This window comes from Micromonospora sp. DT178 (genome assembly GCF_049841695.1).
Taxonomy (GTDB): Bacteria; Actinomycetota; Actinomycetes; order Mycobacteriales; family Micromonosporaceae; genus Micromonospora.
In genome coordinates, this window is the sequence record NZ_JBNCKV010000002.1 from 298,046 (window position 1) to 355,716 (window position 57,671).

The window sequence follows — 57,671 nt, forward strand, 5'->3', positions numbered from 1 at the left end:
TTTTTCGTTTGTTTTTTTTTTTTTTTTGTCTGGTTGGTTTTTTTTCACTCTTCTTTGTTGGTGGGGGGGGCGCCCCCGCGGGGGGGGGCCCCCCGCCGCCGGATCACCTGTCCACGCGGACGTCGACCTGGTTGTCCCCCGGGGTCAGGTCCGGCCAGTAGCGGTGGTCGGTGCCGTAGTGGACCAGCCAGACCGACGGATCCGCGTCGAGGCCCTCCGGCCCGAGGCGGAAGCGGAAGGTCCAGCTCCGGCGCTCCCCGGCCGGCACCCCCTCGGTGAGGCACGACGGCCACTCCGGCTGTTCGCGGGCCGGCTCGCACCGGTCCCAGTCGCCGCCGTCGGGCGTGCCGAAGGCCTCCATGTGTCGGAAGGCGACGCGGTCCGCGTCCAGGGGTCCCCGGTTGGTCACGGTCAACGTCACCGTGCCCTGCCGCCGGCCGCGCTCGTCCGCCGGTCCGAGGACGAACGGCCCGGCGGAGATCGCGAGGTCCGTGAGGCGGGAGTCCCGGCCCCAGGTGGTCGGACCGCCGGTCTGGGCGAACCGCTCGCCGTCCCAGCCGTACGTCCGCCACTGCTGTCGCGCCCAGTACGCCGGGATGCTGCAACAGGGCTGTATGTCGGCGACCTGGACGCGGACCTTCCCGTCGGCCACGGCGACGGCGCGGACGTCCTCGAAGCCGCCGTCACCCTTCTCGTGCGTCCGGGCCACCCGCCCCAGCGTGACGATCCGCCCGGCGGCGTCCCGGTCGAAGGTGACCACCTGCTTCGCCGACGCCTCGCCGATGCGGCAGCCGAGCAGGGCCAGCGTCTCGGTGGCACCGTCGGCGTCGACGTCGCCGTGCGTGACGCTGATCAGGTACGGCCGGTCCACCTCCGTCGTGGTGGCCGGCAGCAGGGTGATCCGCGTCGTGTCGGCGCAGTTGCGGCCGGCCCAGGCCGGCAGATCGAGCGCGGCGGCGCGCAGCTGCCGCTCGGTGATCCGGCCGTCCGGCGCGGTCGGTGCCGACGGTGACCGCGACGCGTCGGGCGAGGGCTCGGGCGACGGGGACCAGGTCGGGCCGGCCGTCGGCGTGGCCGCCGGCGGTCCCGGCGGCGGCGGGGTCTCCCGCAGCGCCGCGACGGCGGCGATCGGGGTCACCACCAGCGCGACGGCGAGCGCCCCGGTCGCGACGGTGGCGCGGCGGCGACGCCGCAGCGTACGCCGGGCCGCGTCCGGGCCCGGACCGTCGATCCGGTCCGTCACGTCTCCGCGGTACGCGGCGAAGCGCGCCCGCAGCGGGTCCTGCTCAGGCATGACCGACTCCCTCCGGGTTCTCGTCGAGCAGGGTGGCCAGGACGGCACGGCCCCGGTGCAGCCACGACTTGACCGTTCCCTCGGCCACCCCCTCCTGGACGGCGATCTGGGCGACGGACATGTCGGCGAGATAGTGCAGGACGACGGCCCGGCGGTGTTTCTCGGGCAGCGCCGCGAGCGCCCTGTCGATGGCCACCCGGTCCGGCGTCGGGCCCGGCACCTGCGTCTCCACCCGCCGCTGCCGCAGCAGGTGGCTGCGGGCGGTACGTAGCCGACGCCACCGGCTGCGGGCGAGGTTCCAGGCCACCCGCCGGATCCAGGCCACCGGGTCGTCGTAGCGGACCAGCCGGTCCCACCGGGCGAGCGCCCGGCAGAACGCCTCCTGGGCCAGGTCCTGGGCCTGGCCCAGGTCTCCGGTGTACGCGCAGAGCTGCGCGGTCACGCTACGGAAGTGCGCGTGGTAGAAGTCGTCGAAGGTGATCGCCGCCCCGCTCCCGCCGGCCGGCGCGTCGACCGTCGGAGGTGGTTCGTTGGCGCGGGCCCCCATCGTCACTGTCACTGTCCCTCCCCGTTCGAGCCACCGTGGGTGTCTGGCGGCGGTAACACTCCACCGGGCCGTGGCCGGTTGCGGCCCGCGCGGTCGTGGATCCGACGGCGGGCGGCCACCGACGGGTCGAGCGGGAAACGGCTCGCGGCCGTGGGGTTCACCCACGGCCGCGCGTCCGCCTGATTCGTGGTTCGTCAGCCGGCGGCGCTGACGGTGAACGCGGCGGTGTTGTCGGCCGGGTCGACGTCGACCAGTTCGTTGTTCCAGCCGAACATCGCGTACAGCCGCACCGAGCCCGTGCCCAGGTCGCCCGGGGTGACCTCGGCGGGCGCGCGGAGCAGCAGCGAGACCGAGCGCTCCTCACCCGGCATGAACCGCCCGCCCGGCACCGAGCAGGTGCCGGTGCAGACGTCCACCGGCTCGATGCCGGCGACGTGCACCCCGGCCGGCAGCGTCGGGTCCAGCGAGTACCCGTCGTGCGCGGCGTCGCCCGCGACCCGCACGGTCACCGGCAGCCGGCCCAGCCAGCTGCCGTCCCCCTGCCGGGCGAGGACGGCCGCCGGCCCGACCGTCAGCGACGCGTCGGTCCGCGTGTCCCAGACGTACGGCCGTGGGTGGCGCAGCGAACCGGAGGTGGAACGGAACAGGGTGTCGAACGCCCGGCTGTCGTTGGCCGGGTTCGCGTCCCCGGTCTCCACCGTCACCCGGCCGCCGGGGGTGGACATGGCGTGGGCCTGCGGGGTGGTCAGCACCTGGAATTCGATCGTGAACCGACGCTGCTCACCGGGTTGCAGGGCGTCACCCGGGACCGTGCAGTGGACGTTCCGCAGCGGCTGCTCGCGACCGTACGCGCAGGGTGCCGACGGGGTCATGCCCGTGTTGGAACCCGGCACCGGCTCGGTCACGGTCAGGTTGAGGTACGCCGGCTGCTCCCCTCGGTAGTCGACGGTCACCGGCAGGCTGCCGACGTACCCCCGGTCGGTCGGGTTGAGCACCAGCCGGCCGACCGACACCGACGTGTCGGCCGGCGCGGCGGCCTGCGCGGCGGGCGCCGCCATGCCGAGCAGGGCGAGCCCCGCGCCCAGGACGCCGGCAGCGAGCCGGCGGGCGATGGTACGTGCCATGTGCGTGTCCTCCAGATCCCCGTGGTTCCGCCCGCGGCCTTCGCGCCGGCGGGCGGTGTCACGGGTAGGACACCCCTCACCGCCGGGAGCGGTTGCGACCGATGAACATGAACCGGTGTCGCTCACCCGACAGCGCTGCGCCCGGGGCGGCGCGGACCGAGCGACCGGCCGGCGTCGACGGCGGCTGTGGTTGACTGGTGGCGGTGCTCGGGAAGGGGGCGGTCGTGCAGGTGCCGGGAGTGCTCGGTGAGCCGATCCGGTTCGTGCTGAACTGGGGCCGCCGCTACTCGCTCTGGGTCTTCAACTTCGGCCTGGCCTGCTGCGCGATCGAGTTCATCGCCACCAGCATGGGCCGGCACGACTTCATGCGCCTCGGCGTGATCCCGTTCGCGCACGGGCCCCGGCAGGCCGACCTCATGGTCGTCTCCGGGACGGTCACCGACAAGATGGCCCCCGCGATCAAGCGGCTCTACGACCAGATGCCCGAGCCGAAGTACGTCATCTCGTTCGGCGCGTGCTCCAACTGCGGCGGCCCCTACTGGGATTCGTACTCGGTGACCAAGGGCGTCGACCAGCTCATCCCGGTCGACGTCTACGTGCCCGGCTGCCCGCCCCGGCCCGAGGCGCTGCTGCACGGCATCCTGCGCCTCCAGGAGAAGATCGCCGCCGAGCAGTCCGGGATCGGCGGCGTGCCCCGGCCGGACGCGCTCGCCCCGCCGGTCGACGCCCCGCCGGCCGACGCCGGCTCCACCGGCGTGCTCCCGCGCTCGGCGGAGTCGCTGACCGCCCCGCCGGTCCGCCCGCCCACCCCCTGAGCCGTACCGTCCGGTCGGACGAGGGCACCGGTTGGCCGGCGGGGGCTAGCCTGCGCACCATGAACCACTCCGCCGACCAGCGTTCCGCCCACATCGTCGACGTGCTCACCGAGGAGTTCGGCGCGTCGATGGCTCTCGACCCGGCCGCCTTCCGGCGCAAGTTCCGCAAGATGGCCGCGTCGCCGTTCGCCTTCTACCGGGGCAGCGCCTCGCTCTTCTACGCCGACCAGGTCGGCGACTTCGCCGACGACCGGTTCCTCGACGACCGGACCAGCCGGGTGTGGATCCACGGCGACCTGCACGCGGAGAACTTCGGCACGTACATGAACGCGTCCGGGCAGCTCGTGTTCAACGTCAACGACTTCGACGAGGCGTACGTGGGGCCGTTCAGCTGGGACCTGAAGCGGCTGGCCGCCAGCGTGGCGCTGCTCGGCTACGCCAAGGCGCTCTCGGACCGGGCGATCAGCGACCTGGTCGCCGGCTTCGCGGGGTCGTACCTGACCGAGCTGCGCGCCATCGCCGCCGGTGGCGACGACGCGATCGGCTCGATCACCCTGGACAACGCCGACGGCGTGCTCCGCCGGGTGCTCCAGCAGGCGCGGCTCAACACCCGGGTCGACCTGCTCGCCACGCAGACCACCATCGACAACTACGAGCGCCGGTTCTCGCTGGGCGACGGCGTCTACGAGATCGACGCCGAGACCCGGGAGCGGGTCTGCGCCGCGTTCGAGAACTACCTCGGCACGCTGCCCGCCTCCTCCGCCCAGTTCCGTCCCGTCGCCACGCACATCAAGGACGTGGTGCTGCGCAAGGGGGTGGGCATCGGCTCGGCCGGGCTGCCGTCGTACAACCTGCTGCTGGAGGGGCACACCCAGGCGCTGGAGAACGACGTCGTCATCTACATGAAGCAGGCCCAGGTGCCGGCGGTGGCCCGGCACATCGCCGACGAGACGGTCGCGGGCTACTTCCAGCACCAGGGGCACCGCACCGCCGAGTCGCAGCGCGCACTCCAGGCGCACGCCGACCCGTGGCTGGGCTTCACCGAGCTGGACGGTGCCGGCCAGCTCGTCGCCGAGGTCTCCCCGTACGCGGCCGACCTCGACTGGGCCGACGTGAACGAGCCGGAGGAGCTGGCCGGCGTGCTGGCCGACCTGGGCCGGGCGGTCGCCCGGATGCACTCGGTGGCCGACGACGAGTCCAGCCACGACCTGGTCGACTACTCCACCGAGGAGGCGATCGTCGCGGCGGTGGACGCCGACGAGGCGGGCTTCGTGGCGCACCTGGTCGGCTTCGCCCACGCGTACGGCGTCCGCGCCCGGCAGGACCACCAGCTCTTCGTCGACCTGTTCCGCAACGGCCGGCTGCCCGGCCTCTGAGCGAGAGTCAGGAGCCGAACTCCAGCACCACCTTGATGTCGTCCGGCTCGGAGGTGTACGCCTCGGCGTACGCCTCCACCGGCACCCGGCGGGTGATCAGCGAGTCGAGCCACGACCGGTCGGCGCGGGCCAGCGCCGCGGCGGCGAGGTCCCAGTGCCGGCGGTTGGCGTTCACCGAGCCGAACACCACGTTGTTCTCCAGCACGAGCGCGCGGTTGAGCGCCCCGGCGTCGAGGTCGATGGTCCGCCCGCCGCTGGAGACGCCGGTCAGGCAGACGATGCCGGTCGGCGCGGCCCTGTACATCACGTCGAGGACGACGACCGGCGCCCCGGTGCACTCCAGCACCACGTCGGGCTCGAAGTCCAGCTCGCCGACGGGCACGGTGTGGTAGGTCGCCCCGAGCGCCCGGACCAGGTCCGGCTTCGGCCCGGTGGTGTTGCGGTCCAGGACGTGCACGGCGAGCCCGCGCTGCGTGGCCAGCAGCGCGGCCAGCAGGCCGATCGGCCCGGCCCCGGTGACCAGTACGGTCTGCGGCTGCCACTCGGCGCGGGCACCGATGCGCTCGATGTGCTCCCACGCCTTTGCCACCACGCTGGTCGGCTCCAGCAGCATGCCGACCGGGGCGAGGGCCCGGTCCAGCCCCACGGCGAACCGGGGCTGCAGCCGCCAGCGGTCCCGGGCGAAGCCGGGCAGGGCCTTGATGCCGTGCTCGGTGAACCGACCGTTGCGGCACATGTCCCACTCGCCGACCGCGCAGTTCGGGCAGGGCACCGGGTCGGGGTGCCGGACGACGCCCGCCACCAGGTCGCCGGGTTGCAGCGTGCCCGACGGGTCCTCCAGCACCCGGCCCAGCGACTCGTGCCCCAGCACCAGCCGGTCCGCGCCGGGCGGCGGCTCGCCGTACTCGCCGGCGATGATCTCGTGGTCGGTGCCGCAGATCCCCACCGCCAGTGCCTCGACCAGGATCGCGCCCTCCTCGGGCGGCGGCTCCGGATGATCGTCGACCAGCCGCAGGGAGTCGGCGACACCCGGTTTGACAGTCACAGCGCGCACGACCTCATCCTTCCCCGCCGCCCGTCCCCCCGCCGCCAAAGCCCCAGATCCGCCCGACCTCCCCGCCCCGGCGATCATGCAGTTGTGGTGGGGGACGGAGGTCGCGTACCGGGCTGAACCGGGCACCACGACTGCATGATCGAACGGGTGGCGAGGGTGGGTGGCGGAAGCCGGCGGGGCGTTCGGTTGGGTGGGGGGCGCGGGGCAGCACCTAGGATCAGCGGCATGACTCCGGAAGAGGTCGGGCAGCGGATGGTGGCGCTGCTCGCGCCCGCCGAGGTGACCGCGTCGGTCTCCGGCGGCCAGGCGCACGCCCGCGCCACCGTCGACGTACCGCCGGCGAACTGGCCGGACGCGCTCCGCGCGGCCCGCGACGACGCCGAGCTGGCCTGCGACTACTTCGACTGGCTCTCCGCCGTCGACGAGCTCGCCGGCGGCTTCGACGTGGTGGCGCACCTCTGGTCCACCACCCGCCGGCACGGGCTGCTGCTGCGCACCCGGGTGCCCCGGGAGGCCCCGGCGGTCGCCTCGGTGGTCGACGTCTACCCAGGTGCCGCATGGCACGAGCGGGAGACGCACGAGATGTTCGGCATCGACTTTCCCGGCCACGCCGGGCTGGCGCCGCTGCTGCTGCCGCCCGAGTTCGAGGGGCACCCGCTGCGCAAGGAGTTCGTGCTCGCCTCCCGGGTGGCGAAGCCCTGGCCGGGCGCGAAGGAACCGGGCGAGTCCGAGGCCGGCGGCGGGCGTCGGCCGATCCGCCCGCCGGGCGTACCCGCGCCGGGGGAGTGGGGGACGACGCCGACACCTGCCGGCGCGGGCGGGGTCGGGGAGGGGCCGCGCGGCGGCACTCCGGCCCGCCCGGCCCGGGAGCGGCCCGCCCGGCCGGCCCCGGGGGCCCGCCCACCCCGTACCGCCCGGCCCGCCGCCACCGCCGACGGCCCGGCACCGGCCGATCCGGCGGCCACCGGGCCCGCCGATCCGGCGGCCACCGGGCCCGCCGACCCGGCGGCCGGCCGGCCCGCCGACGCCGCTCCGCCGCCCGCCGCGCCCGGCGGCCGGCCGGCCCGCTCCGACCCGGCGGACCGGCCCGCGCCGGAGGGGCCGGCCGCGTCGGAGGGTTCCGGCGACGACGGAGGTACGCCCTGATGCCACTGTGGTTGGAGCTGGTCATCCGGGTGGGGGGCGTGCTCGTCGCCTTCCTCACCCTGCCGCTGCTGGTCGGGCAGGCCGAGCACAAGGTGATGGCGCACATGCAGGGTCGGCTCGGCCCGATGTACGCGGGCGGCTTCCACGGCTGGGCCCAGCTCGTCGCCGACGGCGTGAAGTTCGTGCAGAAGGAGGACGTCACGCCCCGGGAGGCGGACCGGGCGGTCTTCCGGCTCGCCCCGGCGGTCGCCCTCGTGCCCTACCTGCTGGTCCTGCTGGTGATCCCGCTCGGCCCGGACGACCTGGTCGGGCAGCCGCTGGACATCGGCCTGTTCTTCGTGCTGGCCGTCGTGGGCGTGGGCGTCGTGGCGGTGCTGATGTCGGCGTGGGCGTCGGCCAACAAGTACAGCCTCCTCGGCGGCCTGCGCGGGGCGGCCCAGCTGCTCGGCTACGAGCTGCCGCTGGTCCTGGCCGCCGCGTCGGTGGCGATGGCGGCCGGCACGCTCAGCCTCTCCGGCATCGTCGAGGCGTGGCAGCCGTGGTGGCTGCTCTGGCAGGCCCCCGCCATGGTCGTCTTCTTCCTCGCCGGGCTCGCGGAGATCCGCCGCCCGCCGTTCGACATGCCGGTCGCCGACTCGGAGCTGGTCTTCGGCTACATGACGGAGTACACGGGCCTGCGGTTCGCGTTCTTCCTGCTCGCCGAGTACGTCGGCATCGTGGTGATCGCCGCGCTCACCACCGTGCTCTTCCTCGGCGGCTGGCAGGGCCCGTTCGCCGACGCGCAGCTCGGCTGGCTGTGGACCCTGCTGAAGGTCTTCGCCGTCTCGTTCCTGATCATCTGGCTCCGGGTGTCCTACCCCCGCCTGCGCGAGGACCAGCTCCAGCGCCTCTGCTGGCTGGTCCTGGTCCCCGTCTCCCTGGGCCAGCTGGTCCTCACCGCCGCCGTCCGCGTCGCGCTGTAGGGAGCGCGGTCAGCGCAGCGGGGTGTGGGCGGGGTCGACGCGCTCGGCGGGCGGGGGCGGCGGGGGCGGGGTGCCGTCGCCGAAGGGACGGCCGCCGAGGGCCTCCCGGCCGTGCGGGGTCAGCCAGTTCGCCAGGTCGGGGCCGAGCGGCACGATCCCGGTCGGGTTGATGTCGCGGTGCACCTCGTAGTAGTGCCGCTTGATGTGGTCGAAGTCGATTGTGTCGCCGAAGCCCGGCGTCTGGAACAGGTCCCGGGCGTACGCCCACAGCACCGGCATCTCGGTCAGCTTGCTCCGGTTGCACTTGAAGTGCCCGTGGTAGACCGGGTCGAAGCGGACCAGCGTGGTGAAGAGCCGCACGTCCGCCTCGGTGATGGTGTCCCCGACCAGGTAACGCTGCCCCGCCAGCCGCTCGCCCAACCAGTCCAGCCGGTCGAACAGCCGGTGGTACGCCTTCTCGTACGCCGCCTGGTCGCCGGCGAAGCCGCACCGGTAGACGCCGTTGTTGACGTCCCGGAACAGCAGCGCGCTCACCTCGTCGATCTCGTCGCGCAGCCGCTCCGGGTAGAGGTCGGGCGCCCCGTCGCGGTGGTGCGCCGTCCACTCGGTGGAGAGGTCGAGGCTCATCCGCCCGAAGTCGTTGGTGACCACCTGACCGGACGGCACGTCCACGATCGCCGGCACGGTGATGCCCCGCTCGTAGCCGGGGAAGCGGGCGAAGTACGCCTCGGCCAGCCGCTCGATGCCGAGCACCGGGTCGCGCCCGCCCGGGTCGAGGTCGAACGTCCAGCTCCGCTTGTCGTGGGTCGGGCCGGCCACCGCCAGCGAGATCGCGTCCTCCAGCCCGAGCAGCCGCCGGACGATGATCAGCCGGTTCGCCCAGGGGCAGGCGCGGCTGACCGCCAGTCGGTACCGGCCGGGCTCCACCGGCCACCCGTCGCGGGCGTCGGCCGTGATCCGGGTGGCGATGTAGCGCTGGTCCCGGGTGAACTCGCGGCCCGGCTCGACGTACCTGCCGCCCGTCCGCATCAGCACCTCGTCGCCGCCGCTGGCGGTGCCGCCCGCGTGTGCCGCCGCGCCGCCGCCCGCCGCGCCGCCTCCGGTCGTGCCGCCTTCGGTCGTGCCGCCCATGCCCGCCCCTCCGCCGTCGCCCGTCCCTCGTCCCATCATGGCGGCTGCGCCGCCCTCCGGCGCGCCGAGTGCCGACTCCGCCGCCCGAGCTCGGCCCCGGCCGCCGGTTAGGCTGCCGCGATGATCGATGTGGAGGCGGCGGCCCGGCGCTTGATCGCCGACGTGTGGAACGCCCGGCGGGAGGAGTCCGCGTACGAACTGGTCGGGCCGGAGTGCCCGGGGCTCGGCGGGGCCGGCCCGGAGGCGACGCTGGCGTGGCACCGGGAACGCCGCGCGGCCTTCCCCGACCTGCGCTACAAGATCGTGGACGTGGTGGCCGCCGGGGACCGGGTGGCGGTGCACTGGCGGGCGGCCGGCACCCAGGCCGGGCCGTTCGGCCCGGTGCCGCCGACCGGGCAGGTGGTCAGCTACTCGGGGGCGAGCTTCCTGCGCTTCGACGACGCGGGCCGGATCATCGACGTGTGGAGCTGCAACGAGCTGTTCCAGCTCCTCCAGCAGCTCGGCGTCGAGATGCTCCCGCCCGCGGCGGGCGGGATCAGCGCGACCGGGGCGTGATCCTGGCGAGCGGGATGTCGATCTCCCACGGCTCCGGGACGAGGATGCCGTCGGTCATCCGGGCCTGCTCGACGTAGACCCGCTTGGCCGGGTCGAGCTTGTGGGCGTGCACGACGATCCCCGACTCGGTCTCGATCCGCCAGAAGTAGGGGATGTCCGCCTCGGCGTAGAGCGCGGGCTTGAGCACCCGGTCGATGCTCCGCGACCCCTCGGAGACGATCTCGACCACCAGCATCACCTCCTGGGGCCGGTAGTGCGAGGGGTTGCGCGAGGCCGCGTCCAGCTCCGTGACCAGCACGTCGGGGATGAAGGCCCGGGTGCGGGAGAGCCGCACCTCGACGCCCTGCGTGACGTCGAGGTCGGCGGGGCAGCTCTCCTGAAGAGCCGCACCGAGCATCAGTGCGATGGACTGGTGGAGTCGCGTGGGGAAGGGCGACATGATGAGGGTTCCGTCCAGGAGTTCGGGGCGGCGGCCGTCGTCGGGCAGGCGGTCGAGGTCGTCGACCGTCCAGCCGCCCGGCGGCGAATGGTCGCCCCGCAGCACGGCGGTCATGGCGAGCCCTTTCCGGTGCGTCGTTCTTCCCCGCCTCACGGTACCGCCGGCAGACCCCGGGTGGTGGTCGCGCGCGCCGCGGCCACAGGGCAGGATGGTCGGCATGACCGACCGCAGCGAGCGCAGCGAGCCGGGCGGCGCCGGCGGAGACCGTGGCCTGCCGGGCGCGGGCCTGGTGAAGGGGCTCGCGGTCACGTTGAAGACGATGACGCGCCGCTCGACCACCCAGCAGTACCCGGACGTCGCCCCCGAGCTGCCGCCCCGCTCGCGCGGGGTGATCGCGCTGCTGGAGGAGAACTGCACGGTCTGCATGCTCTGCGCCCGGGAGTGTCCGGACTGGTGCATCTACATCGACTCGCACAAGGAGGAGGTGGCGGTGCCCGGCGCCGCCCGTCCCCGCCAGCGCAACGTGCTCGACAAGTTCGACATCGACTTCTCGCTCTGCATGTACTGCGGCATCTGCGTGGAGGTCTGCCCCTTCGACGCCCTCTACTGGTCGCCGGAGTTCGAATACTCCGAGTACGACATCAAGGACCTGCTGCACGACAAGGACCACCTCGGGCAGTGGATGGGCACCGTGCCGCCGCCGCCCGCGCACGACCCGAACGGTGAGCCGGCGAAGGAGGAGACCGCCGCCGCGCGCAAGGCCGCAGTCCCGGCCGCGCCCGCCGCCCGTCCCGCCGCTCCGCCCGTACGCCCCGAGCCCGAGGCCGGCGCATGACCGGTGCGGACGTGCTGCTGCTCGCCCTCGGCGCGCTGGCGGTCGGTTCGGGGGTGCTGGTGGTGGCGACGCGGCACCTGGTCCGGGCCGGCCTCTACCTGGTGCTCTGCCTCGGCGCGCTGGCCGGGATGTACCTGGTGCTCACCGCCGAGCTGGTGGCCTGGGTGCAGGTGCTGATCTACGTCGGCGCGGTGGTGGTGCTGCTGCTCTTCGCGGTGATGCTCACCCGCGCACCGATCGGCGCCTCCGACGACCTGGACCGGCCCGGCTGGGCGGCGGCGCTGGTCGGCGGCGGCACCGGGCTCGGGCTGGCCGCACTGCTGGTCGACGCGTACCGGTGGACGGCCGTGGAACTGCCCGAGGCGGGCACCGCGGAACGCCTGGGCGACCAGATCTTCCGCAGCTGGGTGCTCCCCTTCGAGGTGCTCTCGGTGCTGCTGCTGTCCGCCCTGGTGGGCGCGATTGTGATCTCCCGCCCCGACATCGGCCGGCCGAGGACCAGTGGGCCGGGGACCGACGGGTCCCCCCGCACCGGCGGCCCGGGCGCCGGACGGTCGGGCGCGGCCGTCGCCGACGGAGGCCCGAACGACGACGGCGGGCGGTCGCGGTGAGACCCGTCATCCCGTACGTCACCGCCGCGCTGCTGTTCGGCCTCGGCGTCTACGGCGTGCTGCGCCGGCGCAACGCGGTGCTGGTGCTGATGGCCGTCGAGCTGATGCTCAACGCGGTCAACCTGATCCTGGTCACCGCCGACACCACCGTGCGCGCGCAACTGCCGCACGGCGGGCAGGTCTTCGCGCTCTTCGTGATCGTGCTGGCCGCCGCCGAGATCGGGGTCGGCCTGGCGATCGTGCTCCAGCTCTACCGGCTGCGGACCACCGTCGCCGTCGACGAGGTGCCGCTGACCGAGCGCCCGGAGGTGGAACGGTGAGCACGACCACCCTGCTCGGCGCGCTGCTGCCGGCCGTACCGCTGGTGGCGGGTCTGCTCGGCCTTCTGCTGCCGCCGGCCCCGCGCGACGCCGACGGGTCCCGGACCGGCGGGGACCGGGCCCGGCGGGTGGCGATCGCGCTCGGCGTGGCCGGGGCCGCCGGTGCGCTGGCGCTCGCCGTCGCCCTGCTGGTCACCCTCGACCGGCCCGCCGAGGCGTCCACCACCTGGGTGGACCTGGGCGGGCTGACGGTGAGCCTCGGGGTGCGGCTGGACGGTGCTGCCGCGCTGGTCGCCGTCGCGGTGGCCGCGGTGGCGCTGGCCGTGCAGGTCTACTCGGTCGGCTACCTGCGCCGGGGCCCGCACGACGACGTCGACACCGACCACCGCTACCCGCCGTACGCGGCGCAGATCAGCCTCTTCACCGCCGCCATGCTGCTGGTGGTGGTCGCCGGCGACCTGATCCTGCTGCTGGTCGGCTGGGAGGTGATGGGCATCTGCTCCTACCTGCTCATCGCCCACGACCGCCGGCTGCCCGAGGCGCCGGCCGCCGCGATGAAGGCGTTCCTGGTGACCCGGGTCGGTGACGTCGGCTTCCTGCTCGGCATCGCGCTGCTCGGCGTCTCGGCCGGCAGCTTCCGGGTCGCCGACGTGCTCGCCCACGACCACGCCACCGGGACGCTGACGGCCGCCTGCCTGCTGCTGCTCGCCGGGGTGGCCGGCAAGAGCGCCCAGTTCCCGCTGCACACCTGGCTGCCGGACGCGATGGCCGGCCCGACGCCGATCTCGGCGCTGATCCACGCCGCCACGATGGTCGCCGCCGGCGTGTACGCGGTGACCCGGCTCTACCCGCTGTTCGAGGCGACCCCCGTGGCGCTGGCCGTGCTCGGCGTGATGGCCTCGGTGACCCTGCTGCTCGGCGCGTTCGCCGCCACCGCCCAGGACGACCTCAAGCGGGTGCTGGCCTGGTCGACGGTCTCGCAGATCGGCTACATGACGGGCGCGCTCGCGGTCGGCTCGCCGCCGGCCGCGCTGTTCCACCTGCTCACCCACGCCGCCTTCAAGGCGCTGCTCTTCCTCGCCGCCGGCGCGGTGATCCACGCGGTGGGCACCACGCTGATGTCCCGGATGGGCGGGCTGCGCCGGGGCATGCCGGTCACCTTCTGGTGCACGGTCGTCGGGCTGGGCGCCCTGGCGGGGGTGCCGCCGCTGTCGGGCTTCTGGAGCAAGGACGGCGTGCTGACCGTCGCCCAAGAGGCCGCCCTGCACGGGTCCGGCCCGGCCCCGGCCTGGGTCGGCTGGCTGGTCTGGCTGGCCGGGCTGGTCGGCGTCGCGGTCACCGCCTGGTACGCCACCCGCCTGCTGCTGCGCACCTTCCTCGGCGAGGCGCGGATGCCGCTGGCCCACCCGCACGACCCGCCCGCCGTGATGCGCTGGCCGCTGCTGCTGCTCGCCGTGCCGGCCGCCCTGCTCGGCCTCGCCGGCTTCGACTGGGCCTTCGCCCGCCGGCTGCTGCTCGCGCCAACCGCGGGCGAGCCGGGCGAGCGACTCCTGGTCCACGTCGGCCCGGAACTGCTGCTGCCGCTGGCGCTGCTGGCCGCCGGGGCGGGGCTCGCCTGGCTGCGCTGGCGGCGGGACCCGGCCGCCGATCCGGCGACCGCGCTGGGTCCGCTGCGGCCGGTCTTCGCCGCCGCGTTCCGGCTCGACGACGCCCAGCGTGCCCTGGTCGTACGCCCGACGAAGGCGCTGGCGCGCGCGACGCGTACCGCCGACGAGGTGGTGGTGGACGGCGCGGTCGAGGGCAGCGGCCGGGCCGCGCTCGGCCTCGGCGGCGGTCTGGCGGCGCTGCACCGCGCGGCGCTGCCGCGCGCGGCGGTCGGCGTGCTGGCCGGGGCGCTGCTGATCGGCCTGGCGGCCGTCATGATCGGAGTTGTGCCGTGAGCGCGAGGAGTGAGTCGGGTTTGCGAGCCCCGCAGTCGCGAACCGAGGTGGCGGCATGACGTTCGGGGAGTTTTTGCTGGTGGCGGTGCTGGCGCTGCCGGCGCTCGGCGCGCTGGCGGTGGCGGCGACGCCTCGGGACCGCGCGGCCCGGGCGGTCGGCACGGCCGTCGCCGCGCTGACCCTGGTGGCCGCCGCGCTGCTCTTCCTCGGCGACCGAGGCTGGACCACGTACGCGGCCGACACCCCCGCCGTGCGCCCGTGGCACCGGCTCGACCTGCCCTGGGTGCCCGGCCTCGACCTGCGCTTCCACCTCGGGGTGGACGGCATCTCCTGGCCGCTGGTCGTGCTGACCGCCCTGCTCACCCTGCTCTGCTGCGCCTACACCCTGTGGAAGGTGCCCGACGGCGGCAGCGGGCGGGCGCTGGTGGCCCTGCTGCTGGTCGTCGAGGTCGGCATCCTCGGCACCTTCCTCGCCCTCGACCTCGTGCTCTTCTTCGTCTTCTTCGAGGTCGTCCTGCTCCCCATGTACGCGATCATCGCCGGCTGGGGCGGCGCGGACCGGCGGCGGGCGGCCCGCAAGTTCGCCCTTTACACGCTGCTCGGCTCGGTGCTGCTGCTGGTCGGCGTCTATGTGGTGGTAGCCGCCGCCGGGACGGCCGACGTGGTGGCGCTCACCGGCGGCACGGGGCTGTCGCGGGGCACCCAGCTCGCGGCGTTCACGCTGCTCGCGCTGGCCTTCGCGGTGAAGAGCCCGCTCTGGCCGCTGCACTCCTGGCTGCCCGACGCGCACACGCAGGCGCCCACCGTCGGCAGCGTGGTCCTCGCCGGGGTGCTGCTCAAGATGGGCACGTACGGGCTGGTCCGGATCGCGGTCGGGGTGGCCCCGGAGGGCGCCCGCTGGGCCGCCCCGGTGCTCGGCGTGCTGGCGGTGGCGGCCATTTTGGTCGGGTCGCTGGTCTGCCTCGCGCAGCGCGAGCTGAAGCGGCTGATCGCGTACTCCAGCGTCGGGCACATGGGCTTCGTGCTGCTCGGGGTCGCCACGCTCACCACCACCGGCATCCAGGCGGCCCTGATCGGCAACGTCGCGCACGGGGTGATCACCGGCCTGCTCTTCTTCCTCGCCGGCGCGATCAAGGACCGTACGCACACCGGGTCGCTGGACGAGCTGTCCGGGCTGCGGGAGACCGCCCCCCGGCTCGCCGGGCTGCTCGGCTTCGCCGCCGTCGCCTCGCTCGGCCTGCCCGGGCTGGCCGGCTTCTGGGGCGAGGCGTTCGCCGTGGTCGCCGCCGTGGAGGTGGGCGGGGCGCTCTGGACCACCCTGGGCGTGCTGGCGGCGATCGGCGGGGCGCTCACCGCCGCGTACCTGCTGCGGCTGCTGCGCCGGGTGACGCACGGGCGGCCCAGTCCGGCGGTCGGGCGGCTCACCCCCGGCCTGGCCGGCGCGGAACTGGTCGCGTGGGCGCCGTTGGTGCTGCTCGCCCTCGCGGTCGGCCTGGCCCCGACCCTGGTGCTCGGCGTCGCCGAGGCCCCCGTCGACGCCCTCGTGGAGGTGCTGCGGTGAGCGAACCGGGCCGGCGGTACGGACGTGAGGGGGTGCCAGCATGAGCATGAGCGTGGTGCAGAGCGTCGACAACGTGGCGCTGCTCCCGGCGTACCTGGCCGCCGGCACGGCCGTGCTGGTGCTGCTCGCCGACCTGCTGGTGGCCCGTGCCCGGGTCACGCTGGCGACGGCCGCGGTCGGCGCGACGGCCACGGCGCTCGGCGCGGCCCTGGTCGGTGCCGGGGACGAGCGGCGGACGTTCTGCGTCGGCCCCGACTGCTCGTACGTCTTCGGCGGCCGGGCCGCCCTGGTCGCCGTCGTCGTCGCGCTGCTGACCCTCGGCGTGCTCGCGTTGTCCGGCCCGCTGCTGCGGGCGGGGCAGTCGCCGGCGGGGGAGTACTGCTTCCTGCTCGCCTGCTCGATGACGGGCGGCGTGGTGCTCGGCGCGGCCGGCGACCTGATCACCCTGATCGTGGCGCTGGAGACGCTCACCCTCCCGCTGTACGTGCTCGTCGGGCTGCGCCGGGACAGCCTGGCCAGCGCCGAGGCGGCCGTCACCTTCTTCGTGGTCAGCGTGGTCGCCACCACGCTGACGCTGCTCGGGGCGGCGCTGCTCTACGCGGCCACCGGCGGGCTGCACCTTGGCCGGATCGGCGCGATCCTCGCCGACCGCACGGACCTGCTGGACCTGCCGCTCACCACCGCCGCCGTGGCGCTGGTGGTGCTGGGGCTGGCGTTCAAGGTGGCGGCGGTGCCGTTCCACGCCTGGGCGCCGGCCGCCTACGACGGCGCGCCGCTGCCGGTGGCCGCGTACCTGTCCACCGCCTCGAAGCTGGGCGGCGTGGTGGCCCTGCTCGCCGTGGTGCAGCACGCGCTGCCGGCCGACGTGACCGGCCCGGTGCTCGCCCTGCTCGCGGTGCTGACGATGACCGTCGGCAACCTGGTGGCGCTGCGCCAGCGGCGTACGGTCCGGCTGCTCGCCTGGTCCTCGGTCGCCCAGGCCGGCTACATCCTCGCCCCGCTCGGCGCGCTGGCGCTGGCCTCGGGTCGCACCGCCGACGCCCGCACCGCCGCGTACGCGGCCGCCGTGGCGTACGCCGTCTTCTTCGTGGTGCTGGAGCTGGCGGCCTTCGCGGCCGTGGTGGCGCTGCGCCCGGCGGGCGCGGACGGCGGCACGGTCGACGACCTGCGCGGGGCGGCCCGGCGACACCCGTGGCGGGCGGCGGCGCTCGGGCTGGCGCTGATCGGGCTCGCCGGCCTGCCGCCGGGCCTGGCCGGCCTCTTCGCGAAGGTCACAGTGGTCCGTTCGCTGCTGGACGGCGGCGCGGGCTGGCTCGCCGTGGTGGTGGCCGTGAACGCGGTGATCGGCCTCGCCTACTACCTGCGCCTCACCGCCACCCTGTGGGCCGCGCCGGCGGCACCGGTGGGCGGTGCCGCCGCGCCGGGCGTCGGGCCCGGCGGCACCCCGGCCGTGGTCCCCGTGCGGGCCCGGACGGTCGGCGTGGTGCTGGCCGTGGCGACGGCGGCGGCGCTGGTGCTCGGCTTCGCCCCGCAGCTCGTGCTCGACGTCGCCGCCCGCTGACGCGGCGGTTCCGTCGGGCGGTCTTCCCGTCTTCCGGGGCGGTAGTCCCGACGGGCACTTCGGACATCCCAGGCAACTCACAGCCATGAGACGGATGGTTGACGGGTACCGGGTTGTTGAACCGGTCAGCGGATCCCGCGCGATCCGTGCTGCACCGAAGGAGTGATCGTGCACCACAACCGTCTGAAGACCGCCGCGCTGCTCGGCCTGCTCACGTCGCTGATCCTGGCGGTGGGCTACTGGTTCGGCGGCAGTGGCGGCCTGGTCATCGCCGTCGTCGTCTCACTGGTCATGAACGGCGTCACCTACTTCTACTCCGACAAGCTCGCGCTGCGCTCGATGCGGGCGCAACCGGTCAGCGAGGCACAGTTCCCCGAGCTGTACCGGATGGTCCGCGAGCTGGCCACCGAGGCCGGGCAGCCGATGCCGCGCCTCTACGTGAGCCCGACGTCGCAGCCCAACGCGTTCGCCACCGGGCGGAACCCGCAGCACGCGGCCGTCTGCGTCACCCAGGGGATCACCGAGGTCCTCGACTACCGCGAGCTGCGGGGCGTGATCGGGCACGAGCTGTCGCACGTCTACAACCGGGACATCCTCATCTCCAGCGTGGCGGCCGGTCTGGCCGGCATCATCACCATGCTGGCGAACATCGCCTGGTTCATCCCGCTGGGCGGGGGCGACGACGAGGACTCCCCGAACCCGGCCGTGCTGCTGCTCACCATCATCCTGGGGCCGATCGCGGCCACCGTCATCCAGCTGGCGATCAGCCGCAGCCGGGAGTTCCAGGCGGACGCCTCCGGCGCCCGGCTCACGAAGGACCCGCTGGCCCTGGCCAGCGCCCTGAAGAAGATCCACATGGGTGCCCAGCGCCGGCCGCTGCCGGCCCAGGGGCAGCTCACCAGCACCGCCCACCTGATGATCGCCAACCCGTTCCGGGGCGGCGGCGTGGCGGCGCTCTTCTCCACCCACCCCAAGATGGAGGAGCGGGTCGCCCGGCTGGAGCGGATGGCCGCGAACAGCGGCCCCGTGCAGTTCCAGCGCTGAGGCGCTGATCACCTTTCCGCCCGTGTCCGGTCCGCCGGACACGGGCGGAACGCCGTGTGAGCGCGTTAACCGTTCCTTCCACGCCTCCGGCGGCGTTAGGGTCGAAAGGTTCCCCGCTCGTTACATCCCCTGGAGGTCGATCGTGGCCGCACTGCGCCAGTACCTGGGCGTCTGGCGGATCCCCGGAGCGCCGATGCTGCTGCTCACCGGCATCATCGGCAGGCTCGGGATCGGCATGACGCCGCTGGCGCTGCTGCTGGTCGTCGAACAGGTCACCGGCCGCTACTCGCTGGCGGCCGTCGCCGGGGGCATCTACGCCCTCGCCGGTGCCGCGCTCAGCCCCGTGGCCGGCCGGATCGCCGACCGGATCGGCCCCACCCCGGTGCTCGTCGGCACCGCCGTCGCCCACCCGTTCGCCCTGCTCGGCCTGCTCTGGTCCGCCCGCTCCGACGCCGGCAGCCTGACGCTGGTCTTCGTGGCCTCCGGGGTCGCCGGCGCCACCTACCCGCCACTGACCGCCGCGATCCGGGGCGCCTGGAACGAGCTGACCTCGCCGTCGTCCGGCCGGTGGCACCTGCGCAACACCGCCCTCGCCGCCGAGACCACGCTCTTCGAGATCGTCTTCGTGCTCGGTCCGTTGCTGGTCGCCGGCTTCATCCTGTTCGCCGACGCCGGGGCCGCCCTGGTCGGTTCGGCCGTCGTGACCCTGGTCGGCACCATGGCGGTGGCCCTCGGCCGGGTCATGCGCGGCTGGCGGCCGCATTCGCGCGAGCACCAGACCAGAGGGCTCGGCCCGCTGCGCGTGCCCGGCTTCCCGGCATTGCTGCTCTGCGTCGCCAGCCTGGGCATCGCCTTCGGCGCGGCCGGCGTGACCGTGCCGGCGTTCGCCACCGCCTACACCGCCGACGACCCCGACAGCCTCGCCGGGGTGCTGCTGGCCGTCTGGGGCGTCGGCAGCGCCGTGGGCGGTTTCTGGTTCGGCGTCCGCAAGCCGGCCCGGAACATGACCCGGCAGTTCTCGCTGCTGCTCGGCGCGGTGGCCGCCAGCTTCGCCGTCTTCGCGGTGATGCCGACGCCCGTGGCGCTGGGCACCGCCCTGGTGATCGGGGGCGCCACGATCGCGCCCGCGCTCACCCTGGAGAACACCCTGGTCGGCCGGATCTCCCCGACCAGCATGCTGAACGAGGCGTACACCTGGGTGGTGACCATGTCGGTGGGGGCCAGCGCCGCCGGCGGCGCGGTGGCCGGCCTGATCGTCGACCACGCCGGCGGGGTGCCCTGGGCGTTCGTCTTCGCCGGGGCCGCGGTCGCCGTCGGGGCCGGGGTCGCGGCCCTGCCCGCCGGGCCCATCGCCCGCGCGGAGGCCACGGCGGTACGCACCGAAGAGCTGCTGCCCGCCTGACGCCTACGGGGTTCCCGTCGCGTCGGAGGGGTACCACCCGGTAATGTTCGTCTTCTTCTCGAACCGGGTGGGCTGCCTCGGCTCGCTGCTCATCAGCGCGATCCTGACGGTGGTGCTGCTGCTCGTCTTCTCCCGCTGATCCGGCGTGGCCCTCTCGCCCCGGATTGCCAGGGTCGGCCGTCCGCTGCCCGGTCGGCCCTGTCGTGGTAGGGCCGACCGGGCGCCCGTCAGCGGTAGTTGGTGAACTGGAGGGCGACGCCGAAGTCCTCGCCCTTGAGCAGCGCGATGACGGCCTGGAGGTCGTCCCTCTTCTTGCCGGTGACCCGAAGCTGGTCGCCCTGGATCTGGGCCTGGACGCCCTTCGGGCCCTCGTCTCGGATCTTCTTGCTGATGGCCTTGGCCTTGTCCGAGTCGATGCCCTGGATCACCTTGCAGTCGATCTTGAAGATCTTGCCTGACGCGCGCGGGTCACCGGCGTCCAGCGACTTCAGCGAGATGTTCCGCTTGATGACCTTCTCCTTGAAGACCTCCAGCGCCGCCCGCACCCGCTCCTCGGTCTCCGCCTGGAGGCTGATCGCCTCCTCGCCCGACCAGGAGATCTCGGCGCCGGTGCCCCGGAAGTCGAACCGCGTCGCGAGCTCCTTCTCCGCCTGGCGGAGAGCGTTGTCGACCTCCTGGCGGTCGACCTTGCTCACGATGTCGAACGACGGGTTCGCTGCCATGCTCATGCTCCTGCTGTCCGGCGGTCTGTGGTCCTTCGTCCCCCGCTGACCAGCGGTACGACCCCCTGACGGTACCCGGTTGCGCCGATGCCGGGGGGAGCCGCTATCCTTGCTTCCGCTGCCGCGTTACGACGCGGTGGGGTGCCCTGGCGGGTTGCCCGAGCGGCCAATGGGAGCGGACTGTAAATCCGTCGCGAAAGCTACAGAGGTTCGAATCCTCTACCCGCCACCAGGAGCACCAACGGCCCCTGACCAGCAGGAATGCTGATCGGGGGCCGTTGTCGTTTGTCTGGCGGAGTCCGGCTGCGTCCAGCCGTTGACGACTGGTTGTGGGCAGATGGTGGGCGGGTCGATCTTGTCCGCTGAGGGCTCTTCTGAGCCTGACACCCTGGGGGTGGTAGCTGGGGCCTGGCCTGGCGGAGTCCCTGCGTGTGGCGGTCGGCTGAGGGGTCCGCGGTGAGGTGCCGCCGGCTGTGGGAGAGGGACCAGGGGCAAGCCAGTCCCGGGTTGGACTGGCGCGGCAGTCGGAAGCCCTGACCGTCGACGAGGCCGACTGGCTCGGCTTCCTGTACCGCCTGGCCGTGATCGTGCCGCTGGCCTGATCGGCAGACTCGGGGCGGCGGTCCGGCGGCAGTCGGTGGCTCTCCGCCCCGGCGCCGGAGGCGGCCGGGGCGGCTTGCCGCCGGCCGGGTTACAGCCCCGCGACGCGCGGAGCGCGGCGCCTTGATCTAGAACAGAGCAAATCGGCAGCAATGTGAGCTCTTCTGCCCGCAGCAGGGTGGCCCGCAGCAATCAAGCCACCCAGGGACGCCACCGGCAAACCGCCACCGCAAGTCAAAACCTATCGGAACAAGCGAAAGTCCCTAATTCGGGCTTACTGTCGTCTGGGATGCCCGATGGGCGTGGGTGCACGTAGGTTGTCGGAGCCTTGCCGTAGGCTCCCATCCCATGGCGTTGAGCACTGAGGAGCGGGACGGGCTGTATCGAGAGATCTTGCTCGTGCCACTCCGCACTTCGGCGGATTACCTCCCCAAGATGGGAGGTGGCGACGAAGTCGATCTTGCTAGCTTCACCACATTGTACGGCGCTGACCCGCTGTATCACTGGATGGGCTTTGACTCGCCCCTGATGTTCGCTGCGCATAAAGCCGCGGGCGGCATGACGTCGGTCTATCGGCAGCTCGGCATCGGCTGCGAGCGCATGTTCCGACAAGTACTCAAGGACGAGCTCGCACTGTCTGAGGACCAGGTCAAGTGGTCGTACGAGATCCTTCCAGAGACGGAGGACGAGACTAAGAAGGCGCGGGTCCTGTCGCTCGATGGACGGGTCGAAGTCGGAGACATTCCCGACTCGGAGGCAAGAGATCGCGTTGACGATTGGATCGAGCAGCAGCGTGCCGCGCTTGGTATTTCCGTCCCATTGAAGGGTGCGGTCTTCGAGGTCCGACAGGGCTACAAGAGTGCCGACTCCAAGCGGCAGAACGCTGACCTCGCCAACGCCGCGCAGGCACTGGGCCACGGCTATCTGCCCGTCCTTGCAATCATGAGTACCCAGATCAACATGGTCGTCCGCGCACGGTACCTGACGGGCAACTGGAGTGTCCTCATGGGGTCCGTGGGCACGAATGACTCCCTACACAGCACCTTCGACTTCCTGCGGGACGTTGTTGGCTACGACCTCGCTGGCTTCTTCCAGCGGAACACCACTGAACTGCGCGCGGGCGTAGAGAGCATTCTCCGCCAACTGTTGGAGGCGAAATGACGGCGATCATCAAGCGGGCGGCGCACAGCCGCAACGAGCATATGACGTTCCGCGCCAACATGGGTGTAGGGCGGCACGGCTGGTTGCGCCTTACGCCTGCCTACGGCGTGCGTCTCGTCCGTGATCGCATCTCGCACATGCCGAGCGGCAGCATCATTACAGACCCCTTCTCGGGCACAGGCACGACGCCTCTCGCGGCTGCCGAGCTCGGCCACCGTGGGCAGTCGGTAGATATTAACCCGTTCCTAGTCTGGCTCGGCACGGTCAAGACGACGAACTACACGGAGGACACACTCCTCGCAGTCGCTGACGCTGCGAAGAGCGTGCTCGATGCGGCACGGGCCCACGAGGAGGACAGCGACCTTTGGCAGCCGAGCCTGTTCAAGATTGAGAAGTGGTGGTCGCCAGGTGCCCTCCACGCACTCAAGGCACTCCGGAACGAGATCGACCGTTTCGATGGGCAAGTCCGCGACCTGCTCGAGATTGGTCTCTGCCGGTCGCTGATCTCCTGCTCCAACGCGGCCTTCAATCATCAGTCGATGTCCTTCAAGGAAGCTCCGACCGAGCAGGTGCTGTTCGTAATGGATGACATCGAGCAGGCGCTCGACACTTATGCCACGGAGATGGCGACAATCATCGAATCCGCGCGGTTTGATCTCGCCGGCACGGCGGTCGTTCGGCATGGCGATTCTCGGACGGGTCTAAGCGACCTGGAGCCAGCGGACTTCGTATTGACCTCACCGCCATATGTAAATCGGATGAGCTACATTCGCGAGCTTCGGCCGTACATGTATTGGCTTCGCTACCTCGACGTAGCCAGCGATGCCGGCGAGCTTGATTGGCGTGCCATCGGCGGCACGTGGGGCACCGCCACGAGCAAGCTCAACACATGGAAGCCAGAGGTTGAGACGCCGGTCGACGAGGCGATGAAAGTGGTTCGCGAGCATATTGCGGCAGACGGCGGCAAGAACGGTCCGCTGCTTGCCAACTATGTCCACAAGTACCACCACGACATGTGGCTCCACTTCCAGAGCATCACAAAGCACCTGAAGCCGGGCGGCAGCGTTTCCTACATCGTCGGAAACTCCACCTTCTATAAGCACGAGGTGCCTGCGCACACTTGGTATGCCGCGATGTTACGCGAACTCGGCTACTCGGATGTCAAGGTGGAGACCATCCGCAAGCGGAACTCCAACAAGGCGCTGTTCGAGTACGACGTGACTGGTATCAAGACTGCGTGAACGTTTTGCGTGAGAACCTCAAGTCCGGTGTCCGCCTCGTGCGCCTGGACACCGGCAAGTTCGCGGTGCTCGCGGGCGATGAGGTACTGGTCGAGACAGGCGTTGAGACTTTGGCGACTCTCACCTATGACGAAGCAGTAGCCGACCGCAGTCCGGCCAAGGAGATGCGCGCACGCGAGCGCGCACATTACGAGATGCAGGCGGTGCGTTCAGAGTCGTTCGCTCGCCGCACCGAAAAATCTCGAAAGAAGGGCGGCAAGGGTGGTCGCGGGGGCGTCTAGGGTGCCGCCACCGGCTCGCGCTCGGCGAGAGCTGCACTGAGGGCGTCTCCTGCTTCGTCGGAGATGTGTACTAGACCGAACCGCAGCGAGTTCGATGAGATGCCAGTAATCTCCTGGCGATCTCTGACGAACGGCAGTTTGTAGCTCTCGGAAACTTCGCGTACGACGCGAATCGGAAAAATGGAACGCCAGCGCCCGAGCCCGCCCGGCCAAGGCACTTCGTTCCGGTCCTGGGGAACTCTGGCGGGACCGGTTACGACGACCTCGGCGACGAAGCCAGCACGCCCTCTCCAAATGAACAAGCGGTCGCCAGGCGCCACCCTCGGTGCCGGGCGACTCAGGCCGGGTACGCCCCAGAGCCCAGCCTCCTTGCACCGCTGCCAGTTCCGGGGCTCGCGCGCAGACACGGCGCCCACGAAGGCGCTCACTTCCACTCCAATGCCACAGGTCGACCCTAGTACTCCAACGTCACATGGCTTCGAGGTGGGGGCGAAGGACGGACTCTACGGCGCCGACGACGACCTCGCCGAGCGGATCCCCACCCGCGAGTGGCAGGAGCACAGTTGCGGCCGGGAGCGAAGGGTGCCGCCACTACCTGTGGGCCTGGATCGCATCGCCACCCGGCCAGGTGAGCAATCGGTGGCTGCTCATCCGCCGCAATCGCACCGCCAGCGAGCTGGCCTTCTACCTGTGCTGGCATCCCGCCAGTCGCTCTGCACACTCTCGCCACCGTCGTCGGCTCCCGCCGGAGCATCGAAGAGCTAGGCCAAACCGGCAAAGGCCAGGTAGGCCTCGACCATTACGAGGTCCGCGGCTGGTCCGGCTGGCAACGATTTATCACCCTGGCCTATGTTCGCCTGGCCGTCCTCGCCACCCAGCAGGGCCAATCTGGCGAGTAACACCCCAAGCCTGATCCTGTTGATCCAGCTGCCAGCGCAGACAGGCGAAGTGACGTTGGAGTGTTAGTAGTGCTTTGTTAAGTCGTTGTGGCGTGTCGCTTGTATGAGCGTCGTGGCGGTGTTTGGCTGCCGCGGTGGATGAGCGGGATCTCGTTCGGGTGCGGGCGCGGTTGGAGGACTTCGCGGCAGGGATCTTCGCGGGGTTGCGGCGGTCGGATCAGCGGGTGACCGGTCTGCGGTATCTGCGTGGGCTGATGCTGGACGGCCGGCGTAAGTCGATGCAGCCGATGGCCGAACGGCTCGGGGTCGATCACCAGCAGTTGCAGCAGTTCCTGACCTCCTCCACCTGGGATGTCGCCGGTGTGCGGCGACGGCTGGCCACGGCCGCGATCGACCTGGTGACACCTCAGGTGTGGGTGGTGGACGACACCGGATTTCCCAAGGACGGCAAGGCGTCGGCGTGTGTGGCCCGGCAGTACTCCGGCACCCTCGGGAAGGTCGCCAACTGCCAGATCGCCGTCAGCGTCCACGCCGCGACGGACGCCGCTTCGGCGGTGTTGAACTGGCGGCTGTTCGTGCCGGAGTCCTGGGACGACACCTGCGTCCCCGGCCCGGACGGCAAACCGGCCAATGTCCATGCCCGCAGGCTGCGTCAGCAGCCGGTCACCCGTGACCAGGCCGGAGCGAAGAAACCACATGTGCGCCAGCAGTTGCCGCCCGCTGAGCAGATCGAGCAGATCCGCCGCCGGCGGGCGGCGTCGAAGGTCCCCGACACCGAGCGGTACCGGCCGAAGTGGCTGATGGCCCTGGAAATGCTCGACGAACTGGCTGGATGGGGGCTGCGTCCGCCGCTGTTGACCGCCGACGCCGGCTACGGCCAGGTCGCCGAGTTCCGTCAAGGCCTGACCGAACGCGGCATTGCCTACGTCGTGGCGACCACGTCGTCCACCACCGCGCAACCCGGCGACGCCCAACCCGTCGAGGTCCCCTACGCCGGCGTCGGTAAGTACCCCACACCGAAGTACCCGCAGCCGGCCCGCAGCCTAAAGGACCTCGCCCTCGCCCACGGCGCCGACGCGACAAGTCTGGTGCGCTGGCGTGCCCGGCTATCCACACCCGACCGCGGCCCGGACCGGCCCGTCGGTGAGCTGTCCGGGCACTTCTTCGCCCTGCGGGTGCGTCCCGCCGGCCGGGTGGTCCGCCGCGGACCCCACCGCGGCGACGACGGTGTCCTGCCCGAATGCTGGCTGCTCGTGCAGTGGCCTCCCGGCCAGGACGAACCCAGCGACTACTGGCTGTCCGACCTGCCCGCCGACACATCCTTGGCCGAGCTGGTCCGCCTGGCCAAGAGCCGCTGGCGCGTCGAGCACGACTACCGCGAACTCAAGACCGCCCTCGGGCTTGACCACTTCGAAGGACGATCCTGGATCGGCTGGCACCGCCACGTCACCCTCGCCGCAGCCGCCCAACTGTTCCTCACCCAACTACGGACAGCATCCCCAAAAGCAACGGGGCAGACCTGAGCCTCTACGCGATCCTGCGGCAACTGCAGTACCTACTCGCGACCTGGCTCGGGTTCTGCCCCCTCTGCCACCAACTCGTCCCAACCTAACAAAGCACTATTAGTACTCCAGCCGCACTTGCCTGATCTGAAGTTTAAGCAGCTCATGGGCATGATCGGCGTCTGAGTCATGCCGGCCGTGCAGCTGCGGATGTCGATCCTATTCGGCGTATGGGTGGCGTGGTCGCACCGTCTGTCTGTTGTGGTCTGCCGGAGGGCGGGCAGGCTCCCGTGCTTATGTTGATCGATGAGATCGTGGGCTGGCGGGCAGGGTTGGACGATCTGCTGGCGCGGTTCGCGCACCGGTTCGGGCGGGCGGAGCCGCGCCGGCAGGCGCTGACCTATCTGGTCGGGTTGCTGACGCCGCTGGCCAGCAAGAACGGCTGGACCTTGGCCGAGGCCGCCGGCGACACCACGCCGGACCGGATGCAACGGCTGCTCAACAGGTCCGCGTGGGACCCGGACGCTGTTCGTGACGACCTGTTCGTCTACGTGACCGAGCACCTCGGTCACGACGACGGGGTGCTGATCGTCGACGAGACCGGGTTCCTGAAGAAGGGGATCAAGTCGGCCGGGGTGCAGCGTCAGTACTCGGGCACGGCCGGACGGACGGAGAATTGCCAACTCGGGGTGTTCCTCGCCTACGCCAGCCCGGCCGGGCGCACGCTGATCGACCGTGAGTTGTATTTGCCCCGCAGCTGGTGCGACGCCCCCGCCCGCCGCGAGGAAGCCGGCATCGCCGCGAACGTCGAGTTCGCCACAAAGCCTGCGCTGGGGCTGCGGATGGTCGAACGCGCCATCACCGCCGGCCTGCCGGCGAGATGGGTAACCGCGGACGAGGCCTACGGGCAGGACTCGAAGTTCCGGACGTGGTTGCAGCAGCAGCGCATAGGCTACGTCCTGGCCGTGCCCCGCAACCAGCGGGTCCCGACCACGGTGGGCAACTCCCGCCCGGACGTTCTCGCCGCCGCCGCGCCAAGGCTGGCGTGGAAGCGCCGCAGCTGCGGCGACGGCGCCAAAGGCCACGGCTCTACGACTGGGCCGTGGCCTCCCTGCCCGGCGTTGGCGACGGCTACGGCCACTGGCTGTTGATCCGCCGCAGCATTACCGACCCCACGGACCTGGCCTACTACCTGTGCTTCGGCCCAGCCGGGACGCTCGACGAGGATCTGATCCGCATCGCCGGGACCCGGTGGGCGGTCGAGGAGTGCTTCCAGACCGCCAAAACCGAAGTCGGCCTGGACCACTATCAGGTGCGCCGGTACGACGCCTGGTACCGGCACATAACTCTCGTTCTGTGCGCCACGCCTACCTCGCCGTCACCGCCGCCCACGCCAAAAAGGGGGCGCCGAATCCGATGACAGCCTCATTCCCCTCAGCCTCGGCGAGGTCCGCCGTCTCCTGGCACACCTGATCACCACCAACCGACCCTTCGACCACATCCATCGATGGTCACGATGGCGACGCCGACACCAGTATCGCGCCAGAACAGCCCACTACCAGCGAAGACACCGACTCCACCAGGTGCGGCTGGAGTATTAGGGCCCTGCCGGTAGTCGAGCTGGACTCGCCCGTGATGGTCCGCCGGGTCCTCGACAGCCTCTGCGTACGCCTCGACGGCAAGCCCGCGGCTGCCTCCACCGTCCAGCGGAAGCGGGCCACCTTCTACAACGTGCTCGGCTATGCCGTCGAGCTGGAGCTGATCGACTCCAACCCGGTCGACCGGGTGCAGTGGACCGCTCCCGAGGTCGCCCAGTCCATCGACCGGCGGGTGGTGGCGAACCCGGCCCAGGTCGCCACGCTGCTGGAGGCGGTGAAATCTCTCGGCAAACGCGCCGACAAGGTCACGGCCTTCTTCGGCTGCCTCTACTACGCCGGCATGCGTCCGTCGGAAGCGGCCGACCTACGGCGGGAAGACTGCGACCTGTCGGGCCGGTGCGCCGGCTGCGGCGCGGACTTCGACGACCTGGCGGCGGTCAAGCCTTCCCGGTCCTGTGACCACGAGAAGATCGAATATCGCTGGGGCCGCCTAGTGCTCGCCGGCACCTCGCCGCGCGCCGGCTCGCACTGGACTGATGACGGCGGCTCCCACGAGCGGCGCGGACTCAAACACCGGGGGAGGGCCGAGACCCGTACGGTCCCGATTCCGCCCCGGCTTGTCGAGCTGCTGTGCGCGCACGTCGAGAATCACGGGGTAGGTCCGGATGGTCGGTTCTTCCGGGGTCTGCACGGCGGGCCACTCTCCGAGTCGGTCTACGACCGGTGGTGGAAGCTCGCCCGCGAGAAGGCGCTGACTGAATCGCAGGTCGCCTCGCCCCTCGTCCGCCGGCCCTACGACCTGCGGCACGCGGCGGCCTCGCTCTGGCTGAATGCCGGCGTCCCGCCGACCGAGGTCGCCCGCCGCCTGGGCCACGGCGTCGCCGTCCTGCTCCGCGTCTACGCCAACTGCATTGACGGGGGAGATGACATGATCAACGACAAGATCGGCGAAGCGCTCGGATGAGATCAGCTCTGCGTGACCGCGCGGCTATGCAGCTGAAGATCAAGACTCGAGTGTCGCCGTAGTGGGCACGCTGGACATCTGGGGTCTTTACCCGCAGCGATAGCTATCAGGTTGTGGGTGACCCGAGAGTTCATTCCAGTCGACCATGACACTTTGGACAGCGGAATTCTATTGCGGTCAGGAAGGCTTCGAGGGAGACTCGCGGTCGGACTAGGTAGAGGGGAGGTCTGTGGGTGGAAAGGATTGCGCTCCTGGTGGTCCAGCTTGAGGAAGCAAAGCGGATGATCGAGTTGGACTCGCAACCGCATCGGCGTCTCGCGCTTCTTCTTCTTGACAACGCAGCCGAAGTCATCATGAGTCGGATGATTGACCGACTAACGATGCTCAATGATATGCACAAGAACACAATAGATCTTTGCCAAAGCAGGCCGAGGCCGTTAGTTCTGGAAACTGCGGAGTTGCTGGCAGAGTCTGAAGCTATGTGGGTGTCGCCACGCCAGTTTGATAAGCTGAATAGATTCTTCGAAGAAAAGGCGAAGTTTCTGGTTAAGAGGGGGAAGGTTGAGGAGCCGGTAGCCCTCGCGTTACGTAAGCTCCATGTATATCGGAACGAGGCATATCACAGGGACAAGCTGCGGCCGGGCTCTCTTGTGCCGTCTGTGCTGATCTACTTCGACCTTGCGTGCGAATTGTTCGGACGCTGGCAGCCATCGGGCGTGACCATTTCGCCCCCTATTCCCGCAGTGTTGAAGAAGTATCTCAAGCCCGGCGAGCTGTATGCAGGCTACGATGTGATGCCAAGGATTGCCGACGCGCTGCGGAGTGAATTGAAGCTGGACCTTCCCGCAGTTCGCGAGGCGCTCATTCAGCACCTGAGCGACCGCCTCGATCAAATCGATGATCTGCTCAAGTTCATCGCGGAGGAGAGTGCCCGTCCTCGTAGTGTGGCGGATACCCTTCATGTGGTCCAGGCCGTGACGGACGAAAACGCGCTTGCTTCCGATGAGGAGTTGCTGGCGACCAAGGTGAAATTCTCCATGCGAGACCTTGAGAATTGGCGTGCGCGTGTGGCGCGTATTGAGCGCCTGGATGACCGACTGAAGATGTTCACCGCCTTTGCTCGAATCGAAGATGAATTCGAGAGCCTCGAAGCGCAGGTTTTAGGAGTTGCGGCTATCGTTGACCAGTACGTCGAGGACCAGATTGACTTCATGCGCGGAATGTAAGGGGCGGACGATCGTGGCAGATGCCTGCGCCGGAACCTAGGCGATTACGCCATGGCGGTAGCTGCCGAGGGGCATGGGCAGATGGTGGGCGGGTCGGTGAGTAGGTCGGCGCCAGCGGGGAAGAAATCCCAGCTAGGGCCTGCTTCCCCGGCCAAGATCGTTGGCGCCCTGTAAATCCGTCGCGAAAACTGCAGAGGTTCGAATCCTCTACTCGCCCCCAGGTGCACGAACGGCCCCGTGAGCTGCGGAAAAGCATTCCGAGCCCGTTCTCGTTCAGTCCAGCGGAGTCCAGCCCGATCCGGCGCTCGGTGGCTGGTTACGGGAACAAGCGCGGGGAACAGTTGATTCTGCATTCCGGCGGCTCGCCGGCACCGCCGCAGCTCCCCACCCACCGCAACCGTTCGACGGGGGAGCGGACGGGGTGTGAATGACCGCATCGGTGACGCGCTGGGTGACCGGTGGCGGTGAGGCGTGCCTCCCGGAGTGTGAAGTATCCCTGTCGTGCTGTTGCGGCGCGCCTGGCAGCGAGGCGCCGTCGAGGCCGGGCGGGGTCAGTGCGCGGACGAGCTCAGCGCCGGTAGACACCGTCGCTGCGGTGCGCTGCCGTCGCGAACTCGGAAAAGTCCACGTTGGAGAGCGAGAGGTTGATCTCGATCGAGTGCAACTCTTCGGGCACGACCCGGAACGGCTCTGCCGGGTCTCGCTCGTTGAGGCCAATGGCGAGGATTGGGATGTTCCGGCGATGAGACGGTCACCGCGTCGACGACGAACACCACCGGATGGTTGTACTCGTGGGGGTAGGCGCGGGGGAAGGAGCGGACCAGCGCCGACACATCGAAGGCGGCCAGCCTCGGATCCTCGACAAACTCGACGTTTGCTCCGAAGCCCTCTTCCGTCTCCTTGGAGATCTCCTGCTGAAGCTGGGCCCAGAGCGCATCGTCGCTGAAATCCGCGCGGATCACTGGAACGCGGTTTGTGTCGGGCAGGTAGGCCATGGCCGCAGTCTAAGCTGGACCGGCTTCCCGGCTGCGGGAACATTGCGGGAGCATGAGCATTAGGCCCGGCTCCTACGCCAAGAAGCGCCTGGTCACCGGCGATGCGGCGCCTAAGATCCCGCGCTCTCTGTGATCCGTCGCGAAAGCTACAGAGGTTCGAATCCCCTACCCGCCACGAGGGAACGGCAGAGCCTTTGCGTATCAGCTGGGACGTTTCCGTGGACTCGACCGGCGCCCGCGCTCACCTTCATGCGGCCGGGGCGCGGAAAAAGGGGATCTGCGGCTGAGAGCGGCATTCCTGCCGGACGTCGCCGGTGCCGCACCTCCTGCGCTGCTGGCCGGGCAACGGCTCCGGGGCGCCCTCCGTCGCGGCGCCATGCGATCCTCTTCGCGGCTGATAATCGCCACCCGTCAATCATGGGGAGACCACGTGCGTAACGCTCCGCGCGCTCGTCGGCGTGCCTTGGCGCTGATCATGGCCTCGACACTTGGCTGCGGAACGATCGTGGGGCTCACCGCGGCCCCGGCCACCGCGGCTGCGGGCGCACCCACAGACCTGAAGACCGCCAACCAGTCGTGCGCCACTGCCGCACCGGGGCCGTACCTGAGCCCGGTCAGGCTCAACGCCGCTCAGGCTGTCGTGCTGCGGGGCACCTTCGACCGTACGGGTGCGGGCCCCCATCTCGAGGCCGACTTCCAGGTGTGGGACGTGGCCGACCCGGAGCACCCGCAGCAGTGGCTCCGCACCGTCGGCGAGCAGAGCAACGAGGTCTACGTCCAGCTCGAGGACAATGCGAAGCAGCTCGACGGCGTCACGTACGCCTGGCGGGTGCGGGTCCTCGACGGCGCGGCAGCGTCGGCGTGGAGCGACACGTGCCATTTCACCGTCGACCGCAGCGGTGGCCCGGCACCGACCGTCACCTCTGCCGAATATCCCGCGGGCAGCTGGGACAACGCCAGCGGCGCGATCGGCGTCCCCGGCGTGTTCGCGCTGGCCCCGGTCTCCGCCGACACCGTCAGCTACCTTTACCAGTTCGGCTCGGCCGAGCTCTCGGAAGACCCCGTGGAGAGCACGGTGAACGCCGAAGGGCTCGGCGGTCCGGCGGCCGTCCGCTGGAGCCCGCGAGCTGCCGGCCACCACTCGCTCATCGTCTACGCCATCGACCGGGCTGGCAACCGGTCAGAGCCGGCCCACTACGAGTTCTACGTCAAGGAGACCCGACCGTCGGTCTTCTCTGCCGCGTACCAGGACTTGGCTCCGGACCTCGACTACAACGTCGGCGTGCCCGGCGCGTTCGAGTTCACCGCGACGGTCGCCGGCACAGCGTCGTTCGCATGGCGGATCGACGAGGGCGGACCATCGGGAACCGTGCCCGCGGACGCCGCGGGAAAGGCGACGGTCATGATCGCTCCGACGCGCGGCGGCTGGCAGACCCTCTACGTGCACAGCGTCACGCGCGACGGCACGGCGCACGCAGACCGCGCCTACCGGTTCATCGTCGACAACGGCCCGACGATCACCGGGGACACGCGCGGCAGCGTGGTCATCGGGTCGTCGCTCGCCCTCCGCCTCGCGCCCCGGATGCCGAACGTCGAGGCGTACGTCTACTGGGCGGAATACTCGAGCCTGGAGCAGCGGCCGATCGAGAAGATCACCGTTCCGGCCCGGCCGGACGGCACCGCCGACCTGACCTGGACGGCCACCGAGACCGGCGTCGCCGGCCTGCGGATCCAGAGCCGGAGCGCCGACGGCACCCTCTCCCATCCGCGCTGGCAACCGATCTCCGTCGACGGAGCGGCACCGACGGTGACCCGCACCGGCGGCACCGACCTGGGCACGCCGGCGACCTTCACGGCCCGCAGCCGGATGGCCAACGTGGTCGACTACGTGGCGACGCTCCACTACGACGAGGCCAGCAGCCAGGTCGTCAAGCCGGCCGCCGACGGCACCGCCACCTTCAGTTTCACCCCGACCAGAAGCGGCTACAAGGCCGTCACCGTCATCGCCCGCAACGCCGCCGGCGTGCAGACGGAGTCGGACGGCGTGACCTGGACCGTGACGGACGGGCCCCGGGTCGCCTCGACCGACTTCCCAGCGACCGGCAGCGGTCACCTCGCCCCGGGCACCTTCAGCTTCACGCCGCGCATGCCCGGCTCGACCTCGTACCAATGGTGGGTCAGCAACGGGTCTGCCGCGGGCAGCGGCACCGTTGCCGCCGAGGCCGATGGCAGCGCGGCGGTGACCTGGACGCCGCCGGCCGCCGACAGGTATGTCCTGAGCGTCCGCAGCTTCACGGCCGACCGCACCGCCTCCATGGTCACCACGTACAGCTTCATCGTCGAGGGCCCGCCGATGGTGTCGAATCTCAAGGCGACCGGTGGTGTCGGCTCGGCCACGCTGTCCTGGACGCTGCCGTCGACCACAGATCTGGACCAGGTGATCGTGCGAGGTGCCACGGGCCCGACGGCGCCGTCGTCACCAACCGCCGGCACGGCGGTGTACGGGGGCACGGGCACCAGTGCCACGGCGACGGGGTTGGCGCCGGGTACGACGTACACGTTCGCGGTGTGGGTCAAGGACAGCAACGGCAAGCTGTCGGCCGCACCGAGTGTGACCCTGCTCGGCAGCACGACCACGATCGCGGCCAGCGTCACGTCGCTCGCGCACGGGTCGGCGGTGACGGTGTCGGGCGCGGCGGTCCGCGCGGACACCGGTGCGGGTGTCGCGGACGCTCCGATGCGGCTCTACGGCAGGCGTAGGGGCACCAGCCAGTGGACGTTGATCACCACGGTTACCACTGACAGCTCAGGCAAGGCGAGCTACAGCCACATGCCCTCATGGGGTCTGGACTACAAGTGGCAGTACCGCGGCTCGACGGCCGACCTGGGTTCGGAGAGCAGCCTCACGACGGTCTGGGTGAAGACCACCGTCACCGCCACGCTGTCGAAGACGTCCGTGCCCCTCGGCGGCTCGGTCACCCTGTCGGGCAGCGTGTCCCCGGCCCACCCGGGCAAGACGGTGCGCCTGGAGCGTTACGTGGACGGAAGCTGGTCCATGGTGAGCAGCACGGCGTTGTCGTGGACCGGCGCCTACTCGTTCGCCATCCAGCCCTCCGCGAAGGGCACCCACGAATACCGGGTTCACATGCCGCCCGACATCGACCACCTGGCCAGCTACAGCGACACCCGCAGCTTCGAGGTCCACTGAATCCTCTACCCGACGAAAGCACCAGCGGCCCCCTGACCAGCAGGAATGCTGATCGAGGGGCCGTTGGCGTTCGTCTGACCGAGTCCGGGCTGCGCCCAGCCGTTGAGAAGTGCGTTCGGTCTGGCGGGAGTGCCGGCCAACTGCGCCAACCCGTCTCGCGAACGAGGTCGAGTTCCCGCTGTCCCGTGGGGCGCCACAGCACCGTCGTTCCGCCGCCGCTGCCCATCTCGACCTCACCGCTCGGTTCCATGGCGGCCCCGGACAGTACCGGCGGGCCACCGAGCAGCACCACCGCATTCGGCTCCCGGGGGGATGGGCTCACGACGGCGCCACCGGGGCGGTCTGCGACGACGCCCGCGACGCGGTCGCCAGCACGTGCCCGCCGGTTCCCCTGGCTCCCCTCGGCCGGGCGGGGTGGCCGGTGCCTGTCCCGTCCGCGCACGAGGTTTGTCGGGCCGCCGGCAGAAGCTGTGGCATGCTGGCGCAGAACGAGTATGGTGGTCGATGTCCGGTCGGGCCTCCTCCTGGGCAGGAGGTCACCCACGGTGAAGGCGGGTGCGCCCGGACTCCCGACCTTCCCCGAATTGCGTGGAAGGTCGCAATCCGCAATGTGCGAAGTGCACAGTGCCCGCTCAGCCCCGTGATCAGGGCTCTGTCGGGGTGGCCGTTGGGCCGAACGGCGCAACGTCGCCGACGCTCGGCCCGGCGGTACGCGCACCGCTTTTCTGGGTACCTGCCTTGTGGCACGATCGTGGAACCTCCACCATCCCCGTGACACTTCCCCTGCAGGAGCAACCATGTCTCGTCGAAAGCCCGGCCGGCTGCTTGGCTCGCTTTTCGCGCTCGCCGTTCTCGCGAGCGGCGTCCTGGTCGGTGACCTCCAGGGATCCGGAGATTTCCAGACCGCCGACATCATCTGGAACATGCCCGCGCCTCGTTGAGTGACCACCGCTCGATGACGTGACACCGGCGGGCCGGTAAGGGGGCACGGGATGGCGGGTCGTGGCCCCACCGGCCCCCGCTCGACTGAATACGCGTGGCTGATCACCGGACCGTTGGCCCTGGTGGCCATCGTCTGCACGACGGTGGTCGGCCTGGTCGCGCCGCAGCCGTTCGGCGGGTGGTCGCTCGCGCTGCCACTTCTCGTGGCCATGGTGGCCGCCGGGATCCCGGTACTGAACTTCACCGTTCGGCGGCAGTCCCTCGGCGTGACGCTGACCGAGATCCCACTGGTCCTGGCGTTCTATCTCGTCGAACCGCTGACGGTTGTCATGATCTACACGGTCGCGTCGGCCGTGTCGCACCTCAGGCACCGCTTCGGCCCGACGAAGTTCTGGTTCAACGTGGGCCGCGCGGCCGCGGGTTCGTCCCTGGCCGTCCTCGTGCTCCAGGCCCTGCCGCCCGTCGAGGATGTCGGCCCGGCCACCTGGCTCAAACTGTTCTTCGCGGCCAGCATGGTGAACCTGCTGAGCATGGCCTCGGTCGCCGGCGTGCACACGCTGCTGCAGGGCTGGCAGGCGGGCCGGGGCGCGATCCGACAGTCGATGCCGGGGCTCCTGGCAGCGATGATCAATATCGCCATCGGCATCATCGTCCTCATCCTCATCGCGGCCACCTGGTGGTCGTTGCTGCTGTTGGGGGCGCTGCTCGTCGCGCTGGCCTTCGTCTACCGGGCCTACGCGCAGTTCTTCCGGCAGCACCGCACCCTCACCGACATGTACGAGCTGAGCCGCGCGGTCAGCGAGAGCGGCGAGTACGGCACCCTGCCCGACGCCCTCCTGGGCCGCGTGCGGGCGCTCATGCAGGCGGAGTACGCCACGCTCTGGCTGCCCGCCCAGGGCAGACACCCCGAGGTGCTGCTGACCGCGCGCAACGACGCCCCCGGTCTGCTCGACTTCGCCAAGACCCCGGCCGCACTGCGGGAACGGGCCCGGGACGAGGGCCGCACCGTGGCCGTCGGCCGCGGACTGACGACCGACGGTGACCTGCGCGCCCCGCTCTCGACGCACCGGGTCAAGGACGTGATCGTCCTGCCACTGCGGTCCGGTCAGGCGGTCATCGGGACGCTGGAGGTGGCCAACCGACTGGGGGACAGCAACTACTTCGTCCGCACCGACGTGCCTCTCTTCGAGACGGTGGCGGCGCACGCGGCGGTGGCGTTGGAGAATTCGCGGCTGGTCGACCGGCTCCGGCACGACGCCAGCCACGACACGCTGACCAGGCTGCCCAACCGGCGGCGGATCACGGGCGCTCTGGAGGAGGCCGTCAAGATCCGGGCGCCCGGCGAGGTGGTGGCCCTGCTGCTGTTCGACGTCGACCGGTTGCGCCAGGTCAACGAGTCGCTCGGGCACGCCGCCGGCGACAAGGTCCTGGTGGAGGTCGCGAACCGGCTGCGTTCCTGCGTACCCTCGTCGGCCCTGGTCGGGCGTGCCGGCGGGGACGAGTTCCTGGTGACGCTGCGCCTGGAGAGCGCCGAGGCGGCGATGGAGCTGGCCGCGCAGCTGCGCGAGCAGATCCGCGACGAGATGGTCTTCGACGCGCTCACCCTCGACGTGGACACGGCGGTCGGGGTCGCCGTGTACCCCGACCACGGCAGCGACGCGGTCTCCCTGCTGCAACGGGTGGACCTGGCGGCGACGGCGGCCAAGTCCGTGCCGGGCAGCGTGCAGCTGTTCAGCCCGACGCTGGAGTCGCGGTCGCTGCGGCGGCTCGGCCTCGCCGGCGACCTGCGCCGCGCGCTGGACGCCGACGAGCTGGAGGTCTACTTCCAGCCCAAGGTGACGCTGCGCGACCGCCGGCTGGTCGGCGTGGAGTGCCTGGCCCGCTGGGCGCACCCGGCGCACGGCACGGTCGCCCCGGAGGACTTCGTGGCGGTGGCCGAGCACACCGGCCAGCTCGGCCGGTTCACCGAGTTCGTGCTCCGCGAGGGGCTGCGGCGCAGCCGGGACTGGACGCACGCCGGCCAGCCGCTCGCCGTCGCGGTCAACCTCTCCGCGCGTACGCTCACCGACCAGCACTTCCCGGCCCGCGTCAAGGAGCTGCTCGACGAGTACGGCGTACCGCCGCAGCTGCTCACGCTGGAGATCAAGGAGGCCGGGGTGCTGGACGGCACCGACCGGCCCATCCCGACCCTGCGGCGACTGCGGGACCTCGGCGTACGGCTGTCGGTGGACGACTTCGGCACCGGCGACTCGTCCCTGGCCCACCTGCGCCGCCTGCCGGTGCACGAGGTGAAGGTCGACCGCTCCTTCGTGCAGGGCATGGCGACGGACCCGGGCGACCTGGCGATCGTCAACGCGGTCGTCACGCTCTCCCAGCAGTTCGGCCTGGCCGTGGTGGCCGAGGGCGTGGAGAGCGAGCTGACCCTGGAGCTGCTCCAGGACATCGGCTGCGAGATCGGCCAGGGCTTCCTGTTCAGCCGCCCCCTGCCGTACGAGCGCCTGGAGGCCTGGTTCGGCGCCCAGGTGGACCCGGAGACGATCTCCCCGGGGGAGCTGCCCCGGCTGCGGGCCGTGCCCTGACCTGCGGAGACGCCCCTGTGGGGGATCCGATTTCATCTCCGCCGCAGGGGCGTGTAATGTATCCCCTGCGCGTCACCCCCCGGGGAGATCGCGCAGGCCCCCTTAGCTCAGTCGGCAGAGCGTCTCCATGGTAAGGAGAAGGTCTACGGTTCGATTCCGTAAGGGGGCTCAGAGGGTCCGGCTGGACCCGCCACGGCGGTGTAGCTCAGATGGTAGAGCAAGCGGCTCATAATCGCTGTGTCGCCGGTTCAAGTCCGGCCACCGCTACTCTCGTCCACCGGGCCAGCTCCCGGCGGTCGGTGGGATGGGCGCCACTGGCGCCCACTTTGCATGTCCGCGCCGTCAGCGCGTAGGCTGATGCGCCGTAGTTGTTACCCGTAGCGAGGAAGGCACTCCGCCGTGGCGAAGGCGACCGATGTCCGGCCGAAGATCACTTTGGCGTGTGTGGAGTGCAAGGAGCGCAACTACATCACGCGCAAGAACCGCCGTAACGACCCCGACCGCATCGAGCTGAAGAAGTTCTGCCCGCGGGACGGCAAGCACACGGTCCACCGCGAGACCCGCTGACCCACGGCCGGCACCGCCGGCCCGGTCCTCAGGCACTTCCCGATCGCCGGTCCGTAGGGACGGCGCGGCTCCGGCCGCCGCCGACCGTACGGATCGGCGATCGGCGTTTGCGTGTAGGTTCGCGGCATGTCCCTGGACCCGTCCTTCGTCGGCCGGACGTATCCGCCGACCGCCCCCTACCAGGTGGGCAGAGAAAAGATCCGCGAGTTCGCCACGGCGATCGGCGCCGCCGATCCGGCCCACCACGACCCGGAGGCCGCCCGTGCGCTCGGCCACCCGGACGTGGTCGCCCCGCCGACCTTCCCCATCGTGCTCACGATGGCGGCCAACCAGCAGATCATCGACGACCCGGCCCTCGGCGTCGACTACAGCCGCGTCGTCCACGGCGACCAGCGCTTCGCCTACGCCCGGCCGGTGGTGGCGGGGGACGAGCTGGTCTGCGTCAGCGTCATCGACGACGTCAGCAGCCGTGGCGGGCACGGCTTCCTGACCACCCGCACCGAGGTGGCCACCCCGGCCGGCGAGCCGGTCGTGACCGTCTGGTCGAAGCTCGTCGTACGCGGGGAGGGCTGAGATGGAGCTGTCAGCCAGGACGTTCCGGGTTACGCGCGCGGACCTGGTCCGCTACGCCGGCGCCTCGGGGGACTTCAACCCGATCCACTGGAACGACCGGACCGCCACGAAGGTGGGCCTGCCGGGCGTGATCGCCCACGGCATGTTCACCATGGCGCTGGTCGGCCGCGCGGTGGCGGAGTGGGCCGGGGCGCCCGACGCGATCGTCGACTACAACGTCCGCTTCACCCGGCCGGTGGTCGTCCCGGACGACGACGAGGGCACCGAGATCGAGGTCACGGCCGTGGTCCGGGAGGTCACCGAGGACGGGCTGACCAGGCTCGACGTGACCGCCGTCTGCCGGGGCGAGAAGGTGCTCTCGCAGGCTCGGGCGACCGTCCGGACGGCCCGCTGACCAGGCTCCCGACGCGCGAAGGGCAGACCGGTTGGGAAAGTGGTGCCGCTACCCGTACACTGGTCCGCCGTGGGGCAAGTAACCCCTGCACGGTCGTGCATGACCGGGCAGGGCGAGCATTGCCGCACAGGGGTGTAGCTCAATTGGCAGAGCAGCGGTCTCCAAAACCGCAGGCTGCAGGTTCAAGTCCTGTCACCCCTGCGCCTCAGGCCTGACCGTTCCCGTGGGTCGCGCCGCCGTACGGCGGCGTCCGGCCCGTGGTGGTGGCATCGGCGGGGTGGCTCCGAGGCATTCGGGCCCTCCCGGCTGATCCGCCGGCCGCGGCCCGTCGCGGGACGGTTGGTCCGGCCGGCGTGACCAAGCGCCGCGCACGCCCGACAGCGTGCGACCCGACATCCCGCGACGGAGGGCGAAGTGGCCGACAAGAAGCGGCGCGGCGAGGACGCCGGCGACGACCGTCTGCACGACGAGGTCGTCGACGACGTGGCCGACGACGACGCCACCGACGCCGAGGAGCCGGTATCCCGCGGCGGCACCGCGACGCGCTCGCGGGCGAAGGCGGATTCGGCGGACAGCCGACCGAAGACCAAGGCGGAAACCGATCGGGTGGGCCTGTTCGGCCGCATCGCCCGATTCATCCGCGAGGTCGTGGCCGAACTGCGTAAGGTCATCTGGCCGACCCGCAAGGAGCTGCTGACCTACACGGCCGTGGTGGTCGCCTTCGTCACGGTGATGCTGACGATCGTGGCCGGCCTTGACTTCGCCTTCGCGAAGGGCGTGCTGTGGGTCTTCGGCAACCCCAGCTGACCGGCCGACTGAGCCGATAGTGACGGAAGTGAGCGAGCGTGCCTGAGTACGACGAGACCGCCGAGACCACGGACGAGCAGTCCACGGTGGCGACGGCGGCTGGTGACGAGTCGGTCGAGGCCGCCAGCGAGCCGGAGTTCCCCACCACCGAGCCCGCGCCGGACGAGGACTACGACCCGGTCGCCGAGCTGCGGCAGAAGCTGCGCTACGCGCCGGGCGACTGGTACGTGGTGCACTCGTACGCCGGCTACGAGAACAAGGTCAAGACCAACCTCGAGACCCGGATCACGAGCCTCGACATGGAGGACTACATCTACCAGGTCGAGGTGCCGACCCGGGAAGAGGTGGAGGTCAAGAACGGGAAGCGGTCGCAGATCCAGGCCAAGGTCTTCCCGGGCTACATCCTGGTCCGGATGGAGCTGACCGCCGAGTCCTACTCCTGCGTGCGCAACACGCCGGGCGTCACCGGCTTCGTCGGCGCGACGGACCGGGCCGACCGTCCGGCCCCGCTCTCCCTCGACGAGGTGCTGAAGTGGCTGGCGCCGGCCGTCGAGACCGAGCAGAAGAAGGCCAAGCCCGAGATCAAGGTCCTCGACTTCGAGGTCGGCGACTCGGTCACCGTCACCGACGGCGCCTTCGCCTCGCTGCCGGCGACGATCAGTGAGATCAACGCCGACCAGCAGAAGCTCAAGGTGCTGGTGTCGATCTTCGGTCGCGAGACGCCGGTGGAGCTGAACTTCAACCAGGTCGCCAAGATCTGACGTCGGGAGCGCCGGCGGTGGGCAGCCGCCCGCCGCCGGCGTACCCGTTCCGCCCCCCCCGCGCCGACCTCGGCGCAGGCGGCGGCGGGACGCTGCGCTACTCTAGAACGTCGCCGCTGTCGCATCGCGCTGACCGTGCGCGCCTGCGGCCGGCACCTTTCCCAGTTTCAAGCCCCAGGAAGAGACATGCCTCCGAAGAAGAAGCTCGTCAAGACTTTCACGCTTCAGCTGAAGGCGGGCCAGGCCACGCCGGCGCCGCCGGTCGGCCCCGCGCTCGGCCAGCACGGCGTGAACATCATGGAGTTCTGCAAGTCCTACAACGCGCAGACCGAGACCCAGCGGGGCGACATCGTCCCCGCCGAGATCAGCGTCTACGAGGACCGCAGCTTCACCTTCGTCCTGAAGACCCCGCCCGCCGCCCGGCTGCTGCTCAAGGCCGCCGGTGTGGAGAAGGGCTCGGGCGTCCCGCAGAAGGACAAGGTCGGCTCCGTGTCGCAGGCCCAGGTGCGTGAGATCGCCGAGAAGAAGATGGTCGACCTCAACGCCAACGACATCGACCAGGCTGCGAAGATCATCGCTGGCACCGCCCGGTCGATGGGCATCGTCGTCAACGACTGACCTCGGTCACCGCCAGATCCAGTTCGTGGGAGGGCGCGCGGGAAGTCGCGGCCCGCCATAGACCACAGGAGTACCAGAAAATGCAGCGCAGCAAGAGCTACCGCAAGGCCGCCGAGGTCATCGACCGGTCGAAGCTCTACACCCCCGCCGAGGCCGTGAAGCTGGCCAAGGACACCACCACCGCCAAGTTCGACGCCACGGTCGAGGTCGCCATGCGCCTCGGCGTCGACCCCCGCAAGGCGGACCAGATGGTCCGTGGCGTGGTCAACCTGCCGCACGGCACCGGTAAGACCGCCCGCGTGATCGTCTTCGCGGCCGGCGCGAAGGCCGAGGAGGCCGCCGCCGCCGGTGCGGACGAGGTGGGCACCGACGAGCTGGTCGCCCGGATCCAGGGCGGTTGGCTCGACTTCGACGCGGCGATCGCCACGCCGGACCAGATGGCCAAGATCGGCCGGATCGCGCGGATCCTGGGCCCGCGCGGTCTCATGCCGAACCCGAAGACCGGCACGGTGACCATGGACGTCACCAAGGCCGTCTCGGACATCAAGGGCGGTAAGATCACCTTCCGGGTGGACAAGCACTCCAACCTGCACCTGATCATCGGCAAGGCCTCGTTCTCCGAGACCCAGCTGATCGACAACTACGCGGCGGTCCTCGACGAGGTCCTGCGGGCCAAGCCGTCCGCCGCGAAGGGCAAGTACCTCAAGAAGGTCACCCTGACCACCACCATGGGCCCGGGCGTCCCGGTCGACCCCAACGTGGTGAAGAACCTGCAGGAGGCCTCGGCCGAGGGCTGAGCATCCGTACCCGTGACGGGGCGTCGCCACATCGTGGCGGCGCCCCGTTCCGTGTCGGTTGTGGCATGCTCGGCCGGTGCGCCTGGAGAACGTCTGGCTGCGCTACCGGCGGCGGGGCCCGTGGGTGCTGCGGGAAGCCGCGGTGCGGGTCGGCCCCGGTGAGGTCGTGGTCGTCCTCGGCCGCAACGGCGTGGGCAAGTCGACCCTGCTCCAGGTGGCGGCCGGGGTGCTGCGGCCGAGCCGGGGGCGGGTCACCGGTCGACCCCGGCACGTCGGGTGGGTCCCGGAGCGCTTCCCGGCCGACCAGCCCTTCACCGTCGAGCACTACCTGACCGCCATGGGACGTGCCGCCGGCCTCGACCCGGCGGCCGCCAGCCACGCGGTGGAGCACTGGACGTCCCGGCTGGGCCTGTCCGGGTTCCGCCGGGTCCGTCTGCCGGAGCTGTCCAAGGGCACGGCGCAGAAGGTCGGCCTGGCCCAGGCGATGCTGCGTCCGCCCGGCCTGCTGGTGCTCGACGAGCCGTGGGAGGGCCTCGACGCCGCGACCCGGGACCTCGTGCCCGAGGTGATCGACGAGGTGGTGGCGGCGGGCGGGTCGGTGCTGGTCAGCGACCACCGGGGCGAGATCGCCCGGTTGCCCGGTGCCCGCCGCTGGACGGTGGCGGACGGCACGGTCACCGAGGCCGCCCCGTCGGCGGACGCGGCGCTGGCGGTGGTCGAGGTCGCGGTCCCCGCGGCGCGGGTCGACGGCACCGTCGCCCGGCTGCGCGCCGAGGGGCACCGGATCCTTCGCGTACGCCGGCCCGCCAAGCCCGGGGCGGTCGTCCCGGACGGCGCCGAGGGGCCGCCGGGGGAGACCGTGGACCCGGGTGCGCCGCCCGTCGCCCGGGCGCCAGAGGCCACGGGCGGGACCACCGGGGGGCCGCGGTGACCGCACTGCTCCGGCTGCGGCTGGCGGGCTTCCTGCGTACGGGACGGGCGCTGGCCCCGCTGCTGGCCGGCCTGGTGGCCCTCGGCGTCCTCTACGGCGGCGGCCGGGCCCAGCCGGGGGAGGCGTACGGCGTCTCGGCGGTGGTGCTCTTCCCGGTGCTCGCCTGGCAGACAAAGGTGCTGCTGGACGTCGAGCCGGACGTGCAGCGCCGGCTGGCGCAGGCGCTCGTCGGGGTGCGCCGGGAGCGACTGGCCGGGCTGCTGGCGGCCGGCGTGGCCGGGCTCGGCACGGTGGCCGTCGCGCTGGTCTTCCCGTGGCTGGTCGGCGGGGTCGCCGGCCCGGTGGAGCCGGGCGACCGGTCGGTGCCGGTGGGGATCGCCGTCGGGCTGTGGGCGCACCTGCTGGCCGTACCCGCGGCGGTGGCGCTCGGGGCGCTGGCCAGCCGCGCCTGCACGGGCAGCGCCGGCTACGGCGTCGCGGTGCTCGCGCTCGGCGGGGTCGGCGCGGTCGTCCTCGGCCTGAGCGGCTCGGTGGCGCCGTGGCTGGCGCCGCCGGTGATGGCGACCGCGCGGGCCGCCGCCGACGGCCTGGCCGCGTCGACGGTGGGCCTGCTCACCGCCTGGGCCGCGGCCTGGAGCGCGGCGGCGGCTGCGGCGTACCTGTGGCGGCGGCGCTACCGGCCCTGAACCCCGCGCCCGCCTCCGGCGTCGACCGCCAGGCACCGCCGCGACCGCCGGGCAGTGCCGCGACTGCCGGGCAGTGCCGCGACCGCCGGGGCGCACAGACGGCCGGGTGCACCGACGGCCCGGGGGGCTCCGGCGCCCGGTGCGGCGAGACCGGCGGTGTGCCGTGACCGCCGGTGCGGCCAGGGCTGCGGCTCCCCGGGGTGCGGGGGAGTGATCCGGCCCACCGGGGGGGCGATTTGGTGGTCGCGGGGCTCCTCGCGTAACCTTGGCCGCGAAGTTCCACCCAGAGACCGCTGGTCACCGTGCCCCGGCACGGTCGAAGGTCCCGCGACTACGGGCGACCCGCGCAGGGCGGTAAGCGAAAATCGGTGCTGAGCATGGTCCGCCGACCGTGTCCGTGTGCCGGCCCTCGCCCCGTGCGCCCTGCGCCGGGGCCTTTCTCGTTGTCGTGGCACCTGCGCCCCCGTCGAAAGCTCCGGCCGACGACGGTGACCGGCCTCGAGTAACGAGAGAGGAGGGACATGGCGGACAAGCCGATCCGGGCCGACAAGGCCACGGCCGTCGCTGAGCTGACCGAGAGCTTCCGCAACGCGGGCGCCACGGTGCTGACCGAGTACCGCGGTCTGACGGTTTCCCAGCTCACCCAGCTGCGGCGCTCGCTCGGCAAGGAGACCAGCTACACGGTTGCGAAGAACACGCTCGCGAAGCGTGCCGCGACCGACGCTGGCATCTCCGGCCTCGACGAGATGTTCTCCGGTCCTACCGCGCTGACTTTCGTTTCGGGCGACGTCGTCGAGGCGGCGAAGGGGCTTCGCGACTTCGCGAAGGCCAACCCGAAGCTCGTCATCAAGGGCGGTGTCTTCGAGGGCAGGGCCATTACCGCGGCCGAGGTCACGAAGCTCGCCGACCTGGAGTCCCGTGAGGTGCTGCTGGCCAAGCTGGCCGGCGCGATGAAGGGCAACCTGAGCAAGGCCGCGGCCCTGTTCCAGGCCCCGCTGTCGAAGACCGCCCGTCTGGCGGCCGCCCTGCAGGACAAGCGCGAGAAGGAGGGCGCCGAGGCGGCCTGAGGCCCCGCGGCGCACCCAGTTCTTACCTAACAGATTCAGGAAAGGACGCCAGACATGGCGAAGCTCAGCACCGACGAGCTGCTCGACGCGTTCAAGGAGATGACGCTGATCGAGCTCTCCGAGTTCGTGAAGCAGTTCGAGGAGACCTTCGAGGTCACCGCCGCCGCTCCGGCCGCGATGATGGTTGCCGGCCCGGGTGCCGGTGCCGCTGCGGCCGAGGCCGAGCCGGAGAAGGACGAGTTCGACGTCATCCTCGAGGCTGACGGCGGCAAGAAGATCCAGGTCATCAAGGTCGTGCGTGAGCTGACCGGCCTGGGCCTCAAGGAGGCCAAGGACCTGGTCGAGGCCGCTCCGAAGGCCGTCCTGGAGAAGGCCAACAAGGAGACCGCCGACAAGGCCAAGGCCAAGCTCGAGGGCGAGGGCGCCAAGGTCACCCTCAAGTGACCTGACGTACCACCAGGCGCGTGTCCGGCTCGGTGAGCCGGGGCACACCGCGTCACGGCGGGCGGTGATCCGACACTGGATCGCCGCCCGCCGTCTTGGTGCATCCGGCGACAGCGCGGTGAGCAGGGCGTCCACACCCCGCAACGGTCGGCGACCGGGGCCCGTGGGTAGCCCGTCGGTGGGAAAGAAGCGGCGACCCGGATGCCGGGCCTTGACGCGGCCCCGGGCTGACAGGCACGCTGACACAGCAAGACCTTCCGCGCTTGCAACGGCCACCACTTGGGTAATGGCAGCGGCGACACCATCGGCCGCGGCACCTGAGCGGCCCGGCAGGAACGTCGCGTTCCGAGCGGCCCGGTGAGACCCTGGTCCAGGGGTCCCGAGGCGCGTTCCGCGACGACCTGCGGGTTGGGCTGGACAGCGGTTAGCCTCTCGGCTACACTGCTAGTTTGCGCTGCCTTCCGACTTGACCCCTGCTCGGAAATGTCCGTTTACGGATATTTCTGGTGGGGTCATTGGAGTGCACGCGTACCAGCCGTTCTGCAGCACCGGTCCTCGGAAGGACGCATCTTGGCAGCTTCCCGCCCTGCGAAGACCAGTCGTACGTCGAGCGCATTCGCTCCCCGCCGAGTTTCATTCGGCAGGATCACCGAACACCTCGAGGTCCCCAACCTCCTCGCCATCCAGAACGAGTCCTTCGACTGGCTCGTCGGCAACGAGGCTTGGCAGGGCCGGTCGGCGGACGACCCGCACGCACGCTCGGGTCTCGCGGAGATCCTCGACGAGATCAGTCCCATTGAGGACTTCTCCGGCACCATGTCGCTCTCCTTCTCGGCTCCGCGCTTCGACGAGGTCAAGGCCTCGATCGAGGAGTGCAAGGAGAAGGACCTGACCTACTGCGCCCCGCTGTTCGTGACCGCGGAGTTCACCAACAACACCACCGGCGAGATCAAGAGCCAGACGGTGTTCATGGGTGACTTCCCGATGATGACGCCGAAGGGCACCTTCATCATCAACGGCACCGAGCGCGTCGTCGTCAGTCAGCTCGTCCGGTCCCCGGGCGTCTACTTCGACAAGCAGCCGGACAAGACCTCCGACCGCGACCTCACCAGCGTCAAGGTCATTCCCAGCCGGGGCGCCTGGCTGGAGTTCGACATCGACAAGCGCGACACGGTCGGCGTCCGCATCGACCGTAAGCGCCGGCAGGCCGTCACCGTCCTGCTCAAGGCCGTCGGTTGGTCCGCCGAGCGCATCCGCGAGCGCTTCGGCTGGTCCGAGCTGATGATGACCACGCTCGAGAAGGACCACATCGCCGGCGCGGACGAGGCGTTGCTCGACATCTACCGGAAGCTCCGCCCTGGCGAGCCGCCGACCCGCGAGAACGCCCAGACCCTGCTCGACAACCTCTTCTTCAACCCGAAGCGGTACGACGTCGCCAAGGTCGGTCGTTACAAGTTCAACAAGAAGCTCGAGCTGGAGGTGCCGATCACGACCGGCACCCTGACCGAGGACGACATCGTCGCCACCGTGGAGTACCTCTGCCGGCTGCACGCCGGTGAGGACGGCTACGAGGCCGACGACATCGACCACTTCGGCAACCGGCGCCTGCGTACCGTGGGTGAGCTGATCCAGAACCAGGTCCGGGTCGGTCTGTCCCGGATGGAGCGCGTCGTCCGCGAGCGGATGACCACCCAGGACGTCGAGGCGATCACGCCGCAGACCCTGATCAACATCCGCCCGGTGGTGGCGGCGATCAAGGAGTTCTTCGGCACCTCGCAGCTGTCCCAGTTCATGGACCAGACCAACCCGCTGGCGGGCCTGACCCACCGGCGTCGGCTGAGCGCGCTCGGCCCGGGTGGTCTGTCCCGGGAGCGGGCCGGCTTCGAGGTCCGCGACGTGCACCCGTCCCACTACGGCCGGATGTGCCCGATCGAGACGCCGGAAGGCCCGAACATCGGCCTGATCGGCGCGCTGTCCACCTTCGCCCGGGTCAACCCGTTCGGCTTCATCGAGACGCCGTACCGGAAGGTCGTCGACGGTCGGGTCACCGACCAGATCGACTACCTGACCGCGGACGAGGAGGACCGGTTCGTCAAGGCGCAGGCCAACGCGCCGCTGAAGGCCGACGGCACGTTCGCCGAGGACCGGGTCCTGTGCCGCCGTAAGGGCGGCGAGACCGAGGACGTGGTGCCGAGCGCCGTCGACTACATGGACGTGTCGCCGCGGCAGATGACCTCGGTCGCGACCGCGATGATCCCGTTCCTCGAGCACGACGACGCCAACCGGGCACTGATGGGCGCGAACATGCAGCGCCAGGCGGTGCCGCTGGTCAAGGCCGAGTCCCCGCTCGTCGGCACCGGCATGGAGTACCGCGCCGCGGTCGACGCCGGTGACGTGGTCGTCGCCGAGGTCGGCGGCGTCATCGAGGACCTCTGCGCCGACTACATCACCATCCACCAGGACGACGGCCACCGCCGCACGTACCTGCTGCACAAGTTCCGCCGCTCCAACGCCGGCTCCTGCGTCAACCAGAAGCCGGTCGTCTTCGAGGGCGACCGCGTCGAGGCCGGCCAGGTCATCGCCGACGGTCCGTGCACCGACGAGGGCGAGATGGCGCTCGGGCGCAACCTGCTGGTGGCGTTCATGTGCTGGGAGGGCCACAACTACGAGGACGCGATCATCCTGTCGCAGCGCCTCGTGCAGCAGGACGTGCTCACCTCGATCCACATCGAGGAGCACGAGGTCGACGCCCGGGACACCAAGCTCGGCCCGGAGGAGATCACCCGCGACATCCCGAACGTCAGCGAGGAGATGCTCGCCGACCTCGACGAGCGCGGCATCATCCGGATCGGCGCCGAGGTCGTCCCCGGCGACATCCTGGTCGGCAAGGTCACGCCCAAGGGTGAGACCGAGCTGACCCCGGAGGAGCGGCTGCTCCGCGCGATCTTCGGTGAGAAGGCGCGCGAGGTCCGCGACACCTCGCTGAAGGTGCCGCACGGCGAGACCGGCACGGTCATCGGTGTGCGTACCTTCTCCCGCGAGGACGGCGACGAGTTGCCGCCGGGCGTCAACGAGCTGGTCCGGGTCTACGTCGCCCAGAAGCGGAAGATCCAGGACGGTGACAAGCTCGCCGGCCGGCACGGCAACAAGGGCGTCATCTCCAAGATCCTGCCGATCGAGGACATGCCGTTCCTGGAGGACGGCACGCCGGTCGACATCGTGCTCAACCCGCTGGGTGTGCCGTCCCGGATGAACATCGGCCAGGTGCTGGAGACGCACCTCGGCTGGGTGGCGAAGACGGGGTGGAGCGTCGACGGCGACGACGCCGAGTGGAAGCGCCAGCTGCGCTCCATCGAGGCGCACGAGTCGGAGCCGGACACCAACGTGGCCACGCCGGTCTTCGACGGTGCCCGCGAGGAGGAGATCTCCGGCCTGCTGTCGTCGACCCTGCCCAACCGGGACGGCAAGCAGCTGATCGGTTCCAGCGGCAAGGCGCAGCTGTTCGATGGCCGCTCCGGCGAGCCGCTGCCGGACCCGATCGCGGTCGGCTACATCTACATCCTGAAGCTCAACCACCTGGTCGACGACAAGATCCACGCCCGGTCGACCGGTCCGTACTCGATGATCACGCAGCAGCCGCTGGGTGGTAAGGCGCAGTTCGGTGGCCAGCGCTTCGGCGAGATGGAGTGCTGGGCGATGCAGGCGTACGGCGCCGCGTACGCCCTGCAGGAGCTGTTGACCATCAAGTCCGACGACGTCCTCGGCCGGGTCAAGGTCTACGAGGCCATCGTCAAGGGCGAGAACATCCCGGAGCCGGGCATCCCGGAGTCGTTCAAGGTGCTGCTCAAGGAGCTGCAGTCGCTGTGCCTCAACGTCGAGGTGCTGTCCAGCGACGGCGTGGCCCTGGAGATGCGTGAGACCGACGACGAGGTGTTCCGCGCCGCGGAGGAGCTGGGCATCGACCTGTCCCGGCGCGAGCCGAGCTCGGTCGAAGAGGTCTGAGGTGAGTGGTCGGGAGCCGGCTCGCCGCCGGCTCCCGACCTCACCCACTAGCTAGCAGTACAGACGACGACATAGGGGACATAGTGCTCGACGTCAACTTCTTCGACGAGCTGCGCATCGGCCTCGCCACCGCCGACGACATCCGTCAGTGGTCGCACGGTGAGGTCAAGAAGCCTGAGACGATCAACTACCGCACCCTGAAGCCGGAAAAGGACGGGCTCTTCTGCGAGAAGATCTTCGGTCCGCAGCGGGACTGGGAGTGCTACTGCGGTAAGTACAAGCGGGTCCGGTTCAAGGGCATCATCTGCGAGCGCTGCGGCGTCGAGGTGACCCGGTCGAAGGTCCGCCGTGAGCGGATGGGGCACATCGAGCTCGCCGCGCCGGTGACCCACATCTGGTACTTCAAGGGCGTGCCGAGCCGGCTGGGCTACCTGCTGGACCTCGCCCCCAAGGACCTCGAAAAGATCATCTACTTCGCCTCGTACGTCGTGACGAGCGTGGACGCCGAGTCGCGTCACCGTGACCTCTCGACGATCGAGAACGAGATCCTGGCCGAGAAGCGGCAGGCCGAGAACAGCCGCGACTCGGAGATCGAGAAGCGGGCCACCAAGCTCGAGGCCGACCTGGCCGAGCTGGAGGCCGAGGGTGCCAAGGCGGACGTCCGGCGCAAGGTCAAGGAGGGCGGAGAGCGCGAGATGCGCCAGATCCGCGACCGGGCCCAGCGCGAGATCGACCGCCTGGACGAGGTGCTGGACACCTTCCGCAAGCTGGAGCCGAAGCAGCTCGTCACCGACGAACTGCTCTACCGCGAGCTGCGGGACCGGTTCGGCGAGTACTTCACCGGCGGCATGGGCGCCGAGGCCATCAAGGCGCTGGTCCAGAACATGGACCTCGACGCCGAGGCCGAGAACCTGCGCGAGACGATCCGCTCCGGCAAGGGGCAGCGGAAGATCCGGGCGCTCAAGCGGCTCAAGGTCGTCGCGGCGTTCCTGAACACCCGCAACTCGCCGCTCGGCATGGTGCTCGACTGCGTGCCGGTCATCCCGCCGGACCTGCGCCCGATGGTGCAGCTCGACGGTGGCCGCTTCGCGACCTCCGACCTGAACGACCTGTACCGCCGCGTGATCAACCGGAACAACCGCCTCAAGCGGCTGATCGACCTCGGCGCGCCCGAGATCATCGTCAACAACGAGAAGCGGATGCTCCAGGAGGCCGTCGACGCGCTGTTCGACAACGGCCGCCGCGGCCGGCCGGTCACCGGGCCGGGCAACCGCCCGCTGAAGTCGCTCTCCGACATGCTCAAGGGCAAGCAGGGCCGGTTCCGGCAGAACCTGCTGGGCAAGCGCGTCGACTACTCCGGCCGTTCGGTCATCGTCGTCGGCCCGAAGCTCAAGCTGCACCAGTGCGGCCTGCCCAAGCAGATGGCGCTGGAGCTGTTCAAGCCGTTCGTGATGAAGCGGCTGGTCGACCTCAACCACGCGCAGAACATCAAGTCCGCCAAGCGGATGGTCGAGCGGCAGCGGCCGGTCGTGTGGGACGTGCTGGAAGAGGTCATCGGCGAGCACCCGGTCCTGCTGAACCGGGCGCCGACCCTGCACCGCCTGGGCATCCAGGCCTTCGAGCCGCAGCTCGTCGAGGGCAAGGCCATCCAGATCCACCCGCTGGTCTGCACCGCGTTCAACGCCGACTTCGACGGTGACCAGATGGCGGTGCACGTGCCGCTGTCGGCCGAGGCCCAGGCCGAGGCGCGGATCCTGATGCTGTCGTCGAACAACATCCTCAAGCCGGCCGACGGCAAGCCCGTCACCATGCCCACCCAGGACATGGTCATCGGCCTCTACCACCTCACCCACCTCACGGCGGGCGAGAAGGGCGAGGGCCGGGCGTTCAGCTCGGACGCCGAGGCGCGGATGGCGTACGACAACGGCGAGCTGCACCTCCAGGCCCCGGTGAAGATCCGCCTGCGTGGCGTGGTCGGGGTCGACAACGGTGCCGGCGCCGAGGCGTGGACCGCCCCGGAGGGCTGGGTCGAGGGCGAGCCGCTGACCGTGGAGACGACCCTCGGCCGGGTGCTGTTCAACGAGACGCTGCCGCAGGGCTACCGCTTCGTGAACTACGAGATCCGCAAGGGTCAGCTCTCCGCGATCGTCAACGACCTCGCCGAGCGCTTCCCCAAGGTGGCGCTGGCCGCCACCCTGGACGGGCTCAAGGAGGCCGGCTTCCACTGGGCCACCTGGTCCGGCGTGACGATCGGCATGGAGGACGTCATCGCCCCGCCGCGCAAGCGGGAGATCCTGGAGCGGTACGAGAAGGAAGCCGACCAGATCGACAAGCAGTACCAGCGCGGTCTGATGACCCCGGAGGAGCGTCGCGGCGAGCTCATCCAGATCTGGACCAAGGCGACCAACGAGGTCGCCAAGGAGATGGACACCGCCCTGCCGCAGGAGAACCCGCTGTGGAAGATGATCAACTCGGGTGCCCGCGGTAACCTCCTCCAGCTCCGGCAGATCGCGGCGATCCGTGGTCTGGTGGCCAACCCGAAGGGCGAGATCATCCCGCGGCCGATCAAGGCCAGCTACCGGGAGGGTCTGTCCGTGCTGGAGTACTTCATCTCCACGCACGGTGCCCGTAAGGGTCTCGCGGACACCGCCCTGCGTACCGCCGACTCGGGTTACCTGACCCGTCGTCTGGTGGACGTCTCGCAGGACGTCATCATCCGCGAGGAGGACTGCGGCACCGACCGCGCCATCCCGATGCAGATCGGCGAGCGGCTCGACGGCAAGCTGGTCGTGCACGAGCACGCCGAGACCAGCGTGCACGCGCGGACGCTGGCCGACGACATCAAGGGGCCGGACGGCGTCGTCGTCGCCGAGCGGGGTCAGGACATCAACTCGATCCTGGTCGACAAGATCGTCGCCGCCGGGGTGGAGACGGTTCGGGTGCGCAGCGTGCTCACCTGCGAGTCGAAGCTGGGCGTCTGCGGTGCGTGCTACGGCCGCTCGCTGCCGACCGGCAAGACCGTGGACGTCGGCGAGGCGGTCGGCATCATCGCCGCCCAGTCGATCGGTGAGCCGGGTACGCAGCTGACGATGCGTACCTTCCACACCGGTGGTGTCGCGGGTGAGGACATCACCCAGGGTCTGCCCCGTGTGCAGGAGATCTTCGAGGCCCGGGTCCCGAAGGGCAAGGCGCCCATCGCCGACACCCCGGGTCGGATCCGGATCGAGGACGGCGAGCGCTCGCGCAAGATCATCGTGGTGCCGGACGACGGCAGCGACGAGATCGTCTACGACAAGATCTCCAAGCGGGTCCGGCTGCGGACCCACGACGGCGGTCACGTCGCGGTCGGCGAGAAGCTGACCGAGGGCACCATCGACCCGCACGAGCTGCTGCGGATCATGGGTCCGCGGGCGGTCCAGGTCCACCTGACCAGTGAGGTCCAGGAGGTCTACCGCTCGCAGGGTGTGCTCATCCACGACAAGCACATCGAGATCATCATCCGCCAGATGCTCAAGCGGGTGACGGTCATCGACTCCGGCTCGACCGAGTTCCTGCCGGGCGTGCTGGTCGACCGGGCGCTGTTCGAGTCGGAGAACCGCCGACTCGTCTCCGAGGGCGGCGAGCCCGCCGCCGGCCGTCCGGTGCTGATGGGTATCACCAAGGCCTCGCTGGCCACCGACTCCTGGCTCTCGGCGGCCTCCTTCCAGGAGACCACCCGGGTGCTGACCGACGCGGCGATCAACTCGCGCAGCGACTCGCTCGTCGGCCTCAAGGAGAACGTGATCATCGGTAAGCTCATCCCGGCCGGTACGGGCATCAGCAAGTACCGCAACGTCCGGGTCGAGCCGACCGAGGAGGCGAAGGCCAAGGTCTACTCGATGACCGGCTACCCGGAGACCGACTACGGCTTCGGGCCGGCCAGCGGCCAGGCGGTTCCGCTGGACGACTTCGACTTCGGGTCGTACCGCTAAGCAGCACGATCGACGAGGCCCCCGGCACACGCCGGGGGCCTCGCCGTGTCCCGGGACCGGGGTGGCCCGTGCGGGCGCCGCGGCGCGGCGGGCCGGGGCATGATGGGGGGCATGACGACCGCACCCGGGCAGGCGCCCGTCGCCCAGCCGGGGCTGCCCCGCCATCCGCTCGACCCGGACCCGGCCCGGGCCACCAAGGCGCGAGCGGTCTTCGCGCTGGGCCTGATCGGCGCGCTGACCGGCCTGTTCATCGGCGGCGTGGTGCCGGCCACGGTGGCGCTCCAGCTCGCCCGCCAGGCGCGCCGGGAGGCGTACGCCTCGGGGGGTTTCCTGACCGGCGCGGCCTGGCTGCGGCGGGGGGAGCGGCTGGCCTGGACGGGCCTGGTGCTCGTCGCCGTCAGCGTCGTGGCCGCGGTGGTGCTCGGGGTGGTCCGGCTCGCCGACACGCCCTACGGGCAGGACTTCGCACCGAACATGGACTGACCGGCCGCCCGGGGGGAACGGGTCCCGCGCCGGGCGCGGGCCGTGGGGCCGGCGGCGGTAGCCTGGCCCGGTGTCCGTCGCGCGGCGGTGGACGCCGAGACGTCGACAGGAGGACCCGTGACGGAACCGGCGCGCTACCCGGGCGGCGATCCCGTGGCGCCCCCCGCCGCGAATCCCGACGCCCCGCCCGGCGGGACGCAGTGGGGGCGACCCGACGCGGGCGCTGGGTCCGTCGCGCCGGGGTACCCGCCGCCGGCGTCGCCCTGGAACGCCCCGTCCGGGGGAGGGGACCCGGGCCCGTCGTCGGCGTCGCCCTGGGGTACCTCGCCTGCCGGTGGGGACCCGGGTCGGTCGTCGGTGTCCCCGTGGGGGACCTCGCCGGCGGGAGCGGGCCCGTCGCCGGCTCCGGGCTGGGGTCCGGGCCCGCTCGCCCCGCCCCCGCCACCGCGCGAGGCCGCCCGGCCGCCGAAGCGGGTCGACCCGGTGGCGGGCACGCCCTTCGGCGTGGTGCACCTCGACGTGCCGCCGGTCACCTCCGGCCTGGCCGTGGGTTCGCTGGTGGCCGGGATCGTCTCGACGCTGGTCGCGATGCTGGTGATCTGTATCGGCGCGGTCGGCGGCGTGGGCGGCGCCTGGGCGGCCGGCGCCTTCACCGTCCTGGGCGTGCTGGCCGGCGCGGGCGCCGTCGTGGCCGGCCTGCTGGGGATGCGGCAGATCCGCCGCCCGACCGCCCCGCCGGCGGTCCGGTTCACCGGGCGGGGCCTGGCGGTGGCCGGGGTCAGCTGTGGCGGGGCGGGGCTGCTGCTCAGCCTGCTGGGCCTGGGGTTGGCGTTGCTGCTGACGCTCGGGTGACGCCCGCGTCCGGCCGTGGGGCGTGACGGCGGCCGTGACGGGGTCGACGGGCCGGTCCGCGGGGAAGCCGGTACACTTGGATTCGTAGGTGCCCACCACGGGCGGGTAGGCGCGACGGGTTCGATCGGCAGGCGGTGGACGCTCCGCCGGCCGCTCCGTTTTGACCTGTGCGGTTGTGGTAGGTACTCTTTCCCCTTGTGCCCGGGCAAGCCCGGGCAACTCGTGCGTGCGCTGGATCCGGTGAGCCGGAGATCGCGTGGGAGCACGACAAAGCCAAAGATCCGGCGCGCGGCCTGCCGTGCGCCGGTTGCAAGACCCCGTCGGCACGCGCAAGCGTCGGCGGCGGGGCCGTGAGCTGGGCGACACGCCCGACCGCGGGTGCCGGGACCACCGCGAGGTGGCCCTGGTCGGAATGTAGGAGAGTCGACCATCAGGTCGGCTACGGCAGACGGTGCGGCCGCCACCAGGCGGCCGAAGGGAGCGGAGAAACCCGGTGCCCACGATCCAGCAGCTGGTCCGAAAGGGCCGCCAGGCTAAGACGAGTAAGACCAAGACCCCGGCGCTGAAGGGTTCCCCTCAGCGGCGCGGCGTGTGCACCCGCGTGTACACCACCACCCCGAAGAAGCCGAACTCGGCGCTGCGCAAGGTCGCTCGTGTCAAGCTCAGCAGCCAGATCGAGGTGACCGCCTACATCCCGGGCGTCGGTCACAACCTGCAGGAGCACTCGATCGTGCTCGTCCGCGGCGGCCGGGTGAAGGACCTCCCCGGCGTGCGTTACAAGATCGTCCGCGGTTCGCTGGACACCCAGGGTGTCCGCAACCGCAAGCAGGCGCGCAGCCGTTACGGCGCGAAGAAGGAGAAGAGCTGACATGCCGCGTAAGGGACCCGCTCCGCGGAAGCCGCTGGTCGCTGACCCGGTGTACAACTCGCCGCTGGTCACCCAGTTGGTGAACAAGATCCTCCTGCGCGGTAAGCGTCAGCTCGCCGAGCGCATCGTCTACGCCGCCCTCGAGGGCTGCCGCGAGAAGTCCGGCACCGACCCGGTCGTCACCCTCAAGCGGGCGATGGACAACGTCAAGCCGACCCTCGAGGTGCGCAGCCGCCGCGTCGGTGGCGCCACCTACCAGGTCCCGGTCGAGGTCCGCCCCGCCCGGGCGACCACCCTGGGCCTGCGCTGGCTGGTCACCTACTCCCGCGCCCGTCGCGAGAAGACCATGATCGAGCGGCTGATGAACGAGCTGCTGGACGCGAGCAACGGCCTCGGTGCCGCCGTCAAGCGGCGCGAGGACACGCACAAGATGGCCGAGTCCAACAAGGCCTTCGCGCACTACCGCTGGTAACACCCTGGTTCCGGCGCCCTCGTGGCGCCGGAACCGCCACCAGTTGTGTCGAGACGACGATAAGTAGGGATTGAAGTGGCCGCCGCAGACGCGCTCGCCAACGTACGCAACATCGGCATCATGGCCCACATCGATGCCGGTAAGACCACCACCACCGAGCGGATCCTGTTCTACACCGGCATCACGTACAAGATCGGTGAGGTCCACGAGGGCGGTGCCGTCATGGACTGGATGGAGCAGGAGCAGGAGCGTGGTATCACCATCACCTCCGCTGCTACCAAGTGTGAGTGGAAGGGCCACACGATCCAGATCATCGACACGCCCGGCCACGTCGACTTCACGGTCGAGGTCGAGCGGTCGCTGCGGGTGCTGGACGGCGCGGTAGCGGTCTACGACGGTGTCGCCGGCGTGGAGCCGCAGACGGAGAACGTCTGGCGGCAGGCGGACAAGTACAACGTCCCCCGGATGTGCTTCGTCAACAAGCTCGACCGGACCGGTGCCGACTTCTTCCGCTGCGTGCAGATGATGATCGACCGGCTCAACGCCACCCCGCTGGTCCTCCAGATCCCGATCGGCGCCGAGTCCGACTTCATCGGCGTGGTCGACCTGGTCGAGATGCGGGCCCTCACCTGGCGCGGCGAGACGCAGAAGGGTGAGGACTACGCGATCGAGGAGATCCCGGCCGACCTCGCCGACTCCGCCGCCGAGTGGCGCGAGAAGCTGATGGAGACCCTGGCCGACGTCGACGACGCGGTGATGGAGAAGTACCTGGAGGGCGAGGAGATCTCCGTCGAGGAGATCAAGGCCGCCATCCGCCGGGCCACCATCGACGGCAAGGCCAACCCGGTCCTCACCGGCACCGCCTTCAAGAACAAGGGCATCCAGCCGATGCTCGACGCGGTCGTCGCGTACCTGCCGTCGCCGCTGGACATCCCGGCGATCGAGGGCACGGCCACCGACGGCGAGACGCCGCTGCAGCGCAAGCCGTCCAAGTCGGAGCCGTTCTCGGGCCTCGCCTTCAAGATCCAGACGGACAAGCACCTCGGCAAGCTCACCTACGTCCGGATCTACTCCGGCACGCTCGAGTCCGGTTCCCAGGTGGTCAACTCCACCAAGGACCGCAAGGAGCGGATCGGCAAGATCTACCAGATGCACGCCAACAAGCGGGAAGAGCGCGGCTCGGCCCAGGCTGGCGACATCATCGCGGTGCAGGGTCTGAAGCAGACCACCACCGGTGACACGCTGTGCGACCCGGCGAACCCGGTCATCCTGGAGTCGATGACCTTCCCGGAGCCGGTCATCGAGGTCGCCATCGAGCCGAAGACCAAGGCCGACCAGGAGAAGCTCAGCACCGCCATCCAGCGGCTGGCCGAGGAGGACCCGACCTTCCGCGTCAAGCTGGACGACCAGACCGGTCAGACGGTCATCTCCGGCATGGGCGAGCTGCACCTGGACATCCTGGTCGACCGGATGCGCCGCGAGTTCAACGTCGAGGCCAACATCGGCAAGCCGCAGGTGGCGTACCGCGAGACCATCCGCCGCAAGGTGGAGAAGGTCGAGTACACCCACAAGAAGCAGACCGGTGGTTCCGGCCAGTACGCCCGGGTGATCATCAGCCTGGAGCCGCTGCCGCTGGGCAACGACGCCCCGACCTACGAGTTCGCCAACGCGGTGACCGGTGGCCGCATCCCCCGGGAGTTCATCCCGTCGGTGGACGCGGGCGCGCAGGACGCCATGCAGTAC

General features: G+C 70.7%; 48 protein-coding genes, 4 tRNA genes and 2 pseudogenes (1 of these 54 cut by a window edge). 46 read left to right on the forward strand and 8 right to left on the reverse strand.

The genetic code is table 11. The annotated features are described in order from the left end of the window. Positions 1-103: 103 nt before the first annotated feature. The 3 genes from ACLQ22_RS05160 to ACLQ22_RS05170 form a co-directional block, all read right to left on the reverse strand. Entirely contained in the window at positions 104-1,294 is a 1,191-nt protein-coding gene (locus ACLQ22_RS05160; RefSeq protein ID WP_425691283.1) for a hypothetical protein, read from the reverse strand. Further along, on the reverse strand, positions 1,287-1,841 hold the full coding sequence (locus tag ACLQ22_RS05165) for a SigE family RNA polymerase sigma factor (RefSeq protein WP_425691475.1): 555 nt from the start codon (positions 1,839-1,841) through the stop codon (positions 1,287-1,289). The genes ACLQ22_RS05160 and ACLQ22_RS05165 overlap by 8 nt, the downstream gene beginning before the upstream one ends. Positions 1,842-2,035: 194 nt before the next feature. Continuing rightward, positions 2,036-2,965 carry a hypothetical protein gene (locus ACLQ22_RS05170; protein WP_425691284.1) on the reverse strand — a complete coding sequence of 310 codons (930 nt, stop codon included), beginning with the start codon at positions 2,963-2,965 and terminating at the stop codon, positions 2,036-2,038. A gap of 224 nt (positions 2,966-3,189) precedes the next feature. Here ACLQ22_RS05170 and ACLQ22_RS05175 point away from each other — a divergent pair, with 224 nt between their 5' ends. Both ACLQ22_RS05175 and ACLQ22_RS05180 read left to right on the forward strand, forming a co-directional pair. After that, entirely contained in the window at positions 3,190-3,780 is a 591-nt protein-coding gene (locus ACLQ22_RS05175) for an NADH-quinone oxidoreductase subunit B (protein ID WP_132231313.1), read from the forward strand. 59 nt (positions 3,781-3,839) lie between these two features. Next, positions 3,840-5,156, forward strand: a complete 1,317-nt coding sequence (locus ACLQ22_RS05180; RefSeq protein ID WP_425691285.1) for a DUF2252 domain-containing protein — start codon at positions 3,840-3,842, stop codon at positions 5,154-5,156. A gap of 7 nt (positions 5,157-5,163) precedes the next feature. Here ACLQ22_RS05180 and ACLQ22_RS05185 read toward each other — a convergent pair whose 3' ends face one another. Next, the gene (locus tag ACLQ22_RS05185; protein WP_425691286.1) at positions 5,164-6,210 is read right to left on the reverse strand and encodes a glucose 1-dehydrogenase; all 1,047 of its coding nucleotides are present in this window, start codon (positions 6,208-6,210) and stop codon (positions 5,164-5,166) included. A 225-nt stretch (positions 6,211-6,435) separates the two neighbouring features. Between ACLQ22_RS05185 and ACLQ22_RS05190 the strand changes: the two are divergent. Continuing rightward, a pseudogene (locus tag ACLQ22_RS05190) lies at positions 6,436-7,032 on the forward strand (NADH-quinone oxidoreductase subunit C); the annotation flags it as partial. Between the two features lie 323 nt (positions 7,033-7,355). Continuing rightward, on the forward strand, positions 7,356-8,318 hold the full coding sequence (locus tag ACLQ22_RS05195; RefSeq protein WP_357883232.1) for a complex I subunit 1/NuoH family protein: 963 nt from the start codon (positions 7,356-7,358) through the stop codon (positions 8,316-8,318). Between the two features lie 9 nt (positions 8,319-8,327). Here ACLQ22_RS05195 and ACLQ22_RS05200 read toward each other — a convergent pair whose 3' ends face one another. Next, entirely contained in the window at positions 8,328-9,347 is a 1,020-nt protein-coding gene (locus tag ACLQ22_RS05200) for a glutathione S-transferase family protein (RefSeq protein ID WP_425691476.1), read from the reverse strand. 222 nt (positions 9,348-9,569) lie between these two features. On the opposite strand from ACLQ22_RS05200, the gene ACLQ22_RS05205 reads away from it, so the two are divergent. Next, positions 9,570-10,004, forward strand: a complete 435-nt coding sequence (locus tag ACLQ22_RS05205; RefSeq protein ID WP_425691287.1) for an ester cyclase — start codon at positions 9,570-9,572, stop codon at positions 10,002-10,004. Here the strand turns inward: ACLQ22_RS05205 and ACLQ22_RS05210 are convergent. Beyond that, positions 9,985-10,557, reverse strand: a complete 573-nt coding sequence (locus ACLQ22_RS05210) for a Uma2 family endonuclease (protein ID WP_425691288.1) — start codon at positions 10,555-10,557, stop codon at positions 9,985-9,987. The two genes, ACLQ22_RS05205 and ACLQ22_RS05210, sit on opposite strands and share 20 nt — an antisense overlap. A gap of 94 nt (positions 10,558-10,651) precedes the next feature. On the opposite strand from ACLQ22_RS05210, the gene ACLQ22_RS05215 reads away from it, so the two are divergent. The 8 genes from ACLQ22_RS05215 (at position 10,652) to ACLQ22_RS05250 (ending at position 19,717) form a co-directional block, all read left to right on the forward strand. Further along, positions 10,652-11,278 (forward strand): NuoI/complex I 23 kDa subunit family protein, encoded by a 627-nt coding sequence (locus ACLQ22_RS05215; RefSeq protein ID WP_334607456.1) that lies wholly within the window; start codon positions 10,652-10,654, stop codon positions 11,276-11,278. Beyond that, complete coding sequence (locus ACLQ22_RS05220) at positions 11,275-11,889, forward strand: NADH-quinone oxidoreductase subunit J family protein (protein WP_425691289.1); 615 nt, start codon at positions 11,275-11,277, stop codon at positions 11,887-11,889. Before ACLQ22_RS05215 ends, ACLQ22_RS05220 begins: the two co-directional genes overlap by 4 nt. Next, entirely contained in the window at positions 11,886-12,209 is a 324-nt protein-coding gene (gene nuoK, locus ACLQ22_RS05225; protein WP_425691290.1) for an NADH-quinone oxidoreductase subunit NuoK, read from the forward strand. Before ACLQ22_RS05220 ends, nuoK begins: the two co-directional genes overlap by 4 nt. Further along, positions 12,206-14,149: an NADH-quinone oxidoreductase subunit L gene (locus ACLQ22_RS05230; protein WP_425691291.1), complete on the forward strand. Its 1,944-nt coding sequence runs from the start codon at positions 12,206-12,208 to the stop codon at positions 14,147-14,149. Before nuoK ends, ACLQ22_RS05230 begins: the two co-directional genes overlap by 4 nt. A 55-nt stretch (positions 14,150-14,204) precedes the next feature. Beyond that, positions 14,205-15,710 (forward strand): complex I subunit 4 family protein, encoded by a 1,506-nt coding sequence (locus tag ACLQ22_RS05235; RefSeq protein WP_425691292.1) that lies wholly within the window; start codon positions 14,205-14,207, stop codon positions 15,708-15,710. A gap of 46 nt (positions 15,711-15,756) precedes the next feature. Then, complete coding sequence (locus ACLQ22_RS05240; RefSeq protein ID WP_425691477.1) at positions 15,757-17,271, forward strand: NADH-quinone oxidoreductase subunit N; 1,515 nt, start codon at positions 15,757-15,759, stop codon at positions 17,269-17,271. Between the two features lie 168 nt (positions 17,272-17,439). Beyond that, positions 17,440-18,315, forward strand: a complete 876-nt coding sequence (gene htpX / locus ACLQ22_RS05245; protein WP_425691293.1) for a zinc metalloprotease HtpX — start codon at positions 17,440-17,442, stop codon at positions 18,313-18,315. A gap of 142 nt (positions 18,316-18,457) precedes the next feature. Further along, on the forward strand, positions 18,458-19,717 hold the full coding sequence (locus ACLQ22_RS05250; protein WP_425691294.1) for an MFS transporter: 1,260 nt from the start codon (positions 18,458-18,460) through the stop codon (positions 19,715-19,717). Between the two features lie 227 nt (positions 19,718-19,944). On the opposite strand, the gene ACLQ22_RS05255 is transcribed toward ACLQ22_RS05250, so the two are convergent. Then, positions 19,945-20,439 carry a YajQ family cyclic di-GMP-binding protein gene (locus ACLQ22_RS05255; RefSeq protein ID WP_132230880.1) on the reverse strand — a complete coding sequence of 165 codons (495 nt, stop codon included), beginning with the start codon at positions 20,437-20,439 and terminating at the stop codon, positions 19,945-19,947. Between the two features lie 148 nt (positions 20,440-20,587). Here ACLQ22_RS05255 and ACLQ22_RS05260 point away from each other — a divergent pair. The 9 genes and pseudogenes from ACLQ22_RS05260 (at position 20,588) to ACLQ22_RS05300 (ending at position 29,911) form a co-directional block, all read left to right on the forward strand. Beyond that, positions 20,588-20,671 (forward strand) — tRNA-Tyr (locus ACLQ22_RS05260). 241 nt (positions 20,672-20,912) lie between these two features. Further along, positions 20,913-21,041, forward strand: coding sequence for a hypothetical protein (locus tag ACLQ22_RS05265; protein ID WP_425691295.1), 129 nt, complete (start codon positions 20,913-20,915; stop codon positions 21,039-21,041). 346 nt (positions 21,042-21,387) lie between these two features. Beyond that, entirely contained in the window at positions 21,388-22,200 is an 813-nt protein-coding gene (locus ACLQ22_RS05270) for a hypothetical protein (RefSeq protein ID WP_425691296.1), read from the forward strand. Then, on the forward strand, positions 22,197-23,441 hold the full coding sequence (locus ACLQ22_RS05275; protein WP_425691297.1) for a DNA methyltransferase: 1,245 nt from the start codon (positions 22,197-22,199) through the stop codon (positions 23,439-23,441). Before ACLQ22_RS05270 ends, ACLQ22_RS05275 begins: the two co-directional genes overlap by 4 nt. Continuing rightward, positions 23,438-23,722 carry a hypothetical protein gene (locus ACLQ22_RS05280; RefSeq protein ID WP_425691298.1) on the forward strand — a complete coding sequence of 95 codons (285 nt, stop codon included), beginning with the start codon at positions 23,438-23,440 and terminating at the stop codon, positions 23,720-23,722. Before ACLQ22_RS05275 ends, ACLQ22_RS05280 begins: the two co-directional genes overlap by 4 nt. A gap of 1,033 nt (positions 23,723-24,755) precedes the next feature. Beyond that, positions 24,756-26,144, forward strand: a complete 1,389-nt coding sequence (locus ACLQ22_RS05285; RefSeq protein ID WP_425691299.1) for an IS701 family transposase — start codon at positions 24,756-24,758, stop codon at positions 26,142-26,144. A gap of 275 nt (positions 26,145-26,419) precedes the next feature. Beyond that, positions 26,420-27,596, forward strand: a pseudogene (locus tag ACLQ22_RS05290) (IS701 family transposase). 162 nt (positions 27,597-27,758) lie between these two features. Continuing rightward, positions 27,759-28,685, forward strand: coding sequence for a tyrosine-type recombinase/integrase (locus ACLQ22_RS05295; protein WP_425691300.1), 927 nt, complete (start codon positions 27,759-27,761; stop codon positions 28,683-28,685). Positions 28,686-28,939: 254 nt separating this feature from the next. After that, positions 28,940-29,911 carry a hypothetical protein gene (locus ACLQ22_RS05300; RefSeq protein ID WP_425691301.1) on the forward strand — a complete coding sequence of 324 codons (972 nt, stop codon included), beginning with the start codon at positions 28,940-28,942 and terminating at the stop codon, positions 29,909-29,911. Between the two features lie 551 nt (positions 29,912-30,462). On the opposite strand, the gene ACLQ22_RS05305 is transcribed toward ACLQ22_RS05300, so the two are convergent. After that, positions 30,463-30,906, reverse strand: a complete 444-nt coding sequence (locus tag ACLQ22_RS05305) for a DUF6924 domain-containing protein (protein WP_425691302.1) — start codon at positions 30,904-30,906, stop codon at positions 30,463-30,465. Between the two features lie 376 nt (positions 30,907-31,282). Here ACLQ22_RS05305 and ACLQ22_RS05310 point away from each other — a divergent pair, with 376 nt between their 5' ends. From ACLQ22_RS05310 to fusA, 24 genes are all read left to right on the forward strand, one after another. Next, complete coding sequence (locus ACLQ22_RS05310; RefSeq protein WP_425691303.1) at positions 31,283-34,114, forward strand: hypothetical protein; 2,832 nt, start codon at positions 31,283-31,285, stop codon at positions 34,112-34,114. 797 nt (positions 34,115-34,911) lie between these two features. Beyond that, complete coding sequence (locus ACLQ22_RS05315) at positions 34,912-35,055, forward strand: hypothetical protein (RefSeq protein ID WP_158619077.1); 144 nt, start codon at positions 34,912-34,914, stop codon at positions 35,053-35,055. A gap of 51 nt (positions 35,056-35,106) precedes the next feature. Next, the gene (locus ACLQ22_RS05320; protein ID WP_425691304.1) at positions 35,107-37,635 is read left to right on the forward strand and encodes a putative bifunctional diguanylate cyclase/phosphodiesterase; all 2,529 of its coding nucleotides are present in this window, start codon (positions 35,107-35,109) and stop codon (positions 37,633-37,635) included. A gap of 96 nt (positions 37,636-37,731) precedes the next feature. Next, positions 37,732-37,804, forward strand: a tRNA-Thr gene (locus tag ACLQ22_RS05325). 25 nt (positions 37,805-37,829) lie between these two features. Next, a tRNA-Met gene (locus ACLQ22_RS05330) sits at positions 37,830-37,902 on the forward strand. Positions 37,903-38,034: 132 nt separating this feature from the next. Further along, positions 38,035-38,202, forward strand: a complete 168-nt coding sequence (gene rpmG, locus ACLQ22_RS05335; protein ID WP_013288652.1) for a 50S ribosomal protein L33 — start codon at positions 38,035-38,037, stop codon at positions 38,200-38,202. Between the two features lie 126 nt (positions 38,203-38,328). After that, positions 38,329-38,775, forward strand: a complete 447-nt coding sequence (locus ACLQ22_RS05340) for a MaoC family dehydratase N-terminal domain-containing protein (protein WP_151453320.1) — start codon at positions 38,329-38,331, stop codon at positions 38,773-38,775. A 1-nt stretch (position 38,776) separates the two neighbouring features. Then, on the forward strand, positions 38,777-39,169 hold the full coding sequence (locus ACLQ22_RS05345) for a MaoC/PaaZ C-terminal domain-containing protein (protein ID WP_425691305.1): 393 nt from the start codon (positions 38,777-38,779) through the stop codon (positions 39,167-39,169). A 128-nt stretch (positions 39,170-39,297) separates the two neighbouring features. Then, positions 39,298-39,370, forward strand: a tRNA-Trp gene (locus ACLQ22_RS05350). A 213-nt stretch (positions 39,371-39,583) separates the two neighbouring features. Further along, on the forward strand, positions 39,584-39,976 hold the full coding sequence (gene secE, locus ACLQ22_RS05355; RefSeq protein ID WP_366639789.1) for a preprotein translocase subunit SecE: 393 nt from the start codon (positions 39,584-39,586) through the stop codon (positions 39,974-39,976). 38 nt (positions 39,977-40,014) lie between these two features. Further along, positions 40,015-40,737 (forward strand): transcription termination/antitermination protein NusG, encoded by a 723-nt coding sequence (gene nusG, locus ACLQ22_RS05360; protein ID WP_088998338.1) that lies wholly within the window; start codon positions 40,015-40,017, stop codon positions 40,735-40,737. A gap of 186 nt (positions 40,738-40,923) precedes the next feature. Next, complete coding sequence (rplK, locus tag ACLQ22_RS05365; protein ID WP_210832554.1) at positions 40,924-41,355, forward strand: 50S ribosomal protein L11; 432 nt, start codon at positions 40,924-40,926, stop codon at positions 41,353-41,355. Positions 41,356-41,435: 80 nt separating this feature from the next. Next, positions 41,436-42,152 carry a 50S ribosomal protein L1 gene (gene rplA, locus ACLQ22_RS05370; RefSeq protein ID WP_121399897.1) on the forward strand — a complete coding sequence of 239 codons (717 nt, stop codon included), beginning with the start codon at positions 41,436-41,438 and terminating at the stop codon, positions 42,150-42,152. Between the two features lie 76 nt (positions 42,153-42,228). Further along, the gene (locus ACLQ22_RS05375) at positions 42,229-43,083 is read left to right on the forward strand and encodes an ATP-binding cassette domain-containing protein (RefSeq protein WP_425691306.1); all 855 of its coding nucleotides are present in this window, start codon (positions 42,229-42,231) and stop codon (positions 43,081-43,083) included. After that, complete coding sequence (locus ACLQ22_RS05380; RefSeq protein ID WP_425691307.1) at positions 43,080-43,769, forward strand: hypothetical protein; 690 nt, start codon at positions 43,080-43,082, stop codon at positions 43,767-43,769. The genes ACLQ22_RS05375 and ACLQ22_RS05380 overlap by 4 nt, the downstream gene beginning before the upstream one ends. Before the next feature lie 521 nt (positions 43,770-44,290). After that, positions 44,291-44,836 carry a 50S ribosomal protein L10 gene (rplJ, locus tag ACLQ22_RS05385; protein WP_416610475.1) on the forward strand — a complete coding sequence of 182 codons (546 nt, stop codon included), beginning with the start codon at positions 44,291-44,293 and terminating at the stop codon, positions 44,834-44,836. A gap of 54 nt (positions 44,837-44,890) precedes the next feature. After that, positions 44,891-45,280: a 50S ribosomal protein L7/L12 gene (gene rplL, locus ACLQ22_RS05390; protein WP_101412803.1), complete on the forward strand. Its 390-nt coding sequence runs from the start codon at positions 44,891-44,893 to the stop codon at positions 45,278-45,280. 570 nt (positions 45,281-45,850) lie between these two features. After that, positions 45,851-49,282, forward strand: a complete 3,432-nt coding sequence (locus ACLQ22_RS05395; RefSeq protein ID WP_121399894.1) for a DNA-directed RNA polymerase subunit beta — start codon at positions 45,851-45,853, stop codon at positions 49,280-49,282. An 83-nt stretch (positions 49,283-49,365) separates the two neighbouring features. Beyond that, positions 49,366-53,253: a DNA-directed RNA polymerase subunit beta' gene (locus ACLQ22_RS05400; protein WP_358091973.1), complete on the forward strand. Its 3,888-nt coding sequence runs from the start codon at positions 49,366-49,368 to the stop codon at positions 53,251-53,253. 111 nt (positions 53,254-53,364) lie between these two features. Beyond that, the gene (locus tag ACLQ22_RS05405; RefSeq protein ID WP_121399892.1) at positions 53,365-53,736 is read left to right on the forward strand and encodes a hypothetical protein; all 372 of its coding nucleotides are present in this window, start codon (positions 53,365-53,367) and stop codon (positions 53,734-53,736) included. A gap of 483 nt (positions 53,737-54,219) precedes the next feature. Further along, entirely contained in the window at positions 54,220-54,588 is a 369-nt protein-coding gene (locus tag ACLQ22_RS05410; RefSeq protein ID WP_425691308.1) for a hypothetical protein, read from the forward strand. A gap of 493 nt (positions 54,589-55,081) precedes the next feature. Continuing rightward, positions 55,082-55,456, forward strand: a complete 375-nt coding sequence (gene rpsL, locus ACLQ22_RS05415; protein WP_014440718.1) for a 30S ribosomal protein S12 — start codon at positions 55,082-55,084, stop codon at positions 55,454-55,456. Between the two features lies 1 nt (position 55,457). Continuing rightward, a complete protein-coding gene (gene rpsG, locus ACLQ22_RS05420; RefSeq protein ID WP_077938296.1) occupies positions 55,458-55,928 on the forward strand; it encodes a 30S ribosomal protein S7 in 471 nt (156 codons plus the stop codon). A 75-nt stretch (positions 55,929-56,003) separates the two neighbouring features. Then, positions 56,004-57,671: the 5' portion of an elongation factor G gene (fusA, locus tag ACLQ22_RS05425; RefSeq protein WP_121399891.1), read on the forward strand. Its footprint extends 429 nt past the window's final position; the window shows 1,668 of its 2,097 coding nt (coding positions 1-1,668); the start codon lies at positions 56,004-56,006; its stop codon lies off the right edge, out of view.

Excerpts from the sequence above, each read along its gene's own strand:
- ACLQ22_RS05160 (WP_425691283.1), bottom strand. The coding sequence starts at position 1,294 with ATGCCTGAGCAGGACCCGCTGCGGGCGCGCTTCGCCGCGTACCGCGGA.
- ACLQ22_RS05165 (WP_425691475.1), bottom strand. The coding sequence starts at position 1,841 with ATGGGGGCCCGCGCCAACGAACCACCTCCGACGGTCGACGCGCCGGCC.
- ACLQ22_RS05170 (WP_425691284.1), bottom strand. The coding sequence starts at position 2,965 with ATGGCACGTACCATCGCCCGCCGGCTCGCTGCCGGCGTCCTGGGCGCG.
- ACLQ22_RS05180 (WP_425691285.1), top strand. The coding sequence starts at position 3,840 with ATGAACCACTCCGCCGACCAGCGTTCCGCCCACATCGTCGACGTGCTC.
- ACLQ22_RS05195 (WP_357883232.1), top strand. The coding sequence starts at position 7,356 with ATGCCACTGTGGTTGGAGCTGGTCATCCGGGTGGGGGGCGTGCTCGTC.
- ACLQ22_RS05200 (WP_425691476.1), bottom strand. The coding sequence starts at position 9,347 with ATGCGGACGGGCGGCAGGTACGTCGAGCCGGGCCGCGAGTTCACCCGG.
- ACLQ22_RS05205 (WP_425691287.1), top strand. The coding sequence starts at position 9,570 with ATGATCGATGTGGAGGCGGCGGCCCGGCGCTTGATCGCCGACGTGTGG.
- ACLQ22_RS05210 (WP_425691288.1), bottom strand. The coding sequence starts at position 10,557 with ATGACCGCCGTGCTGCGGGGCGACCATTCGCCGCCGGGCGGCTGGACG.
- ACLQ22_RS05215 (WP_334607456.1), top strand. The coding sequence starts at position 10,652 with ATGGTCGGCATGACCGACCGCAGCGAGCGCAGCGAGCCGGGCGGCGCC.
- ACLQ22_RS05220 (WP_425691289.1), top strand. The coding sequence starts at position 11,275 with ATGACCGGTGCGGACGTGCTGCTGCTCGCCCTCGGCGCGCTGGCGGTC.
- ACLQ22_RS05235 (WP_425691292.1), top strand. The coding sequence starts at position 14,205 with ATGACGTTCGGGGAGTTTTTGCTGGTGGCGGTGCTGGCGCTGCCGGCG.
- ACLQ22_RS05240 (WP_425691477.1), top strand. The coding sequence starts at position 15,757 with ATGAGCGTGGTGCAGAGCGTCGACAACGTGGCGCTGCTCCCGGCGTAC.
- ACLQ22_RS05255 (WP_132230880.1), bottom strand. The coding sequence starts at position 20,439 with ATGGCAGCGAACCCGTCGTTCGACATCGTGAGCAAGGTCGACCGCCAG.
- ACLQ22_RS05270 (WP_425691296.1), top strand. The coding sequence starts at position 21,388 with ATGGCGTTGAGCACTGAGGAGCGGGACGGGCTGTATCGAGAGATCTTG.
- ACLQ22_RS05275 (WP_425691297.1), top strand. The coding sequence starts at position 22,197 with ATGACGGCGATCATCAAGCGGGCGGCGCACAGCCGCAACGAGCATATG.
- ACLQ22_RS05295 (WP_425691300.1), top strand. The coding sequence starts at position 27,759 with ATGGTCCGCCGGGTCCTCGACAGCCTCTGCGTACGCCTCGACGGCAAG.
- ACLQ22_RS05305 (WP_425691302.1), bottom strand. The coding sequence starts at position 30,906 with ATGGCCTACCTGCCCGACACAAACCGCGTTCCAGTGATCCGCGCGGAT.
- ACLQ22_RS05310 (WP_425691303.1), top strand. The coding sequence starts at position 31,283 with ATGCGATCCTCTTCGCGGCTGATAATCGCCACCCGTCAATCATGGGGA.
- ACLQ22_RS05315 (WP_158619077.1), top strand. The coding sequence starts at position 34,912 with ATGTCTCGTCGAAAGCCCGGCCGGCTGCTTGGCTCGCTTTTCGCGCTC.
- ACLQ22_RS05320 (WP_425691304.1), top strand. The coding sequence starts at position 35,107 with ATGGCGGGTCGTGGCCCCACCGGCCCCCGCTCGACTGAATACGCGTGG.
- ACLQ22_RS05340 (WP_151453320.1), top strand. The coding sequence starts at position 38,329 with ATGTCCCTGGACCCGTCCTTCGTCGGCCGGACGTATCCGCCGACCGCC.
- ACLQ22_RS05345 (WP_425691305.1), top strand. The coding sequence starts at position 38,777 with ATGGAGCTGTCAGCCAGGACGTTCCGGGTTACGCGCGCGGACCTGGTC.
- rplK (WP_210832554.1), top strand. The coding sequence starts at position 40,924 with ATGCCTCCGAAGAAGAAGCTCGTCAAGACTTTCACGCTTCAGCTGAAG.
- rplA (WP_121399897.1), top strand. The coding sequence starts at position 41,436 with ATGCAGCGCAGCAAGAGCTACCGCAAGGCCGCCGAGGTCATCGACCGG.
- rplJ (WP_416610475.1), top strand. The coding sequence starts at position 44,291 with ATGGCGGACAAGCCGATCCGGGCCGACAAGGCCACGGCCGTCGCTGAG.
- rplL (WP_101412803.1), top strand. The coding sequence starts at position 44,891 with ATGGCGAAGCTCAGCACCGACGAGCTGCTCGACGCGTTCAAGGAGATG.
- ACLQ22_RS05405 (WP_121399892.1), top strand. The coding sequence starts at position 53,365 with ATGACGACCGCACCCGGGCAGGCGCCCGTCGCCCAGCCGGGGCTGCCC.
- rpsG (WP_077938296.1), top strand. The coding sequence starts at position 55,458 with ATGCCGCGTAAGGGACCCGCTCCGCGGAAGCCGCTGGTCGCTGACCCG.